The sequence below is a fragment of the Streptomyces sp. NPDC048718 genome (assembly GCF_043198875.1).
In the GTDB taxonomy this organism is placed as follows: Bacteria; Actinomycetota; Actinomycetes; order Streptomycetales; family Streptomycetaceae; genus Streptomyces.
On sequence record NZ_JBICVG010000007.1, the window covers coordinates 115344 to 172380 of the forward strand.

Here is a 57037-nt window from a genome sequence, read left to right on the forward strand (position 1 = left end):
TGCCCCCGCCTGCCGCCCCGACGCGAACTCGGCCCCTCACGGGCCCGTGCCCCCGCCTGCTGCCCCGTCACGAACCCTGGCGGCCCGATCCGGCGCCCCGCCACGGACCTCTCACGAAGCCGCCCAGCCACACGCTCTGCTCGTCGCTTCTGTGGCCACCGGCCCGGCGCCGGGGACAATCGTGCCCGGACGGGACCCGGACCTCGGGTGCGGGTACAGCGGGACGGGCAGAAAGAGGCGGCCGGACATGACAGGACCGATGGGCAAGGCGACGACGGGCGACACGGCGGACCACGGGAACGGCGGCCCGGGCACCGGCCCGGGTGGCACCTCGGCCCCGGCTCCGGGCGACGGCCCGAAGGCCCTGGCCTCCCGCTATGCCCTGGTCCCGCTGCGGATCTTCCTCGGGATCACTTTCATCTACGCCGGCCTGGACAAGCTCACCGACTCCGCCTTCCTCTCCGCCACCGGGCCCGGGTCCATCGGCGAACTCATGCGGGGCGTCCGTGACAGCTCCGCCCTGCCCGCGCTCGTCGACCTGGCCCTGCACAGCCCCGTCGGCTTCGGCTACGCCATCGCCCTCGGTGAACTCGTCGTCGGCCTCGGCACTCTCTTCGGACTGTTCGCCCGGGTCGCCGCGCTCGGCGGGGCCCTGATCTCGCTGTCCCTGTGGCTGACCGTCAGCTGGCAGGTGCACCCCTACTACCTGGGCAACGACCTCGCCTATCTCATGGCCTGGCTGCCGTTGCTGCTCGCCGGAGCCCCGGTGCTGTCGCTCGACGCCCTCCTGGCCGCCCGCCGGCGTACGAGGTAGGCCGTCCAGGACGCCGCCGCGGCCAGTGCCAGCGCACCGCCGAGCAGGGGGAGCGCCACGAACCAGGCGATCGACCAGGAGCCGGCCGCGTCCCCGGCGAACAGCGCCGCGATCGTCAGGGCGGCCAGCCCCAGGATCAGCCGGCCGGGGCGGAACTCATGAAGCAGCACGGGTGACCTCCACCTGTCCGAGTCCGACCTCCAGGGTGAGGTCGAGGGTGCCGCCCGGGGTGACGCCCGGCGGCGGGGGAAGCGTCCGGGTCGCGTCGAGATCCGGAGCGATGTCGATGTCGTCGGGCGACGAAGCGGGCGGCGTCGGCGGCCGTACCGGCGGCGCGACCTGACCCGGCTGCTGCGCGGGCGGTGTCACCGGGGCCGAGGGAACCGCCGTGGCCTCGGTGTGCAGCGGTGGCAGTGCCAGGTCGCCGAGGCCCACATGGGCTCGCAGCCGCACCGTGGCGTTCTGCGGCACGATCACCTCCAGCTTGCCCGCGCCGACCCGGGCCCGCGTGACCACCGTCGTCTTCGCCGGGATGGCCAGCTGGGACAGGTCGAGTCTGCCGACTCCGGTGTCCAGCTTGTACCGCGGCTGCACCGCCGTGACCGCCGTGGGCCGCCAGGTCCCGTGCTCCCAGACCGTGGAGATCTCCTTCGGCAGCGCCGAAGCCGCCGCCAGCAGACCCGTCGTCAGCATCAGCAGACACAGCGTGCCGAACCCGGTCCGGCCCAGGAAGCTGCTCAGCACCAGGCCGGCGCCGATCACCGCGAGCGCCGCGACCAGACCGATCTGCAGACTCGTGCCCAGCGGATGCGTATGCCACGTCAGGCCCATGCCCAGACCGCCCGCGATCAGCGCGAGGACGAACACCAGCCCGCCGATGGACGTCCCGCTGTCCTCCACCACCGGCCGCGACGGGGCCGCCGGCCTGCCCGGCGCGTGCGGCACGGGAGTCCAGTACCAGCCGGGCCTCGTGGACTCGCGGCCGGTCCCGCTCGTCCCATCGGCCTGGTCGGCCGCCTCGGGGGGACCCCACAGATAACCGACGGCCACCTTGCCCGTCGAACCGTCCTTGACTATGGGGTCCCGCCACCAGGACATCGCGAAGTCGATCACCGGCGGAGCCTTGGTCTCGGGCGGCGCCTCCGCGACCGCGAGCGCGGCGGCGGGATCTATCCGGCCGCCCTCGTCGGCGGTCGCAGCGACGGCCGTCCGCCGCTGCGACCACACCGCCGCGCCGCTCACCGCCAGCGACAGGATCAGCGAGAACCCCAGCAGCCCGCCGCTGTTGAGCGTCGTGAGGAAGATTCCGCACCCCACCAGCGCCAGCAGCACCGCGGCCAGCGAGGAGCCCGAGACCCGGCCGGTCAGCAGCCTGCGCCCCTCGTTCTCCTCCTCGCCCGCGAGCGGTATCAACAGCCAGGCGAAACCGTAGAAGATCAGCCCGACGCCGCCGGTCACCGCCAGCACGCCGAGCGCGATCCGGAAGATCACGGGGTCCAGGCCGTAATGCCGGCCGAGACCGCCGCACACGCCGGCCACGACCTTCTGCCCGCGCGTGCGCCGCAGCGGCGGGGCGGGTGGGGCCTCCGCCGGCGGCGGGGCCTCGTGGTGCGAAGGCATCGAACTCGTCATGTGTCCATGGTGACGGTCCGTACCCCCGAAGCGGCACCGGGACCGACCCTGGCCGAACCCTGATCTTCCCCACGGCCCTGACCCTGAGACGGTTCCAGGGTCGATATCCGGGCCGACCCTGATGTCCGCGGGCGGCCGAACGTGTGACGATCGGTGCATGTCCGCAACCGCCCGTGTCCTCGACGCCGACGAACCGCCCGTACGCAAGCTCTACCGGAGCGCCGACGGCCGGATGCTCGGCGGTGTCGCCCGTGGCCTCGCCGGACACATCGGTCTGCCCGTGGCCTGGGTCCGGGCGTTCTTCGTGGCGCTCAGCTTCACCCACGGCCTCGGCGCCCTGCTGTACGCGGTGTTCTGGATCGCCGTCCCGCTCGGCGTCGGCGGCCGTGCGGCACCCCGCGCCGTCTTCGAGACCACGCCCGAGGGCCGCAGACGGCTGCGCAAGCCCGAGCGCGGCCAGGTGGCCGCCATGATCGTGCTCGGGATCGGCGTCTCCGCCCTCGTCAGCAGCTTCGACGTGGACAAGGAGGCCGGCCGCTACGTCTGGCCGACCCTCCTCATCGGCCTCGGCGTCGTTCTCGTCTGGCGACAGGCGGACAACGCCCGCCGCGCCAGCTGGACCGACCCCGACCGGCGGCGCCGGGCCTTCCAGTTCGCCCGCGGCCTCGTCGGCGCGGCCCTGGTCGGCACCGGGCTCACCGTCTTCGTCGTCCTGCGCGGCTCGGTCGCCCAGCTCGGCACGGCGATCACCGCGGGCGTCGCGGTGCTCACCGGGATCATCCTGCTCGCCGGCCCCTGGCTGGTCCGTATGTCACAGGACCTCAGCGAGGAGCGCACCCTGCGCATCCGAGCCCAGGAGCGGGCGGAGGTCGCCGCGCACGTCCACGACTCCGTCCTGCACACCCTGACCCTGATTCAGCGCAACGCCGACGACGCGGGCGAGGTCCGCCGGCTCGCCCGGGCCCAGGAGCGAGAGCTGCGGAACTGGCTCTACCGGCCGGAGGGCACCGGCAGGGACAAGGAAGAGGAGCCCAGCACGCTCGCCGAGGCGGTCAAGCGGTCCGCGGCCGAGGTCGAGGACAAGCACGGTGTCCCGCTGGAGGTCGTGGTCGTCGGCGACTGCCCGCTCGACGAGAAACTGACGGCGCAGATGCAAGCCGCGCGCGAAGCGATGGTCAACGCCGCCAAGTACGGTGGCGAGGGCGGAGCGGTGCAGGTCTACGCGGAGGTCGAGGGCCGGACGGTCTTCGTCTCCGTCAAGGACCGCGGGCCCGGCTTCGACCTGGACGAGGTGCCCGGCGACCGGATGGGCGTACGAGAATCGATCATCGGCCGGATGCAGCGCAACGGCGGATCGGCGCGGCTGAGATCCGTGCCGGGCGGGGGCACCGAAGTGGAGCTGGAGATGGAGAGGGCGGACGGATGAGCGACGAGACGACCGGAACCGGGGCCGAGGCGGAGGCCGGGACCGGGGACGGAGCCGGGGCGGAGGGCGGGCAGGGAGAGAAGCGCCGGGTGCGGGTCGTCCTCGTCGACGACCACCGTATGTTCCGCACGGGTGTGCAGGCCGAGATCGGCGGGACCGAGGAGACGGGCGTCGAGGTGGTCGGCGAGGCCGCCGACGTGGACCAGGCGGTCACGGTGATCACCACCACCCGGCCCGAGGTCGTCCTGCTCGACGTGCACCTGCCGGGCGGCGGTGGCGTCGAGGTGCTGCGCCGCTGCGCGAGCATGATGACGGCGGCCGAGAACCCGGTGCGCTTCCTGGCCCTGTCGGTCTCCGACGCCGCCGAGGACGTGATCGGCGTGATCCGGGGCGGTGCCCGCGGCTATGTCACCAAGACGATCACCGGCACCGACCTGATCGCCTCGATCTTCCGGGTGCAGGAGGGCGACGCCGTCTTCTCCCCGCGCCTGGCCGGGTTCGTGCTCGACGCCTTCGCCTCGACTGACGCGCCGCCGGTGGACGAGGACCTGGACCGGCTCACCCAGCGCGAGCGCGAGGTGCTGCGGCTCATCGCCCGTGGATACGCGTACAAGGAGATCGCCAAGCAGCTCTTCATCTCGGTGAAGACGGTCGAGTCCCATGTCTCGGCGGTCCTGCGCAAGCTCCAGCTCTCCAACCGGCACGAGCTGACCCGCTGGGCGGCCGCCCGCCGCCTGGTCTGACGGGCTGACGGGCTGACGGGCTGACGGGCTGACGGTCGGGCGGCCGGGCGGCCGGGCGGGCGGTTGGCGGCCGGGCGGCCGCGAGGAGTCGCCGGGTGGGAGGAGTCACCGGGCGGCGAGGAGCCGTCGGGCCGTCGCCGTCCGGGTGTCGGCTGGCCAGGGCGGCCGCTGGTCGGGCGTCAGCCGGTCCGGGTGGCCGACCACTGGGTGTCGGCCGATTCCGGTGGTCGGCGGGGGCGGGTGCCAGTCGGTCCGGATGCCCGCCGATCCTGGTGGTCGCCTGCCGGGGTCAGCTGATCCGGGTGGCGCCCGCGAAGGGCATCTGGTCGATCGGGGCGATCCGGACCGGGGCGCCCGGGCGGGGGGCGTGGATCATCCTGCCGCCGCCGATGTAGAGCCCGACATGGCTCACGCCGGAGTAGAAGAAGACCAGGTCGCCCGGGGCCAGCTCGGAGCGGGAGACCCGGTGGCCGGCGTTGATCTGGGTGTACGTGGTGCGCGGCAGCGTCACCCCGGCCGCGCGCCAGGCGGCCTGGGTGAGGCCGGAGCAGTCGTACGAGGAGGGGCCGGTCGCGCCCCACACGTACGGCTTGCCGATCTGGGCGCGGGCGAAGGAGATCGCCTCCGCGGCCCGGCCGGTCGCGTCCGGGACCGGCCCGCCGGGCGCCAGGTCCTGATCGCCGCGCCCCGCCCCGGTCCCGCTACCGTGCGTGCTTCCCGCGTCCGTACCGCTGTCGTCTCCGGCGGCGACGGCGGCCTCGTAGCGGGCGCGGTCCTTCGTGTCGAGCCGGCCGAGCAGTTCGCGGGCGGCGCTCAGCTTGCTCCGTACGGTCGACTTCTGCCGGCGCAGCTCCGCCTCGTGGGTCCGCAGTTCGCGCAGTTGGTCCTCGGACTGGGCGCGCAGTCGCTGGACGGCGCCGATCTCCCGGCGTACCTCGGTGATGGTGGCGGCCTGCCGGTCCCCGATCTTCTCGGCGAGGGAGGCCCGCTCCAGATAGTCGTCGGGGTCGGAGGTGAAGGCCAGCTGGAGGGTGGGGTCGAGGGTGCCGGACCGGTACTGGGCGGTGGCGATGGCCCCGAGGGCGTCGCGGGAGCGGTTCAGCCGCTCGGTCCTGCGCGCGGCCTCGTCGCGCAGCCGGTCGAAGGCGGCCCGCGCCCGGTCGACCTGCTCCTTCGCTCCGTTGTACTTCTCCGTGGCGGCCTCGGCCTCCTCGTAGAGGTGGTCGACCTGAGCCCTGACCTGCGCGGGGGCGGGGCGGGGTGCGGCGTGCCCGGTTCCCTGGAAGACGGTCGCGGTGGCCGCCGAGGCGAGAGCCAGCGTGGCGGCGGTGCGGGCGGCCTGGCCGCCGAAGGGAAAGTACTTGGGCTTGCGGTGCGCGGCCACGAGGGCGGGTCACTTCCTCATTCCCTGTGGCGGACGGTCCCCGCCGGGGTCGGCGGCGGCCCGCACAGGGGAACGGGCCGCCGCCGGTTTTCTCGGCGGGGGTGACCGACAGCCGCCGGGAGCGGCGGTGGTGGGGAGCCGGTCACCTGGGGCAGGACGCTAACCCCGGCTTCGGCCCGCGGGCACGGGGTGACCGTTATTGGTTGCAGGTGTTGCGGGGTGACCGAACTTGTTCGACCCGTGGAGGGGTGCGCGGTGCATCCGTGACCGCCTGACGCGTATGCCCTGGTGTGACTGTCGGTCCGTCTGCCCGTCCTACCGGTGGGCCGGACCAGGCCGACCCGCCCCGAAGCCGGCTCCGGGCCCCCGGTTAGGCTCCGGGCCATGGACGTACTCATTCATCTTCTCGTCGCCCTGCACATCATCGGAATCGGTGCCCTGCTCGGTGGATTCATCACCCAGATGAAGGCGATGGGCGCCGGTACGGCCCGCTTCTCCCCGGCGATGCTGCACGGCGCGCTGACCATGCTGGTCACCGGCGTGGCGCTCGTCGGCGTGCACCAGGCCGAGGGCCACACCGTCAACAACGTCAAGATCGGCATCAAGCTCGCGATCCTGGTCGTCGTCCTCGCTCTGGTCTACATCAAGCGGGACGAGGAGACGGTGGACAAGGCTCTCTTCGGGGCCGTCGGCGGTCTGACCCTCACGAACATCCTCATCGCCACCCTCTGGGTCTGATCCCCGCCCTCACGCCGGCCGCCCGGTCGACCCACCCGCCCCGCCTGATGCCGTGGGGTCCCCGGGACCTTGGCGCGGGTCAGGAGGAGTCGGCGTAGGCGAGGTGGGTGCCGCAGTGGAGACAACGGAACAGCATGGCGCTCGCCCCGCCGCCGAGACCGGTCAGGAACTCTTCGAGCCGGGCCGGATCGTGCCAGCCATCCATGCGCAGGTCGACGCGGAGCCGGTCGAGGGCTTCGGGGTGTGACGCCAGCCGCGTGTGGTCGGCCTCGCCGACGAAGGCGGCCGCGTCCCCGCAGTGCACGAGCCAGTGCGGATCCTGCCAGGCGCTGAAGCCGGGGGTGCGGCGGGTGACCTCCCGCACGTTCTCCTCATCGACACCGTCGAGTCCGTACGTGTCCACGAACTCGCCGGCGAACCGTTCCGCCGCGCTGCCGTCGGCGATGCACCAGGGGCAGAACCGCCCGCTGACGTCCTGGGCGGAGTAGAAGACCGCACCGTAGATCCACCCCGTGCGGCGGTGACAGCAGGCGCATTCCTCCGTGCTTTCACGGATCGATCCGGTGGCGACCGGGTCGGGGTGGTAGCGGAAGAACGGCGGTTCGGTGCTTGCGGCCGCCGCCCGGGAGGCAGGGCCGGCCGTGTCGGCCGTGAGCGGTGCGCGAACGGCCGCGCCGGTGGACTCCATGAACGCGCAGTCTGCTCCGGTGCGGCCGGCCGATCAAACCGGGTGGCCGCCGTCCCCCGGCTCCTCCCACCGGGAATCCCGCGCCGGGGCACCGCCGAGCCACAGCGGGGCCGCGTGCCGTCGCCCCGCCCTGGCCGTCGCCCGCCCCCAGCCCGCCCGGTCAGGCCGGGCGGACCGAGCCGTAGATCGGCATGTAGTAGATCGACTCCTCGCGGACGTACGCACCCGGCTTCGGGGCGTGGATCATCTTGCCGCCGCCTATGTAGATACCGACGTGGCTGATGTCGTCGTAGAAGAAGACCAGGTCGCCGGGCTTGAGATCGGCGGTCGCGACGCGCGTGCCCACCTTCACCTGGTCCCAGGTCGTCCGCGGGAGCTTGACCCCGGCCGCGCGCCAGGCGGCCTGGGTGAGACCGGAGCAGTCGTACGAGCTGGGGCCGGTCGCGCCCCACACATACGGCTTGCCGATCTGGGAACGGGCGAAGGACAGCACCTGGGCGGCCTTGGCCTCGTACGACGAGCCGCCGCCCGTGGACGGCGGGGGCGTGCTCGGCGACGGGGCCGAGGGGCTCGTCGACGGCGACGGGTCGGCGGCCTTCGCGGCCTCCTCCTTCTTCTGCTCCTTGCGAGCGGCCTCGGCCTTCGCCTTCGCGGCGGCGGCCTCCGCCTTGGCCTGCTCCTCCGCCTTGCGGCGGGCCTCGGCCTCCTTCCGGCGCTCCAGCTCCGCGAGCCGGGCCTTCTCCTCGGCCGTCAGCCGGTCGAGCAGCGTGCGCGCCTCGGCCAGCTTGCTCTGCACCGTCTCTTTGCTGGTCCGCAGTTCCGTCTGCGCGGAGGTCAGCTCCTGGAGGCTCCGGGTCGCCTCGCCGCGCTCCTTCGCCGCCTCGGCGCGCTGGGTCTCGTACGCGGCGACCGCCGTGCGCTGGCGCTTGCCGAGCCGGTCCATCAGGTGCGACTGCTCGAAGTAGTCCTGCGGGTCGTCCGCGAAGATCAGGGTGGCGGTCGGGCCGACCGCGCCCGCCCGGTACTGGGCGGCGGCGAACGAGCCGAGGGTGCGCCGCGACTCGTTGATCTCGGCGGTGCGCTTGGCCACGTCGTCCAGCATCCGGCTCACCTTGCGCCGCTGGCGGTCGGTGGCCTCCTTGGACTGGTTGTACCGCTGGGTCGCTGTACCGGCCTCCCGGTACAGCCGGTCCACCTGCTTTTGGACGTCCTCCACCGACTGCCGGGGCGCGGGCGGCGCCGCCTGGGCGCTCGGGGCCTGCGCGGACAGCAGGGTGACGGAGGCGAGGGCGGCCGTCGTGACACCGACGGCGGGGGAGTGGGGGCGGGTCGTGCGCGGCTTGCGATGGGACGCCAAGGCCGGCATCTCCTTCCTGGACGCCGAGGGGCGCCCGGCCGCGTGGGGGGCGGCCGTGGGGGAGGCGGGCCTGATCGGCGTGGGCCGCCCGTTCGACGCTGGTCGCCGACACCGGGGAGGGGGGATAGGGGACGGGCCGCTTGGGCGAGCACGCTAGCGACCCGTGGGACGGGTGGGAAGCCCGATGTTCGATATGCCCGATACTTTTCCGTGACCTCCGCCGTGATCTCGCCCACGGTGCGTAGCCCCGCCCCTTCGCCTGCCCTCCGCCCGTACGCCTCCGCGTTCGCCCTGCTCGGCCGCGCCCGCGCCGTTCACCCTCCGTCCGAGCCGCCTCACGTACGGCAGGGGGAACTCGCGGGGAATATGCGGGGAACCCGAAGGCGGCGGCGGAGTGTCGGTGCGGCGCCCTAAACTCGAGTAGCGATGAGCAACAGCCTCTTTGACGACAGCTTCCTGGCGAGCCTCCAGAACCACTCCGAGGAGCCCCCGCCCCCGCCCGAGGACGACCACCACGGTTCCTCGGCCGAGGAGGAGGTCCCGCACGACCTCTTCGGGGACCACTTCGACGCGCCGCCGGCCGGCCGGGACGCCTACTACCGCGACGGCGCCCACCGCCCCGTCGTCGACCCCGCCGCGCTCCTCGACGGGCTGAACGAGCAGCAGCGCGCCGCCGTGGTCCACACCGGCTCCCCGCTGCTCATCGTCGCCGGCGCCGGCTCCGGCAAGACCCGGGTGCTCACCCACCGCATCGCGCACCTGCTGTCGTCCCGGCACGTCCACCCCGGCCAGATCCTGGCGATCACCTTCACCAACAAGGCCGCCGGCGAGATGAAGGAGCGCGTCGAGCAGCTGGTCGGCCCGCGCGCCAACGCCATGTGGGTGTCCACCTTCCACAGCGCGTGCGTACGGATCCTGCGCCGCGAGTCGAAGCGGCTCGGCTTCACCTCGTCCTTCTCGATCTACGACGCGGCCGACTCCAAGCGGCTGATGTCCCTGGTCTGCCGCGACCTGGACCTCGATCCGAAGCGCTTCCCGCCGAAGTCCTTCAGCGCGAAGATCTCGAACCTGAAGAACGAGCTGATCGACGAGGAGACCTTCGCCGACCAGGCCGCCGATGGCTTCGAGAAGACGCTGGCCGAGGCGTACCGGATGTACCAGGCGCGGCTGCGCGAGGCCAACGCCCTGGACTTCGACGACATCATCATGACGACGGTCCATCTGCTCCAGGCGTTCCCCGACGTCGCCGAGCACTACCGCCGCCGCTTCCGCCATGTCCTCGTCGACGAGTACCAGGACACCAACCACGCCCAGTACACGCTGGTCCGTGAGCTGGTCGGCACCGGGTACGAGGACCTCGGCCCGTCCGAGCTGTGCGTGGTCGGCGACGCCGACCAGTCGATCTACGCCTTCCGCGGCGCGACGATCCGCAACATCCTCCAGTTCGAGGAGGACTACCCGGACGCGACGACGATCCTGCTGGAGCAGAACTACCGCTCCAGCCAGACGATCCTGTCCGCCGCCAACGCGGTCATCGAGCGCAACGAGTCCCGCCGCCCCAAGAACCTGTGGACGAACGCGGGCGCCGGCGCGCAGATCACCGGCTATGTCGCCGACACCGAGCACGACGAGGCCCAGTTCGTCGCCGACGAGATCGACCGGCTCACGGACGCGGGCGACGCCAAGGCCGGCGACGTCGCGGTCTTCTATCGCACCAACGCCCAGTCCCGCGTCTTCGAAGAGATCTTCATCCGCGTCGGCCTGCCCTACAAGGTCGTCGGCGGCGTGCGCTTCTACGAGCGTAAGGAGGTCCGTGACGTCCTCGCCTATCTGCGGGTTCTCGCCAACCCCGAGGACAACGTGCCGCTGCGCCGGATCCTCAACGTCCCCAAGCGGGGCATCGGCGACCGCGCCGAGGCGATGATCGACGCCCTCGCGCTGCGCGAGAAGATCACCTTCCCGCAGGCGCTCCGCCGCGTCGACGAGGCGTACGGCATGGCGGCCCGCTCCGCCAACGCCGTCAAGCGCTTCAACGCGCTCATGGAGGAGCTGCACACCATCGCCGAGTCGGGCGCCGGACCCGCCGTGGTCCTGGAGGCCGTGCTCGAACGGACCGGCTATCTCGCCGAGTTGCAGGCGTCCACCGACCCGCAGGACGAGACCCGCGTCGAGAACCTTCAGGAACTCGCCGCCGTCGCCCTGGAGTTCGAGCAGGACCGGGGCGAGGAGGGGAGCACGCTCGCCGAGTTCCTGGAGCAGGTCGCGCTCGTCGCCGACTCCGACCAGATCCCCGACGAGGACGAGGAAGGCGCGGGCGTCATCACCCTGATGACCCTGCACACCGCCAAGGGCCTGGAGTTCCCGGTCGTGTTCCTCACCGGCATGGAGGACGGCGTGTTCCCGCACATGCGCGCCCTCGGCCAGACCAAGGAGCTGGAGGAAGAGCGCCGCCTGGCGTACGTGGGCATCACCCGCGCCCGTGAGCGGCTCTATCTGACCCGGTCCGCGATGCGCAGCGTCTGGGGCCAGCCCTCGTACAACCCGGCCTCGCGCTTCCTGGAGGAGATCCCCGCCGCGTACCTGGAGTGGAAGCGGACCGGACCGATGGCCAAGCCCGCCGGGCCGGTCTCGGGGGTCACCTCCTCGCTGTCCTCCTCGCGCGCGCGTTCCGGCCCCTCGGGCTTCGCCACGCGGCGTACCTCCGACAAGCCGGTGATCTCGCTCAAGGCGGGCGACCGGGTCACGCACGACCAGTTCGGCCTCGGCACGGTGATGTCCGTGACGGGCGAGGGCGACAAGGCGCAGGCCACGATCGACTTCGGCGACGACAAGCCGAAGCGGCTGGTGCTGCGGTACGCGCCGGTCGAGAAGCTGTAGTCGTACGGGAGCGTCCTACGGACAAGGACAAGGACAAGGGCACGGACAAGGCCCCGGTCACCGCGTCGTCGCGGTGACCGGGGCCTTGTCCGTGCCCGTATGCGACGGGCGCGGGCTGCGTGTGGGCGGGTGCCTCAGCTCAGCGGGTTGATGCCGTGCCGGATCAGCCAGGGCAGCGGGTCGATCGGCCCGCCGCCGTTCGGCCGGACCTCCAGGTGCAGGTGCGGGCCGGTGGAGTTGCCGGAGTCGCCGGAGTACGCGATGACATCGCCGGCCTGGACCTTGCCCGAGCGGATCTTGGCGCTGCTGAGGTGGCAGTACCAGGTCTCGGTGCCGTCGGGGGCGGTGACGATGACCATGTTGCCGTACGCGCTGTTCAGCTGCGTACGGACGGTGCCGTCGGTCACGGCCATCACGGGCGTGCCGGTGAACACCGGGAAGTCGATGCCGGTGTGCCGGGACATCCAGTTGACGCCGGACTGGCCGAAGCGGGCGCTGAGCTGGTGCAGCTTCACCGGAAGCGCGAACTTGGGCCGCAGCGCCTCCTTGCGGGCCGCCTCCTCTATGCGCTTCTTCCGCTCCGCCTCCTGGCGCTGCTTCAGATCGATGCGCTCCTGGGTGCGGCTGGCGCGGTCGCCGAAGTCGCGGGCGTCGGCGCTGAGCGCGGCGAGCTGGGTGTCGAGCTTGCTGTTGGCGGCCATGGCCTTGACGGACGCCGGGTCGGCGGCGAGGGCGCTCGTCTCCTTCTTCGGCTTCTCCGGCGAGTTGCCGGTGAGACCGCTGACCGAGGCGGCGGCGATACCGGCCACGCCCATGACACAGACGGAGGGAACGGCGACGGTGAGGAGCGCGGAGCGCTTGGCGGGGGTACGGCGCCGGGCGCGGCCGCCGCTCGCGGCGCGGCGGCCGGGGTGGGCGGCCGGGGTGTCGCCGTGGCGATCGCGAGAGTCGTGCCCGTCGTGACCGGCGTGCCCGTCCGGGCCGTCGAGGTCGAAGGCTGCGGCGGATTCCGGGACGGCGGCCATGGCGAACATGGTCTCGGCGTCGTGGAAGGCGTCCGGTTCGGACACGGCGGCCGGGCCCTGGCCCGCGTCCGAGCCCTGGTCCTGATCCGGGTCCGGGAGTTCGATCCGGGGCTGGATCAGGGTCGCGGGGTGCTCCGCCTCGGTGTACCCCGGGTGCGCGTAGGCGGCCTGCGGCTGCTCGTAGTCCCGGCTGTCCAGGGTGTCCGGGACCTCGTACGTACGCGTCTCGTACGTCTGCGTCTCGTACGTCTGCGTTTCGTACTGGTCCGGGGCGCACTGGTCCTGGCCGTATTGATCCTGGCCGTATTGATCCTGGCTGTACTGCTGCGGGACGAGCGGCTCGGCCGCGGCCTGGTTCCAGGCGGTGGCGTCGTAGGCCCCGGTCTCGAAGCCCGCGGTCGTCCACTGTGCGGTGGCGTCGTAGCCCTGGCTGCCGTACGAGGCGAAGGCGCCGGCGTCGTACGTGTCGGTGCCGGACTGCTGGGCCTCGGTCCAGGCGGTGGCGTCCCACTGGCCGGTGGGGGTGTACCCGCCGGCGTCGTACGAGGTGGGTGCGCAGGACCCGTCGGCGGGGACGGACGCGTAGCCGGCGGAACCGGTGTCCCACGCGGTGCTGCCGTAGGCGTCGGCGTAACCGGTTTCGACCCCTGCCTCGGCGTAGGCGGCGTAGTCGCCGTAGTCCTGCGAGGTGTACTGCGTGTGACCGCTCTGACCTGCGTCGTAATCAGCGGTGGAGTAGGCGCCGGAGTGCGGGTCGGCGCCGTGGCCGCCCGTCTGGGCGGCGTCCGTGACATACCCGGCGTGGGGGTGGTGTTGGTCGTTCACCAACTTCTCTCTCGCCTCGGCATCAGGGGGTCAAGCAGTGGCGTGACTGTACCCGGCGGTACGCGGGCCGGACAATCTTCGACGGGTGCCGAGCCGCCAGGAAACGGGCAATCGGCTGTCTTTTCGGCGAAGAGAGGAGACAGCCTTGGCTCTGTGTTCGAAGAGTGTTCGATATGGGAGGGGGTTTGGCGGCCCGTCAGGCCGCCGAAGTGCCTTCGGCCGGGGGCGCGATGCCACCCTTTTCGGGCGCGTGGTCCGCTGCCTTCGCCGTGCTCACCGCGCTCGCCGGATGCGCCGGGGTGGCCTGGCCGGTCGGGGCGTTGACGCAGTCGTCGGTGAGGGACCGCAGGACCTCGGCCACGACCGCCGGGTGGACGGGCAGCGCGAGATGTCCGATGCCGCCGACCCGTACGTTGCGCACCCGCAGGTCCGGGTGACGGAGGCGGGCCGTCTCGGGCGGGACCATCACCTCGTCCAGGTCGCCCCAGAAACTCACGAACAGGGTGCGGCACCCCGGTGCGGGTCCCGCCAGTTCGCGCAGGACCTCCGCGCCCGGCCGCATCTGGCGGATCAGCGGATGGGCGTCGACCGGCCGGCCGAAGGTGGTGCCGGAGTGCGGGGTGCCGAGCATGACGAGGGTGCGTACGCACGCGTCGCCGCCCAGCCGCTGTACGTAGTAACGGGCGATCAGGCCGCCGAGGCTGTGGCCCACCAGATCGACCTCGGTGTGTCCGCTCCGGGCCAGAAGCTCCGCCACCTGGCGGGCGAGCGCGTCGGCGGCGGTCCGCAGATCCCGGGTGAACGGGGAGTACGCGAACGATTCGACCCGGTCGCGGCCCCGGCCGGCGCGGGCGAGCGCGCGGCGCAGTACGACGAACACGGAGCGGTTGTCGACGAAGCCGTGCAGCAGGACCACCGGGCGCGGATCGCCGCCGTGCGGCGGCTCCGGCGCGCGGTCCGGTGCGGAAAGCGGGGTGCGGTCGGATGCGTTGCCGTCGTCCGGCCGCGGGTCCTCCGTCTTCGGTACCGGGCGCTTCGGTACTGGGCGGAGCGTGCGGTGACGCTCGGCGACCAGGCCCGAGGGGTAGAGGAGCAGATGCCCGGCGAGTACGGCCAGTTCCAGCACCGCGGCCTTCATCCGGTCGGTGCGAGGGTTCGGCCCCGGGCCCGGGGCGTCGGTGCGGTCCATCGCCACCTCCGTCCGGCTGCGGCGGGGCGCTGCGGCTCCGTACACCTCCGCACGGCCGCGCTCACGGCCGCGTCCGCGTCCGTGTCCGCGTGCCGTACGGCGGGTGGCGCGCGACCGCGGCGACCGGCCTGGGGCGGCTCCCGTGAGGGGCCGCCGATGTCCCACGTGTGATTTCCCCCTCGCCTGCCACCGCGAAACGGTCAGGTACGGGATGCTGGCGATAACGTTCGTTCACCTCCCCGGCAAACAGGCGCGGGGGTCGCATGTGGAGGCAGTGATGGGTGTGACCGGTCCGATCCGCGTGGTGGTTGCCAAGCCGGGTCTCGACGGCCACGATCGCGGGGCCAAGGTGATCGCGCGGGCGCTGCGCGACGCCGGTATGGAGGTCATCTACACCGGGCTGCACCAGACGCCCGAGCAGATCGTCGACACCGCGATCCAGGAGGACGCCGACGCCATCGGCCTCTCGATTCTCTCGGGCGCGCACAACACGTTGTTCGTGAAGGTGCTGGAGCTCCTGAAGGAGCGCGACGCGGAGGACATCAAGGTCTTCGGCGGCGGCATCATCCCGGACGCGGACATCGCGCCGCTGAAGGAGAAGGGCGTGGCGGCGATCTTCACCCCGGGCGCGACGACGGCGTCGATCGTCGACTGGGTGAACGCCAACGTCCGTGTGGCCGCCTGACGGTTCGCGGGAGCGCTCGCCGTACGGGGCGGGGTGGGCCGGGATTTCCCCGGCCGGCCCCGCCCCGTATGTGTATCCGTGCGCGCGCCGACCGTGTCCGATCGGGAGCCGGCGCGGACGGGGAGCCGGTCCGGTCAGGGGAGCCGGTCCGGTCAGGGCGGCGGCCAGGGGTTCAGCCTCCGTCCGCCAGTTCCGCGTGCATCGCGGCGCGCAACTCCAGGGTCGCGACGAGACGTTGGAACGCCTCCGCCCAGTAGTCGCCCGCCCCGGGGGTCATGTCCTCGGTGTCGGCCGCCGACGGGGCGGTGAGCAGGGCGAGGCGCGGCGCGGCCGCCGGGGCGAGGCAGCGTTCGGCCAGGCCTATCACCCCGCTGAAGCTCCAGGGGTAACTGCCCGCGTCCCGGGCGAGGTCCAGGGCGTCGACGACCGCACCGCCGAGCGGGTCCGACCACGGGACCATGCAGACGCCGAGCAGCTGGAACGCCTCCGACAGGCCGTGGGCCGTGATGAACGAGGCGACCCACGCGGCTCGTTCCTCCTCCGGGAGCGTCGAGAGCAGCCGGGCCCGTTCGGCGAGCGAGGACGATCCCGGGCCGGTGGCCTGGGGGGCGTCCGGGGCCCCGAGCAGGGCCCGTGACCAGTCCGCGTTCCGCTGGCGCACCGCCGCCCGGCACCAGGCCGCGTGCAGTTCGGCGCGCCAGTCGTCGGCGACCGGCAGGGCCACGATCCGCTCCGGGGTCCGTCCCCCGAACCGGGCGCTCCAGCAGTCCAGCGGCGCGGCCTCGACCAACTGGCCGAGCCACCACGAGCGTTCGCCGCGCCCGGTCGGCGGGGTCGCGGCCACGCCGTCGTGCGTCATGCCCGCGTCGCACTCGTGCGGCGCCTCGACGACGATCGTCTCCGCTCCCTCCGTACGGTCCAGGGACACGCACGAAGCGGCCCGCCCGGCCATCCGCCCGGCCAGCGCGGAGGACGGCAGCGCGGACAGCAGCTCGGCGGCCGTCGCGCGGACGTTGCGGCTGCGGTCGGACAGGGCCGCCTCCAGGAACTCCTCGTCCGCCGGGGCGAGTCCGTCGCGCAGCGAGTCCAGGAACATCAGCCGGTCCTCGGCCCGTTCGGTGCCCCAGGTCGAGGCGAGCAGCGCCCGGCCCCGTTCCGGATCCGCCGCCCGTACGGCGGCGAGCAGCGCGACCCGCTCCGCGAACAGGCCCTCCTCCCACAGCGCAAGGACCGCCCGCTCGTCCGCCGGGTCGGGCGGCGCGCCGCCGCCGGAGGTGCCGCGCAGCGCGAACTTCCAGTCCGGGTTGAGCCGGGCCAGCCACAGGCCGCGCGGACCGGCGAAGGCGAGCGCCGCCGGCCGCAGATCGGTCCGGGCGCGGGCGGCGTCGAGCAGCGCGGGCAGCGCGGCGGGCGGTGCCTGGTAACCGCGCTCGTTCGCGGCGGCCAGCCACTGCGGCAGCAGTTCGGTCAGATCCGGGACCGCCCCGCGCCGCCCGGCGGACGGCGCGGCCCGTCCGGCCAGCAGCCGTGCCAGTCTCCGCCGCGCCGGGGCCGGCAGCGGCCGGCGGCCGTCCGCCGGGGCGGCGTCGAGCGGGGGCGCGGCCGGCCCGGGCAGCAGCCCCGCCCTGCGCCGCACGGTGTGGACGGCGGCGGCGTCGAGCAGGGCGAGGGGCGCGGTGTCCCCGGCGCCGGTGCCGCTCCCGGCACTCGTCCTGTTCACGGCGCCCCCGGCACCCGCAGAGCCCCCGGCACTCGCAGAGCCCCCGGCACTCGCAGAGCCCCCGGCACTCGCAGAGCCCCCGGCACTCGCAGAGCCCCCGGCACCTCCGGTGCTTCGCGTGGGCGGCTTGCGGTCCGTGCCCAGCAGGGCCGAGGTGACGAGCTCTTCCCAGGCGTCCATGGACTCCTCCAGACGTGCGGAACGCGCGGACATGTCTTCCAAGGTCAAGGCGGTGAGGGGCGTGCGGGACGAGCCGGGGTCGCGGCTGGTCGCGGCGGGGCTCGGCGGCAGGGGTCACACCAGTGGCACGGTCTCCTCCGGTGCGTCCGGCGACCAGGCGGCCAGGGGGCTGAAGCCCCGGTGGCCGACCTCGCCGAAGACCGTCAGAGGGCCTCCCCCGGACAGGGCGATCAGCCGCCACAGCCCGGTCCGTTCCTGCGCGGCCCGGGTCAGGGGTATCGCCTCGCGTGTGTCTGTGGCGTCGGTGGGGCTGGTGGTGTCGGCGTTCCCCGCGCTCTCCGCGCTCTCCGCGCTCTCCGCGTCCGCGAGCTGCCAGCCGTAGTCGGCGCGGGCCGGGACGACGTCCGTCAGGGTCACCGGCCAGGCGTCCAGCCAGGGATCGTCGCCGAGGGCGCGGCCATAGGCGGCGAGGGCCGCGCCGACCGGTCCGCCGCGGGGCGGGCCGGCCGCCGGGGCCGGGGCGCCGAACTGTTCGACCAGTTCGGCGCGCGGCCCGCCGCCCTCGTACGGGCGGAGTTCGGCGTCGAGAACCGTGCCGACGGGCAGGGCCTGCCCGGGGGCCCGGCCCGCCGCCCCGTAGGAGAGGAGCAGCGCCGTGTGTCCGCCGTCCCGGCCGTACAGCCAGATCCGGCGGGTCGTCAGGCGCGCGTCGGCGGAGTCGTACTGCGCGAGCACCTGCCAGTGGTCGCGCAGGACCGACCCCCCGGGTGTGGCCGGCCGGCCGACCCGGGTCCGGACGGTCGCCGCGAGGGGCGCGGGCAACCGGTCGGCCGAGAGCCAGGCCTGGACGAGCAGATGGGTCAGGGCGCACTCCTCCAGGAGCCGTACGGGCCAGCCGGGGCCCGAGCCGGGCAGGGCGCCCAATTCCCGTACCCGGGCGGCGAGTCCCGGCGCCTGGGCGTCGACCATGCGGGCCGCCGTCTCCTCCCACAGCCCGTGCCCCGTCTGCTCGGCGGCCGCGAGCCCGCCGCGCAACAGATCGGCGAGCCGCTGTTCCAGCTCCCGCGCGCCCGCGGTGATCCGGGCGGTTCGCCGCTCGGCGCGCCGGCGGACCGCCTCCGGGTCGGCGGGCGCGTCGGATGTGCCGGGTGCGCCGGACCCGGTCGACGGCACGCCGGCGGCTCGTGCCCGCCGCCCCGCGAGCCAACTCTCCACCCAGTCGGGTGCCTCGGCGGAGCGTGCGACCCGGATCGGCTCCGCCTCGGTGTCCCCGCTGCCTTCGTCTCCCGCCCAGATCAGCAGCAGGCCCAGGACGTGCTTGCACGGGACCTTCCGGCTCGGGCAGGTGCAGGTGTACGCCGGGCCCGTGAGGTCCACGGCCGTCTTGTACGACGTCCTGCCGCTGCCGGCGCACACGCCCCAGACGGCCTCCCAGACGGCCTCCCCGCCGGTCCCCTCTCCGGCTCCCGGCCCGGTCCCCTCTCCGGGCTCCGCCCTCTGGTCTCCCCACCCCGCCCCGGACCACGGGCCCGGCACGCCCAGTCTGCTTCCCGCCTCGCGTGACGCTTCATCAGGAGCCAGAGCCAGCACCTGTTCCGACGTCCAGCGCACCCCCTGCTGAGTCATGGGAACGACCGTACGGGTACCCACTGACAACGCCGGCGACCCCCCTCGAACTCGGCTGTCCACCGGTTCTGATCGAATGTCAGTGGGATGGTGCACGGTGGATCGCACAGCAGGTCGAACGATCTGAAGGGGGACTCTCATGACTCTGCCCGCACACTCCACGGACCCCACGGACACCGCGGACACCACCATCGAGCGGCCCGCCGGACGGGCTGCCGGGAAGACCGTCGCATTGGCCGCCGATCGGCCTTTGCGACCGCACGCCGAGGACGCCTTCGGCCACGAACTCGCCGCGCTCGCCGCCGCCGACGACCGTCCGCGTCCCGCCCGCTGGCGCCTCTCGCCGTGGGCCGTCGCCACCTATCTCCTCGGCGGCACGCTGCCCGACGGCACGGTGATCACCCCGAAGTACGTCGGACCGCGCCGTATCGTCGAGGTCGCCGTCACCACGCTCGCCACCGACCGCGCGCTGCTGCTGCTCGGGGTGCCGGGCACCGCCAAGACCTGGGTGTCCGAGCACCTGGCCGCCGCCGTCAGCGGCGACTCCACGCTGCTCGTCCAGGGCACCGCCGGTACGCCCGAGGAGGCCATCCGGTACGGATGGAACTACGCGGAGCTGCTCGCCCACGGCCCCAGCCGCGACGCCCTGGTGCCCAGTCCCGTCATGCGCGCCATGGCGGACGGCATGACCGCCCGGGTCGAGGAGCTGACCCGGATCCCGGCGGACGTCCAGGACACCCTCATCACCATCCTGTCCGAGAAGACCCTGCCGATCCCCGAACTCGGCGGGGAGGTTCAGGCCGTCGGCGGCTTCAACCTCATCGCCACCGCGAACGACCGCGACCGAGGCGTCAACGAGCTGTCCAGCGCGCTGCGCCGCCGCTTCAACACGGTCGTGCTGCCGCTGCCCGCCACCCCGGAGGCCGAGGTCGACATCGTGGCGCGGCGCGTCGACCAGATCGGGCGCTCGCTCGACCTGCCGGCCGTGCCGGAGGGAGTGGAGGAGATCCGCCGGGTCGTCACCGTCTTCCGCGAGCTGCGCGACGGAGTGACGACGGACGGCCGGACGAAACTCAAGTCGCCGTCCGGGACACTGTCGACGGCCGAGGCGATCTCCGTCGTGACGGGCGGCCTCGCGCTGGCCGCGCACTTCGGCGACGGGGTGCTGCGGGCCGGCGACATCGCCGCCGGACTGCTCGGCGCGGTGGTCCGCGACCCGGCCGCCGACCGGGTCGTCTGGCAGGAGTACCTGGAGACGGTGGTGCGCGAGCGGCACGGCTGGAAGGACTTCTACCGCGCCTGCCGCGAGGTGAGCGCATGACCACCCGCCAGGACTCGGGCACGGCCCCGCTCCCCGACCGCCGTCCGGCCGCCGACACGACCTCGGGCAGTGGCTCGGGTTCGGCCTCGGCTGCCGGTGCGACTTCGGCGTCGGCTTCGACCTCCGCACCGGCCTCCGCCTCCGCACCGGCCTCCGCCTCCGCACCGACCCCACCCGCCGACCCGACCCCAGCGGCCGGTTCGGCCGCCACCGCTACCCGCGCCCCCGGTGTGCCCGCCGGGCCGCTGCTGCTCGGCGTACGGCATCACGGGCCCGGTTCCGCGCGGGCCGTCGCCGCCGCACTGGACGCGGGCCGGCCCAAGGTGGTCCTGGTGGAGGGCCCGCCGGAGGCCGACGCGCTCGTCGCGCTCGCCGCCGACGAGGCGATGCGGCCCCCGGTCGCGCTGCTCGCGCACGCGGTGGACGATCCGGGCCGGGCCGCGTTCTGGCCGCTGGCCGAGTTCTCGCCCGAGTGGGTGGCGATCCGCTGGGCCCTCGCGCACGGCGCCGATGTCCGCTTCATCGACCTGCCCGCCGCCCATACGCTCGCCGCGACCGACCCCACCTGGGGCGACGGGGAGGGCGAGGGCGACGACGACGGTGCCGGCCCCGACGCGCGGGCGGGCTCGGGGCCGCACGTCGACCCGCTCGCCGAACTCGCCGAGGCCGCCGGATACGACGACCCCGAGCGCTGGTGGGAGGACGCCGTCGAACTGCGCGGCGGCACCGACCCGTTCGCCCCCTTCGAGGCCGTCGCCGAGGCGATGGGCGCGCTCCGGGAGGCGTACGGGCACGGGGGCAACGCCCGCGACCCGGTCCGCGAGGCGTACATGCGGCTCCAGCTCCGCGCCGCCCGCAAGGAGTACGGGGACGACGTGGCCGTGGTCTGCGGCGCCTGGCACGTCCCCGCCCTGCGCCGCACCGGCCGGGCCACCGCCGACCGGGCCCTGCTCAAGGGCCTGCCCAAGGTGCGGACCGTGATGACCTGGGTGCCGTGGACCCACCGCAGGCTGGCCCGCCGTTCCGGGTACGGGGCGGGCATCGAGTCCCCCGGCTGGTACGCGCACCTGTTCTCCGCCCCCGACCGGACCGTGGTCCGCTGGCTGACCAAGGTCGCCGGGCTGCTGCGGGACGAGGACCTTCCCGTGTCCTCCGCCCATGTCATCGAGGCCGTCCGGCTCGCGGACACGCTCGCCGTGCTCCGCGGCCGGCCGGGCCCCGGGCTCGACGAGACCATGGACGCCGTCCGGGCCGTCATGGGCGACGGCTCCGACGTGCCGCTCGCCCTGATCCACGACCGGCTCGTGGTCGGCGACGTGCTCGGCACCGTCCCGGACGGTGCCCCCGCCGTCCCGCTCCAGCGGGACCTCGAACGGCTCCAGCGTTCCCTGCGCCTCAAGCCCGAGGCGCGTGAGCGCGACCTCGATCTGGACCTGCGCAAGGACAACGACAGCGCTCGCAGCCGGCTGCTGCACCGGCTGCGGCTGCTCGGCGTCGGCTGGGGCGAGCCCGTCGTGGGACGCGGCTCCACCGGGACGTTCCGGGAGAGCTGGCGGCTGCGCTGGCGGCCGGAGCTGCACGTCCAGGTCGCCGAGGCGGGCGTCTGGGGCACCACCGTCGAAGCCGCCGCGACCGCCCGGGCCCAGGCCCGGGCGGTCGCGGCGGGCGACCTCGCCACCGTCACCGCCCTCGCCGAGCAGTGTCTGCTCGCCGGGCTGACCGGCGCCCTGCCCGCGGTCCTGCGCGCCCTCGCGGACCGCGCCGCGCTCGACGCCGACGTCTCCCATCTCGCGCAGGCCCTGCCCGCGCTCGCCCGTTCCCTGCGGTACGGGGACGTGCGCGCCACCGACACGGCGGCCCTCGCCGAGGTCGCGGCCGGGCTCGCCGAACGGATCTGCGTCGGCCTGCCGCCCGCCTGCGTGGGCCTCGACGTGGACGCCGCCGCCGAGATGCGCGGCCGTCTCGACGCCGTCCACGCGGCGATCGCCCTGCTCCCGCCGGACCGGACGGCCGGAGAAGGGCGGGGCTCGGCGGAGCCGGACGACACCGAAGACACCGAAGACACCGACGACACCGAAGACACCCACGATGCCGGCGGCAGCGGCACCGGCGCACCCGACGGCATCGCCGGGCGGTGGGCCGGGGTGCTGGAGCGGCTGGCCGTACGGGAGCGGATGCCCGGGATGGTGCGCGGGCGGGCCGCGCGGCTGCTGCTCGACGAGGGCCGGCTCGCCGACGACGAGGCCGCCCGGCTGATGGGCCTCGCCCTCTCGCCCGCCGCGCCGCCCGCCGACGCCGCCGCCTGGATCGAGGGCTTCGCCGGCGGCGCCTCGGGCGGTGGGCTGCTGCTCGTCCACGATGAGCGGCTGCTCGCTCTGGTCGACGGCTGGCTGAGCGGGGTTCCGGGCGACGCGTTCACCGGGGTGCTGCCGTTGCTGCGGCGTACGTTCGCCTCCTTCGAGCCGGGCGTACGGCGCACTCTCGGCGAACTCGCCGCCCGCGGCCCCTCGGGTACGGGCCGGGCCACCCGCCAGGCCGCCGGCCCGCCCGGCTTCGCCGCCGGACTCGACGAGCGGCGCGCCGACGCCGTACTGCCCCTGCTCCATCTCATCCTCGGCACCCAGGGCACTCAGGGCACCCAGGGCACCCAGGGCGCTCACGGCCCCCTGGCCGTCCCCGGCGCCCCCAGCGCCCTCGTCACCCCTGGCACGGAGGTCTCCCCATGAGCGCGACCACGCCCGGCGACCCGTTCGGCCCGCATACCCCGCACGACGAACGCGACCCGTACAACCCGCGCGACCCGCACGACGAGCGGCTGCGCCGCTGGCGGCTGGTTCTCGGCGGTGGCCCGGCCGACGGCATCGGCCGCGCCCTGACCGGCACCGACGCCGCCATGGACGGCGCGCTGTCCGCCCTCTACGACAGGAAGAGCGACAAGGACGACAAGGCGTCGCGCGGCGGCCAGGGCCGGCATGGCGGGCTCGGCGGATCCGCGCCCTCCGTCGCCCGTTGGCTCGGCGACATCCGTACGTACTTCCCCGGCTCCGTCGTCCAGGTCATGCAGCGTGACGCGATCGACCGGCTCGGACTGGCCGCGCTGCTCCTGGAGCCGGAGATGCTGGCGGCGGTCGAGCCCGACGTCCACCTCGTCGGCACTCTGCTGTCCCTCAACAAGGCCATGCCACAGACCACCAAGGAGACCGCGCGGACCGTCGTCCGCAAGGTCGTCGACGACCTGGAGGCGCGGCTCGCGACCCGGACCCGGGCCACCCTCACCGGTGCGCTCGACCGGTCGGCCCGGATCAGCCGGCCCCGGCACCGCGACATCGACTGGGACCGGACCATCCGCGCCAACCTGGCCCACTACCTCCCCGAGCACCGCACGATCGTCCCCGAGCGGCTGGTCGGCTACGGGCGCGCCTCGCGCGCGGTGAAGAAGGAGGTCGTGCTCTGCGTCGACCAGTCCGGTTCGATGGCGCCCTCCCTCGTCTACTCGGCCGTCTTCGGCGCGGTCCTCGCCTCGATGCCGGCGCTCGCCACCCGGCTCGTCGTCTTCGACACCGCCGTCGTCGACCTCACGGAGCGGCTCGACGACCCCGTCGACCTGCTCTTCGGCACCCGGCTCGGCGGCGGTACGGACATCAATCGCGCGCTCGCCTACTGCCAGTCCCGGATCACCCGCCCCGCCGACACCGTCGTCGTCCTCATCAGTGATCTGTACGAGGGCGGCATCCGGAACGAGATGCTGAAGCGGGTCGCCGCGATGAAGGCGTCGGGGGTGGAGTTCGTGGCCCTGCTCGCGCTGTCCGACGAGGGCGCGCCCGCCTACGACCGGGAGCACGCCGCGGCTCTCGCCGCGCTCGGCGTCCCCGCCTTCGCCTGTACTCCCGATCTCTTCCCCGAGGTGATGGCGGCGGCCCTGGAGAAGCGCCCGCTGCCGATACCGGAGACCTGAGAACCAGGACCTGAGGACCTGAGAACCTGACGGATCCGGTCGGCGCGGACAGAGTGTGCACAGGGCGCGGGCCCCGGCGAGGCGCTGCCCGGGTGCCGGCGGCGGCCCGCGGCGGCCCGCGGCGGAGGGGCGGCGGACGGGCGGCGGATGGGCGACCGATGGGCGGCGGACGACGGTCGCGGTACGGATTCCGTCGCCCGAGCCGCCACCCGGACGGCCGCCACCGGCCGACTGAGGTCCATATCACACCCGTCCCCACCTGGCCCGTCGTCCGCCGCCCGGCGTGCCGCGAGCCGCCCGAACCCCGTTCCCCGCCTGCCGCGATGGGCTCGCGAGACCACGCCCGCGATGCAGCGGACCACCCCGTCCCACCTACGGTCTGTGATCGTTATCACCGCTCGGCCGACAGCTGCGATTTAGGGTCGCAGGTCCTGCGGAGATAACCTGCGAGACGGACATGCCGCGTCCACGGTCACCGTGCACGCCTCCCTAGTGACAGCGCAGTCACGTTGCCCTCCGCGGCACGCCCACGCAGACAACGAACCGCGATCATCTAGAAAAGGGACGCGCGTGGACCTGTTCGAGTACCAGGCGAGGGACCTCTTCGCCAAGCACGGTGTACCGGTGCTGGCCGGTGAAGTCATCGACACGCCTGAGGCGGCGCGCGAGGCCACCGAGCGACTGGGCGGCAAGTCGGTCGTCAAGGCGCAGGTGAAGGTCGGTGGCCGCGGCAAGGCCGGCGGCGTCAAGCTGGCCGCCACCCCGGACGAGGCCGTCGCCCGCGCGACGGACATCCTGGGCATGGACATCAAGGGCCACACGGTCCACAAGGTGATGATCGCGGAGACCGCTCCGGAGATCCTCGAGGAGTACTACGTCTCGTACCTCCTCGACCGCACCAACCGCACCTTCCTCGCCATGGCCTCCGTCGCCGGTGGCATGGACATCGAGGAGGTCGCCGCGACGACCCCCGAGAAGCTCGCGAAGGTTCCGGTCGACGCCAACAAGGGTGTCGACATCGAGACCGCCCGCGCCATCGTCGCCCAGGCCAAGTTCCCGGCCGAGGTCGCCGAGAAGGTCGCCGAGGTCATGGTGACCCTGTGGAAGACCTTCGTCGCCGAGGACGCGCTCCTCGTCGAGGTCAACCCGCTGGCGAAGGTCGCCTCCGGCGACGTCATCGCGCTCGACGGCAAGGTCTCCCTGGACGACAACGCGGACTTCCGCCACGCCGACCACGAGGCTCTGGCCGACAAGGCCGCCGCCAACCCGCTCGAGGCCGCCGCCAAGGAGAAGGGCCTCAACTACGTCAAGCTCGACGGCGAGGTCGGCATCATCGGCAACGGCGCGGGCCTGGTCATGTCGACCCTGGACGTCGTCGCGTACGCCGGTGAGAACCACAGCGGCGTGAAGCCGGCCAACTTCCTCGACATCGGTGGCGGCGCCTCCGCCGAGGTCATGGCGAACGGCCTGGAGATCATCCTGGGCGACCCGGACGTCAAGTCCGTGTTCGTCAACGTCTTCGGTGGCATCACCGCTTGTGACGAGGTCGCCAACGGCATCGTCCAGGCCCTCCAGCTCCTCGCCGACAAGGGCGAAGAGGTCACCAAGCCGCTGGTCGTGCGCCTCGACGGCAACAACGCGGAGCTGGGTCGCAAGATCCTGTCCGACGCCAACCACCCGCTCGTGCAGCGTGTGGACACCATGGACGGCGCGGCCGACAAGGCCGCCGAGCTCGCGGCTGCGAAGTAAGGGACGAGGACTAAACAGCCATGGCTATCTTCCTCAACAAGGACAGCAAGGTCATCGTCCAGGGCATGACCGGTGCCACGGGCATGAAGCACACCAAGCTCATGCTGGGTGACGGCACGAACATCGTCGGTGGCGTGAACCCGCGCAAGGCCGGCACGTCCGTCGACTTCGACGGCACCGAGATCCCGGTCTTCGGCACCGTCGCCGAGGCGATGGAGAAGACGGGCGCCAACGTCTCCGTCCTCTTCGTCCCGCCGGCCTTCTCCAAGGCCGCCGTGGTCGAGGCCATCGACGCCGAGATCCCGCTCGCCGTGGTCATCACCGAGGGCATCGCCGTCCACGACTCCGCCGCGTTCTACGCGTACGCCGTGGAGAAGGGCAACAAGACCCGCATCATCGGCCCGAACTGCCCCGGTCTCATCACCCCGGGCCAGTCCAACGCCGGCATCATCCCGGGCGACATCACGAAGCCGGGCCGCATCGGCCTGGTCTCGAAGTCCGGCACGCTGACGTACCAGATGATGTACGAGCTGCGTGACCTCGGCTTCTCCTCCTGCGTCGGCATCGGTGGCGACCCGGTCATCGGCACCACCCACATCGACGCCCTGGCGGCCTTCGAGGCCGACCCGGACACCGACCTGATCGTCATGATCGGTGAGATCGGCGGCGACGCCGAGGAGCGTGCGGCCGACTTCATCAAGGCCAACGTCACCAAGCCGGTCGTCGGTTACGTCGCGGGCTTCACCGCCCCCGAGGGCAAGACCATGGGCCACGCCGGCGCCATCGTCTCCGGCTCCTCCGGCACCGCCGCCGCGAAGCAGGAGGCCCTTGAGGCCGCCGGCGTCAAGGTCGGCAAGACCCCGACCGAGACCGCCAAGCTGGCGCGCGAGATCCTCGCCGGCTGACACGGCGGGCGTATCGCTTGACGCGAGTGGGCCCCGCCCCCTCCCGGGAAACCGGGCGGGGGCGGGGCCCTTTCGTCTACTTGTCCGTTCATGCGCTCGTGTGACGGTACGGCTGTACGGCGGCGCGCCCACCCGCCTCCTCGGTGCGGCCTGCTCCGCGCGGCCTATTCGGCCCGGGGGATCAGCCGTTCGGGGCCCGGGTACGGGGCGTGGCGCAGCTTGTCGCGGAGCTGCTTGTCCTCGGGGCGCAGCTTCGGCGGGCCGCCGAGGGCCGGGACGCCGCCGACGGCCTCGCCCGGCGCGATCGCCGGGATGTAGTGGTCCGGGGCGGTCGCGGCGGTGAAAGCGGTGACGGCGATCAGCGACGCGGTCACCCCGAACACCAGCCGGGTCGTCCGCCGCGCCCCCCGCTCGCTGAGGCCGCGCACGGAGCGCGCGGCGGGCAGCCCGGCGGCCGGTGTGCCCGGGGTTTCCGTCGCCTCGGGAGCTTCGGGGGTTCCGTCCGGTCCTGTTCCGGCTCCCTCGCCCGTTGCCGTTGCCGTTGCCGTTCCTGTTCCTGCCACCGATTCCGGATCCGGTTCCGTTTCCTTGTCCGGTCCCTTGTCCGAGGCGCCCTTCGGAGGCTCGTCCGGCGGTGCCGGTACGTCCGGCGCCGCCGGGACGTCCGCGACCAGGGCGGCGAGCCACTGGTGCAGGGCCTCGGGGTCGGCGAGCCCGGGGATCCGCCGGCCGATGACGGCACGGGCGTGCAGCAGCCGGTTCCCGGCGGCGGGGGTGCTCGCCTCGGTCTCGGCGGCCGTGTCCGGCAGGTCCAGGCCGAGGCCGTCGTAGAGCAGGAGGGTGCGGCGGTACGAGGGCGGCAGCGCCTGGAGCGCCGCGAGGAGCTCGCGCAGGGCGGGATCGGCGGGCGGGGTGTCGGGGCGCCGGTGGCGGAGCCGGAAGCGGTGCCAGGGCGACAGAGCGTGGTCGTGGGCCGCCGCGCGGACCCAGCCCACCGGGTCGGGGTCGCGGGCGACCTCGGGCCAGTACCGCCAGGCGTGCCGGAAGGCGTGCGCGACGGCCTCGCGGGCGAGCCGGCGGCGCGCGGTGAGGAGGTACGTCTGGTGGAGGAGCCCCGGGGAAGCGTGCGCGTAGAGCGCGTCGAAGGCATCCTGCGGGGTCGGGCCGGACGGCGCCTGGGCCGCTGCGGGGACGGGTTCTCCCAGGGTGCCGGTCGCCCGTGCCGATCCCGATCCCGATCCTGATCCTGATCCCGATCCCGATCCCGATCCGGACTCCGGTTCTGATTCCGGCTCAGGCTTCGGTTCCGCTCCCGCTTCCGTTTCCGGTTTCAGTCGCTCCTTCGGGGCCTTCACGGCTGCGGAGTTCGCCTCCGAGGGCTCCGTAACCGTGGGCACGGCCGGTTCCTCGTACACGCCGAGCAGCCGCGCGTACGCCTCCCGCCGCTGCCGCCCCTTGGGGGATGCCCGGCCGGCCTCCCAGGCCCTGACGGTGGCCCGGGTGACGCCGAGGGCCCGGGCGACCTGCTCCTCGCTCAGCGCCAGCGCTTCGCGGAGCCGGCGCCGCTCCTTGGGGGAGGGGAGCACGACGGGCGGCGGGGTCGGGTTCATCGGCTCTACCTTCCGCGGGTGCGGCCCTGGGAAGAAAAGTACATAAGCGTATTTTGGGCGACACCCCATCCATTCGCCTGTTACGCGGGCAAAACAGCGTGTCGCTGGCAGCATGATCAGCGTGACCCACCTGACCGCCCCGCGCCCGTCTCCCGTTCCGCCCCCGGCGCCCGACGTCCCGGTCCAGGGCCGCAGGTCCCCCGCCCTGGCGACCGCGTTCGTGCGCGGCGCGGTCGCGGCCGGACTCGGCGTCGGCGCGCTCGCCGTCCTCGTGACCGTCGTCTGGATCTCGTCCCCGTACCCCGACGGCGGGGCCGACAGCGCCTTGCAGACCGCCGCCGGACTGTGGCTGCTGGCGCACGGCGCCGACCTGATCCGTACCGGCACGGTCTCCGGCGTACCCGCGCCGCTCGGTGTCACCCCGATGCTGCTCTGCGTCCTGCCGCTGTGGCTCGCGCACCGGGCCGCCCGGGACACCCTGGACCCCGCCGACACCCGGCCCGTGCCCTCGCCGGCCGGCGCCGTCTGCGCCGTCACCGGGGGATATCTGCTGGTCGCGGCGGTGGTCGTGATCTACACGGAGGCCGGAGCGTTCCCCGCCGACCTCGCGAGCGCGGGCTGCTGGACCCCCGTCACGGTCTTCGCCGCCGCCTGCGCGGGCGCCTGGACGGCGCACGGCCGTCCGCTGCCCGGGCAGGGCGCCCCGGTCGCCGCCGTACGCGCCGCCGGGTACGCTCTCGCCGCCCTGCTCGGTGCGGGCGCCCTGCTCGTCGTGGGGTCGCTGCTGTGGCATGTGGGGGACGTCCAGGTGTCCCTCGGCGGTCTCGCGGGGGAGTGGTCGGGCCGGCTGACCGTCACCCTGCTCGCGCTCACGCTGCTGCCGAACGCCGTGGTGTGGGGCGTGGCCTACGGCCTCGGCCCCGGGTTCGCCCTCGGCACCGGGGCGCTCGTCGGCCCCCTCGGTCCGCTCGGGCACACCGCCGCCCCGGCCGCGCCGGACTTCCCGCTGCTCGCCGCGGTGCCCGGCCCCGGGCCGGCCGGCTGGCCGCAGTGGGCCACCGCCGCCGTCCCGGTGTGCGCCGCCCTCGTCCTCGGCCACCGGGTGGGCCGGTCCGCGCACGACTGGCCGGCCCGCCGGACGGCCCTCACCGCCCTCGGCGCGGCCGGAGCCGTAGGGCTGACCGTCACTCTGCTCACGGCGTTCGCGGGCGGCCCGCTCGGCTCGGGCAGGCTCGCCGCCTTCGGCCCGGTGTGGTGGCAGACCGGGCCGGCGGCCCTGGCGTGGTGCGCGCTGCTCGGGGTGCCGGCGGCGCTGGTGGTACGGGCCTGGGGCCGCTGGTCCACCCGCCGCGCGGCGCGACGGGAGTCGGAGCTTTTGGCGCCCGCGCAGGCCGCGGCGCAGGCCGTCGTACCGGCCGCCGACGCGGCGGCGGCGGAAACGGAGGCGGAGACGGAGGGGCGTGGCGTACGGGGCTGGGTGGCGGTACGGCTGGGGCAGGTCCGGCGTCGCGGCGCGAAGCGTGCGGGGGACACGACCGCGCCCCCGCACGGTTCCGGCCCCGCCCATGGATCCGGACCCGCCCATGGATCCGGAACCGCACCAGCGCCGGAAGCGTCTGCCGATTCGCCCGGGGCCGCCAAGACCGCCGGTGCCGGGGCCTCGGCGGGCGCTCTGGCCCGGCTCGACGCGCTGGAGTCCCTGGACGCCGACGCGGACGAGGACGGCTACGGCGTCCTGCCCGCCGCCTGGGAGCCCGAGCCCCCGAAGCCGCTCTGAGAACGTCCGGGTCCGCCTGCCGCAGGCCCTACCAGTGGTGCCAGACCTCCGCTGGGGCGATGTCCCAGGAGGTTCCCGCGATCTCCCCCGTGCGGTAGAAAAGGGCCCAGCTCGCCACGGAGTCGCCGGCGCGCTGAGCACCCAGTTCGATCTCGAAGGTCTCGACGTACAGGTCGCCTCCCGGGCTGGACCGAAGCCCCGTGTCGTGCTCGGTCGCGTACGACTCCATGTCCTGAAGCAGCTCCGACGGAACACGGCCGATCAGGCGGATGCCCTCATTGGTGACCTGGGGGCCGCAGAGCCCGTCGACCAGGACGCAGGTCAGACCGGCTCCTTCGATGAAGTAGCACTTCACCGCCGGGCGGGTCAGGCGGGGGCTCGGGCTCGGCCCGCGGAACTCGACGCGCCGCTGAGCGCGGCCCGTCGAGTGCCAGGGCCCCAGGGCGTGCTGCTCCGCGGTGAAGCCGTGCTCCGCCATGACGGCGACGGCGTCGGCCAGGTCCATGCCGAAGTCCAGAGGTCCGATCTTCCGCTGCGGGGTGTATCCCCACTGGTTCCGCTCGGTGTCCTGGACGATCGCCCAGTGGTCAGTGATCACGGCCCATGATCACTGACGCTGGCTCCGTGGCGTGGTCCGGCCTGAGGCGCGAAGAGCGGGGCAAGGGGACCCGCGCCCGCTACTCACGCACCCCGAAGGTGTCCTGCAGCGGCTTCGGCAGCAGGTCGTTGCAGGCCAGGCGGCTCTGCTGGGTCAGGGCGTCGTCCCGGCACTGGTAGAAGTCGCGGTAGGCGATGTGCACCGCGAAGCTGCTCGCGACGATCATCAGCGCCACCGACGAGGCCACCAGACCGCTGATCGCCGCCGCCTGCTTCGAGCGGGTGGCCGCGCCCATCGCGGCGGTCTGCGCCGGCGACAGCGGGCCCTCCGGCGTCTTCGGGCGGGTGCGCAGCGCGCTGATCGCCCAGTAGGCGCCGAGCGCGCCGAGCAGCAGGGCGACCTCCTGGAAGAAGAACGAGAAGAAGAACGCCCACATGCCGGAGAGCACCGCGTAGCGGGCCCGCCGCTGCGCCGGGTCCGTCGGGTCCCAGCGGAGTCCGGGACCCTGGCCGCCCTCCGTGCCCCCGGAGCCGCCCCCCGGACCGCCCGGTCCGCCGCCCGGGCCACCGGGGCCGCTCTGCCGCTCGGGCCGGCGGCCGAAGGCGTCCGAGGACCGGCCGGGCTGAGCGCTGCTCCAGCCCGGACCGGCCGGCGTACCGCCCCCGGCTCCCCCGGACGCCGTCCCGGATCCCCCGGACTCGCCGGTCTCCGCGGAACCCTCGGCACCCTCGGCGCCCGAAGGGACTCGGGGCTGCCACGGCTGGTCCGGCCGGCCCGTGGGCGGCGGAGCGAACGGGTTGCTGTCGTTCCTGGACTGGCGATCCGGCATCTGCTGGACGTCTTCCCTCTGTCGTCTGTCGGCTGTCGTACGCGCGCTCGCGCCGACCCGCATGTCGTGCCCGCACGGGCGCGAGAACGCTGTCGTACCCGGCCGCGGCCCTCGCGCCGAACCCTTGTGCTGCCCCGCCGCGGCCGGGCCTGGCGGCCCTTCGGACCCTGACGCTACCTCCCGGTCATCCCCCCGTCCCGTGGGGGCCGTCCCGAGTGCCGGTATCGTTGCCCGCGGTCGCGCTCTTCGTAGGGTTCCCCGTATCGCGGGATGCGATTCATTCGTACGACCGTACAAACACCATGGAAAGAGTGACCTCAGTGGCTGCCGCTCGCCTCGTCGTCCTGGTCTCCGGCTCCGGCACGAACCTCCAGGCCCTGCTCGACGCGATCGCCGCCGACCCCGAGGGCTACGGCGCCCGGATCGTCGCGGTCGGCGCCGACCGCGACGGCATCGCCGGTCTGGAACGGGCCGAGCGGGCCGGGATCCCCACCTTCGTCTGCCGGGTCAAGGACTTCGGCACCCGCGAGGCGTGGGACCGGGCGCTCACCGAGGCCACCGCCGGATACGAGCCGGACCTGGTCGTCTCGGCCGGCTTCATGAAGATCGTCGGCAAGGAGTTCCTGGCCCGCTTCGGCGGCCGGGTCGTCAATACCCACCCGGCACTCCTGCCCAGTTTTCCCGGTGCCCACGGCGTGCGCGACGCACTCGCCTACGGGGCCAAGGTCACCGGATGCACCGTCCACTTCGTCGACGACGGCGTCGACACCGGCCCGATCATCGCCCAGGGCGTGGTCGAGGTCCGGGACGAGGACGATGAGGCCGCGCTCCACGAGCGCATCAAGGACGTCGAGCGCTCGCTGCTCGTCGAGGTCGTGGGGCGTCTCGCCCGCCACGGCTACAGCATTGAGGGACGAAAGGTTCATGTCGGTGAACACGGACACCGTTAAGCCCATCCGCCGCGCGCTCGTCAGCGTCTACGACAAGACGGGGCTCGAAGAGCTGGCGCGCGGTCTGCACGAGGCCGGGGTCGAGCTGGTCTCCACCGGCTCCACCGCGTCGAGGATCGCGGCGGCCGGCGTCCCGGTCACCAAGGTCGAGGAACTCACCGGGTTCCCCGAGTGCCTCGACGGCCGCGTGAAGACGCTCCACCCGCGCGTCCACGCCGGCATCCTCGCCGACCTGCGTCTGGAGTCGCACCGCGCGCAGCTCGCCGAGCTGGGCGTCGAGCCCTTCGACCTGGTCGTCGTGAACCTCTACCCGTTCCGCGAGACCGTCGCCTCCGGCGCCACCCCGGACGAGTGCGTCGAGCAGATCGACATCGGCGGCCCGTCGATGGTGCGCGCCGCGGCGAAGAACCACCCGTCCGTGGCCATCGTCACCAGCCCGGAGCGGTACGCCGACGTGCTCGCCGCCGCCGAGGCCGGCGGCTTCGACCTGACCGCCCGCAAGCGGCTCGCGGCCGAGGCGTTCCAGCACACCGCCGCGTACGACGTCGCCGTGGCGAGCTGGTTCGCCGCCGACTACGCCGCCGACGGCGACAGTGGCTTCCCCGACTTCCTCGGCGCCACCTACAGTCGCAAGAACGTGCTGCGCTACGGCGAGAACCCGCACCAGGGCGCCGCGCTCTACGTCGACGGCACCGGCGGTCTCGCGGAGGCCGAGCAGCTGCACGGCAAGGAGATGTCGTACAACAACTACACGGACACCGACGCCGCGCGCCGGGCCGCGTACGACCACACCGAGCCGTGCGTCGCGATCATCAAGCACGCCAACCCGTGCGGCATCGCGATCGGCGCCGACGTCGCCGAGGCCCACCGCAAGGCGCACGCCTGCGACCCGCTGTCCGCGTTCGGCGGCGTCATCGCCGTCAACCGCCCGGTCTCGGTCGCGATGGCCGAGCAGGTCGCGGAGATCTTCACCGAGGTCATCGTCGCCCCCGGCTACGAGGACGGCGCCGTCGAGGTCCTGGCCAAGAAGAAGAACATCCGCGTCCTGCGCGCCGAGGGCGCTCCGGCGAACCCGGTCGAGGTCAAGCCCGTCGACGGCGGCGCCCTCCTCCAGGTCACCGACCGCCTCCAGGCCGACGGCGACGACCCGGCCCACTGGACCCTCGCCACCGGCGACGCCCTGTCCGAGACCGAGCTGGCCGAGCTGGCGTTCGCCTGGAAGGCCTGCCGCGCGGTCAAGTCCAACGCGATCCTGCTCGCCAAGAACGGCGCCTCCGTCGGCGTCGGCATGGGCCAGGTCAACCGCGTCGACTCGGCCAAGCTGGCCGTCGAGCGGGCGGGCGAGGAGCGGGCCCGGGGCGCGTACGCGGCCTCGGACGCGTTCTTCCCGTTCCCGGACGGCCTGGAGATCCTGACCGCCGCGGGCGTGAAGGCGGTCGTCCAGCCGGGCGGGTCGGTGCGCGACGAGCTGGTGGTCGAGGCGGCGAAGAAGGCGGGCGTGACGATGTACTTCACGGGAACGCGGCACTTTTTCCACTGACGATTCCTTCCGCTGACGGACGGTGATCGGCGGCCCCAGGGCCGCCGGTCACCCGCCGGTCACCCGCCGACGCCTGGCAGGGCGGGCGGCCGGGGCTCGCGTGCCCCGCGCCGCCGGGTTCATGCCGTCGGCCCCACGGGGGTGGGCCGGCGGTACGGCGGGCGGCGGTACGGCTGACGGCGCGTGGCGGCACGGCGGTGTGCCGGTGGCGGCCGGCGTCGAACGGTGCCCCGTGCAAAGGACGGTGAGTGATGCCCGGCGAACCCATGCCGTCGACGATTCCGCCGGTCGGGTGACCTCTGTTCTAATGGGTTGCTCTTTTCGTCGGCGGCTGGTTCCTGGGGGCGCGGTGTTGGATGTGCAGAACGGTTCCGCGGCGGAACCCTCCGCTCCCGAGACCGATGGGGACAGCGGACCGTCCCGGGTACTCGCGCCCGCGCCGCGTCTTCCGTACGCGCTGATAGCCGGCGTTCTCGGCGGCCTTTACTTCCTCTACTCCTGGGTGCAGTACGCGCGTTTTCGTACGCCGTCCTGGGATCTCGGGATCTTCGAGCAGTCCGTTCGGGCATATGCCGAACTGCGGGCCCCGATCGTCGACATCAAGGGACCCGGATTTCTCATACTCGGGGACCACTTCAGTCCGGTGACCGCGCTGCTGGCGCCGGCGTACTGGGTGTGGTCCTCTCCGCTCGTCCTTCTTCTCGCGCAGGCCGCGCTCTTCGCCGCCTCCGCCGCGATCGTCGGCCGCACCGCCCAGCAGGTGCTCGGCAGCCGGGCCGCCGGGATCGCGCTCACCGTCGCGTACGGGCTGTCCTGGGGGCTCCAGGAAGCCGTCAAGTCCGACTTCCACGAGATCGCCTTCGCCGTCCCGCTGCTCGCCCTCACCTGCCGGGCCCTGCTCCTCGGCCGCTGGAACGCCGCCGTGCCGTGGGCCGCGCCGCTCGTCCTCGTCAAGGAGGACATGGGACTGACCGTCGCCATGGTCGGCGCGGTCCTCTTCCTCAAGGGACAAAAGCGCCTCGGCGGCATGCTCGCCGCGTTCGGCGTCACCTTCTTCGCGCTGACGGTGCTGGTCCTCATCCCGGCCGCGAGCCAGGCCGGCCAGTACGACTACTGGGCGAAGATCGACAAGACCGGCGAGGGCGCGGACCTGTCGCCGCTCGACTCCCTCCTCGGCGCGTTCGGCCACGGCGAGAAGTGGGAGATGCTCTTCTTCCTCGCCGGCGTCACCGGCTTCCTGTGCCTGCGTTCCCCGCTCGCGCTGCTCGTGCTGCCGACGCTCGGCTGGCGCTTCCTCTCCCAGGACCCCAACCACTGGGGCATGCTCTGGCACTACAGCGCCCTGCTCATGCCCGTGGTCTTCCTCGCCCTGGTCGACGCGATCCGCTCGGTGCGCACCTCGCCGCGTCCGTGGCTGGTGGCGTACGGGAGGGTCGCGGTCCCCGTCGTCACGGCGGTCGCGCTGGTGCACACCCTGGACATGCCGCTGCGCGAACTGCTGCGCGCCGACACGTACCGGACGGACGCCCGCACCCTCGACGCGCGGCGCGCGGTCGCGGCGGTGCCGGAGGGCGCGAGCGTGGAGACGAACGTGACGCTCATGGCCCATCTGACCCGGGACCACACCGTCTACTGGGTCGGCGGCGCGCCGAACGTCAGCCCCGACTACCTCGCCCTCGACCTGGCCTCCGGCTGGTCCCAGCCGGTGAGCGACCCGGTGGGCCTGGCCGGGCAGCTGCATCCGGGGGCGCGGTACGCGGTGTCGGCGCAGGCGGGGCAGTTCGTGGTGATGAAGCGGCAGTGAGGACGAGCCGGCGGCGGTGACGACGATCCGGCGGTGGTGAGGACGATCGGGCGGCGGTGAGGGCGTCGGGCCGGGCCGCCCCCAGGTGTACGGTCCGGTCGGCGCCTCCGTACAACGGCCGAGGGCCGCCCGGCGGTGTACGCCGGGCGGCCCTCGCCCTCGGAACGCTCCGCGCGAAGCGGAACGTTACTTCTTACTTCTTGATGACGACCGTGCCGGCGGCGCGGTCGTGCCAGCCCTGGGTCTTGCCCGTGCTGTCGAAGAACGGCGACAGGTAGACGAGGAGCTCGCCGATACCGCAGACGATCGCGCCGACCATGGGGATGATCCAGCGGATGAAGCCGCCGCCGAGGCCCGGCTTGCCGCCCGTGGTCTCCTTGACGACACGCAGGCCGAGCGCCATCTTGCCCAGCGTGGCGCCGACGAACGCGATCATCAGCCACTCGTAGAGCATGGTGGCGATGAAGAGCAGGAAGATCACGCCGAAGAAGGCGGCGACGATGCCGCCCGCGGCGGCGGTCTGGTCGTTGAGGCAGGACTGGTAGGCGGCGGAGCCGTAGGTCTCGCCCGAGCAGTCGTCGATGGTCGAGCCGGCGCCCACGACACCGGCCAGGCCGATGGCCGCGAGGATGTAGTAGACGACGCCGATGGCGATGCCGTCGATCAGGCGCGCGCCGAGGCGCCGTCCCATCGAGGCGACCTGGACGGTGCCGAGACCGTGCAGGGATATGTAGCCGTTGTTCGCCTGGACCGTGCCGGGGGCCTGCGGGTAGCCGTAACCGGGCTGCTGGCCGGGCTGCTGCGGGTAGCCGTAACCCGGCTGACCCGGCTGCTGACCGGGCTGCTGCGGGTAGCCGTAGCCGGGCTGCTGGCCGGGCTGACCGCCCTGAGGCTGCTGGCCGTAGGGGTTGTTCGGGTCGCCGAAGCTCATCGAGTCTCTTCCTCCGTTACGTACTGCGGGGACGACGCGGTCCGAGCACGGAGGAATATGCGCCACGTGTTTCACGCAAAATGAGTGGTTTTGCCCCCCGGCACTGCCCGCGGCACTGCGCGGATCATCGTCCTCACAGTGGCGACTTTTTGTCCAGTCGATACGCGCCGGTACGCACCGGAGTTGTATAAGTGCAACCTAAAGGTTTCCCGAACGGATCCGGGCGGGTCTTGGCGCGGATCCCGGGCGGATCTTTGGGCGGATCCCGGGAAGGCACCGTTTCCGGACCGAATTGGAATCCGGCGGGGGTCATCCGGGAGGATGGCGGCATGAGCGCCCAGATTCTCGACGGCAAGGCCACCGCAGCCGCGATCAAGTCCGATCTGACCGCCCGAGTGGCGACCCTCAAGGAGCGGGGCGTGACGCCCGGCCTCGGCACGATCCTGGTCGGCGACGACCCGGGCAGTCGTAAGTACGTGGCCGGAAAGCACCGTGACTGCGCCGAGGTCGGCATCGCCTCGATCCAGCGGGAACTGCTGGCCACCGCCACGCAGGACGAGATCGAGTCCGTTGTACGGGAACTCAACGAGGACCCGACCTGCACCGGTTACATCGTGCAGCTTCCGCTGCCCAAGGGCATCGACGAGAACCGCGTCCTGGAGCTCATGGACCCGGCCAAGGACGCCGACGGTCTGCACCCGACCAACCTCGGCCGGCTCGTCCTCGGCGAGCCCGCCCCGCTGCCGTGCACCCCGAACGGCATCATCACGCTGCTGCGCCGCCACGGTGTGGAGATCGCCGGCGCGGAGGTCGTGGTCGTCGGCCGCGGTGTCACCATCGGGCGCCCGATGCCGCTGCTGCTGACCCGCCGTTCCGAGAACGCCACCGTGACCCAGTGCCACACCGGCACCCGGGACCTGTCGGCGCACCTGCGGCGCGCGGACATCGTCGTCGCGGCGGCCGGGGTGCCGCACCTGATCAAGCCGGAGGACGTGAAGCCGGGCGCGGCCGTGCTCGACGTCGGCGTCTCGCGCAACGACGAGGGCAAGATCGTCGGCGATGTGCACCCGGGCGTCGCCGAGGTCGCCGGCTGGCTTTCCCCGAACCCGGGCGGTGTCGGTCCGATGACCCGCGCCCAGCTCCTGGTCAACGTCGTCGAGGCCGCGGAGCGCGCGGCCGGGATCCGCTGACCGTGTCCGCCGCCGACGGCCGGGCCGCCGTGCCCGGACAGTCCGAAGGTCAGCGGGCCGATCTCGACGCGACCGCTTCGGAGACGGTCGTGGAGACGGCTGCGGAGTCGACCTCGGAGGCGGATGCGGAGCCGGGGACGGAGGCGGCTTCGGACGCGCCGGCCGCGCCGGGCGCTTCCGCCGTCCCGGCCGCCCCGGTCGGCCAGGCCGACGCGAGCGACTCGGGCGAGGGCGATACGGACAAGGGTGAGGGCGAGGGTGAGAGCGACGCCGGCACACCGCGCCGCCACCCCCGTGCGACGCTCACCACCGGCACCGTCCCGCCCGAGGGCGGCGGTCGCGCGGCCCCCGGCGGCGCGCCCGCGCCCGCCCGGCAGTGGCCGCTGCTCACCGTGCTCGGGATGGCCGCGCTCGGCCTGCTCGTCGTCGGGACCGACCTGTTCCCGCAGGCGTTCCGGGTCGGCGGGCTGCTCATCGGGGCCGCGCTCCTGACGGGTGCGGTGCTCCGGCGGAGTCTGCCGTCGGTCGGGATGCTCGCGGTGCGCTCGCGGTTCACCGACATGATCACGTACGGCGTGATGGGCGCCATGATCGTCCTCCTGACGCTGATGGCGCAGCCCCAGCCCTGGCTGCGGATCCCGTTCCTGGAGGACGTCCTCCATCTGACGGTGACCTGACGGCCTGGCGGCGGCCTGACGCCGTCGGCCCCGACCGTACGAATACGCGCGCGACACGAAGACATGCGCGACACGAAGGCTCACGCGGCGCCCGTCCTCTCCCCCGTGGGAGGACGGGCGCCGTCGTGCTCCAGGGTCATGTACGTGCCAATGGGCGTTCAAGATCCGGCGGGCCGTTGTGGCACGGAGGTGACGGAGGTGACCATTCCGCTACGTGGCGTCAGAATCGCGGCGCGGGAAAGCGGGGGAGGGGTACGGGACGGGTCCGGGAGCGGTGCGGCCGGGTGCATCCGGGGTGGCAGTGAGCCGTGACACAAGGGGTTGGGGGTGCGGAAGGTTCCGGGTCCGATAGCCTGATCGCCGGATATCTCTTCACGTCGAGACATCGATCGATCACAGATCACGAGGAGACATCCAGCATCAGGGGCAGGGAAACCCCACCGCCAGCTGTCTTACGGAGATCGCCATGACCCGCACTCCCGTGAATGTCACCGTGACCGGCGCGGCCGGCCAGATCGGCTACGCGCTGCTGTTCCGCATCGCCTCCGGCCACCTGCTCGGCGCGGACGTGCCGGTCAAGCTGCGCCTCCTCGAGATCCCGCAGGGCGTCAAGGCCGCCGAGGGCACCGCCATGGAGCTCGACGACTGCGCCTTCCCGCTGCTCAAGGGCATCGACATCTTCGACGACCCGAACAAGGGCTTCGAGGGCGCCAACGTCGCGCTGCTCGTCGGCGCCCGCCCGCGTACCAAGGGCATGGAGCGCGGCGACCTGCTCGCCGCCAACGGCGGCATCTTCAAGCCGCAGGGCAAGGCCATCAACGACAACGCCGCGGACGACATCAAGGTCCTCGTCGTCGGCAACCCGGCCAACACCAACGCCCTGATCGCCCAGGCCGCCGCCCCGGACGTGCCGGCCGAGCGCTTCACCGCGATGACCCGCCTGGACCACAACCGCGCGCTGACGCAGCTGGCCCAGAAGACCGGCTCCTCCGTCGAGGACATCAAGCGCCTCACCATCTGGGGCAACCACTCCGCGACGCAGTACCCGGACATCTTCCACGCGGAGATCGCCGGCAAGAACGCCGCCGAGGCCGTGAACGACCAGGCCTGGCTCGCCGACACCTTCATCCCGACCGTCGCCAAGCGCGGCGCCGCGATCATCGAGGCCCGTGGCGCGTCCTCCGCCGCCTCCGCCGCCAACGCCGCCATCGACCACGTCCACACGTGGGTCAACGGCACCGCCGCCGGCGACTGGACCTCCATGGGTATCCCGTCGGACGGCTCCTACGGCGTCCCGGAGGGCCTGATCTCCTCCTTCCCGGTCGTCTGCAAGGACGGCTCCTACGAGATCGTCCAGGGTCTGGACATCAACGAGTTCTCCCGCGCCCGCATCGACGCCTCCGTCCAGGAGCTGTCGGAGGAGCGCGACGCGGTCCGCGAGCTCGGCCTCATCTGAGCCTGAGTCCGAACCCGAGTCGCGCTTCCCGCGACGCGTCTTCGCGCACGGCGCCCCCGGCCACTGGGCCGGGGGCGCCGTGCGTTCTATGCTGTCCCCCCGCACAGCCGACGCATCGTCGACTCGGCCAACTCGGCGCGCCATACGGGTAGTTCACTTGTTCGGGGGAACATTGGCACAGCCGCCCTTGCCTCAGCAGTCAGGACCACCGCCCGAGCCGCCACCGGCCGCGTCCACGCCCGCCACACCCACACCGGCCGCGTCCACGCCCGCCGCACCCACACCGGCCTCGCCGCCATCCGCCGCGCCCGCGCCCGTCGTACCCGCGCGGGGCGCGCCGCCCCCGGGTGCGCCACCTCCCGGCGTCCCGTCCGACGACCTCCCGCGCGCGGATCCCGCCGCCAGCGAGGCCACCCGGCTGCTGTGCGCCGGCACGTATCTCGACGAGGGCTTCCGCGACGCCGTCATCGACGAGCTGTACGTCCACGAGGAGCGCGTCGCCGCGCCCTCCCTCGGCTTCGACGCCGCCCGCGTCCTCGCCCACGCCCTGCGCGCTCGCCGGATCGAACTCGGCTGGTCCGCCGCGATCCTCGCGGTCTGGGTCGTCTCCTACGCCGTCACCGGCGGTCTCGTCCTGCTCCTCGTCGTCCCCGTCCTGCTGCTGGCCCTCGCGCGCAAGGTCCACGGCAAGGCCGTCCCGGCGCCGCTGCAACGCACCATCCCCGCCTTCCTGCTGCGGCTGTACGCGATCCTGCTCTACGCCACCGCCGTCCTCGTGTACCTGGGGCTCGCCTTCGGTGTGGCGGGCCACGCGGTGGAGTTCCTCGGGAATGTGCTGCAGGCCCTCATGAGCCCCCTGGCCGCCTTCGAGGGCGTGGCCCCCGCCGCCGTGACGAGCCCGCTCTACGTGCTGTACTACGCCGGGGTGTTCCAGGCCCTGTGCTCCTTCGCCGTCCTGCCGCTGGTCGCGGCGGCGGCCGCGTTCCAGCGGGGGCAGGTCGCCCGCGCGCTCGCCGGAGAGCTGTCCCGGACCCGCTTCCCCGATCTGCGCGGCGACCCCGCCGAGCACGCGCTGGGATTCCGCTTCCGCCGGCTGCGGGACCGGATCAGGACCGAACAGCACTCCCGGCTGGTTCTCTACCGCTCCGAAAACCCGTTCTGCGGCGCCGGAACGCCCTATGAGACCTGGTCGCTCTCCGTCGAGCTGCGCCCTCGCGAGGATCTCGACGGCCGTGCGCCGGAACGCCTCGACAACACCGCGATCATGCGGCACATCGTTCCGCTTCTGGAGGCGCTGCGGGTACCGTCGCTGCACGGCGACGTGGTCCGCGACCGGCTGCGCGAGCTGGAGATCGACGAGGTCGTCTTCCTGCCGGTGGACGGGCTGCCGAGCCGCGCGGCCGCGCCGTACACCCCCGAGGGGTTCGAGCGGCACCGCGCCGGGGCGATCGAGGAGGGCGGCGAGACCCGCCGTCACTTCCTGCGGATCAGGGTCGGCGGCTGGGGCGAGGAGATCGTCACCACCGTCTTCGTCCGCGTCCACACCCAGGGCGGCATGCTGATGCTGGAGGTGGCCCCGCACGTACTGCGCCCGGTCGCCTCCCTCTACCGGAACGCCGACCGGATCGCCCACCGCCACCGCAACAACCACCAGGGCGGCAAGGCGGTCTGGGCCATCGGGCAGACCTCGCAGTTCACCGGGCAGGCCCTGGTCACCGTCTGGCGGGCGCTGAAGAACCTGGGCACGCTCGGCGTGGGCGGATACGCGCGGGCCCTGCCCGAGGGGCCGCTCCGCTCCCTGCGGGAAATGGCATCCGACCCGGCCGCGTCCCTGTTCCAGGAGATGGACGTCAGCCGGTACTTGAAGAGCATCCAGGACCGGGTGGCGAACGGCGTGACCGTCGCCCTACGTCAAGCCGGTTACGAGACAGCCGAGTTCGAGCAGAAGATCGTACAGGTCGGCGAGGGTGGCGTGTTCATCGAAGGAACGAAGGGGAACGTCACCATCGGCGACCACAATACGGTCGGCAACACGACCGCCGGCCCCACGAAGCCGGCGGCGAAGACGAAGACCAGGACCAAGGGCCCCGGAGGCGACCGTGGTTGAGCGCGACACACCCGCTGCGGGACGCATCGAGATCAGAGGGGTCACCGGCAACGTCACCGTCGGCGACCACAATCACGTCGAATACACCGTGCGCGGCCCCGGGGCCGAGCGCGACCCGGGACAGGAGGAACTGCTCGCGGCGATCCGGGAGTTGCGTGCCGACCTGGGCCGACTCGCCGACCCGGGGCGGATGGCCGCGCTCGACGGCGAACTCGCCGGTGCCGAGGGCGAGATCGAGGAATCGGGCGCCGCGGGCCCGGGCCGGCTGACCCGGCTGCGCCAGGCGCTCGCCGACGCAGGCGCGCTGACCGCCCTGTTCGCCTCGGCGGCGGCCGTGGGCCAGTCCGTCACCGCACTGCTCGGAGGCTGAGATGGTGCAGCGCGGAGGAGGGACGGCCGGGTCGGGCGCCTGGTGGAACGACGAGTCGCAGAGCTGGGAGACGGGCTCGGCCGCACCCGGCACCGGCTCCGGCACCGGCACCGGTTTCGGCTCCGGCGCCGGCTCCGGACCGCTGCCGGAGCTGCCGCCCGTCGCCGGCTTCGTCCCCCGGCCCCTGCCCGGTACCGGGCAGGGCGCGGCGGAGGGGGGCGGTCCGGTGGTTCCGCTTCCGCCGCTGCCGGCGTTCCCGCCCGCGTACCCCCCGATGGACCCGGCGCCGGGGGTCGTGGGTCCGGGCGGTGCCACCGGTCCCTCGCGCCATGTACTCGTCACCGCTGTCGCGGCGGCCGTGCTGGTCGCGGGCGGGCTCGGCGGATGGCTGCTGTGGGGGAGGGGCGGCGGAGACGGCGGCGGTACGGCGCAGGGGCCGGCCGCCGGGGCGGGCACGAGCACCTCGGTGTCCGACGCGCCGTCTGCTTCCGCTTCCGATTCCCCGTCCGGCCCGTCCGACCCGGCCGCGGACCCCGCTTCCCCGTCGTCCTCGCCTGTCGAGGACGTCCCGCCGAGTGGCTTCACGATGGTCGAGGACGAGTCGGGCTTCCGCCTCGCCGTCCCCGATGGCTGGACCCGGACCGCCACCGGAGGGAGCGTTTTCTACGTCGCCCCCGGCGGCTCCTCCCTGATCCAGATCTACGACACCGGCGAGTCCGGACTGACCCCGTACGAGGCTCTGCGAAAGACTTCGCAGAGCCTCTCGGTCAACACCCACTACGAGGAGATCAGCCTGGAGAAGAAGGGCGGTGGGGACACGGCCGAGCTGGTGTACGCGTACGACCGGGACGAGGGCCGCCGCCAGGTCGTCGCCCGCGCCTTCGTGACCGACAGCGGCAAGCCCCGCGTCATGCTCGCCGCGGGACCGAAGAGTGAGTGGCCCAGACAGCAGGAGACCCTCATCACGGCCCTCACGTACTACCGGCCCACTCCCTGACCCCGGCCTCCGCCACGCCCCCCGGGGCGCTCCGCTACTCCGCGTCCGTTCCCGCGTCCGTTCCCGCGTCCGCTGCCAGCTCCCGGGCCAGCTCCCCGAGGCCGGCCAGGGCGCGGTGCAGCAGGATCGGGCCGAAGGTGATCCGGGTCGCGCCCAGCCGCCCCAGCTCGGCGAACGACGGACCGCCGGGCACCGCCAGGGCGTTGAGCGGCCCCTCGACCCCCGCCGCGCGCAGCCGGGGCAGATCGCCGGCCGGGGCCTTGATCGGGTAGACGCAGTCCGCGCCCGCCGCCGTGTACAGCCGCGCGCGGGCGGCGGCGTCGGCGACGGTGCCGCCGTGGAGGTACGTGTCCACGCGCGCGTTGATCACGAGGGCCGGGCCGGCCGCCTCCCGTACCGCCGCGAGCCAGTCGGCCTGCTCGTGCGGATCGCGCAGCACCCGCCCGGGGGCGGTGTCCTCCAGGTTCACCCCGACCGCGCCGGTGTGCAGGACCCGTTCGACCAGCTCCTTCGCCGGCAGGCCGTACCCGGCCTCGACATCGGCCGTGACCGGTACGGACACGGCGCGGGCGATCCGCGCCACCGCCGCGAACATCTCGGCCGCGGGCGTCTGCCCGTCCTCGTGGCCCAGCGACGCCGCGACCCCCGCGCTCGGCGTCGCCAGGGCCGGGAAGCCGGCCTCCTCGAAGACGCGCGCCGAGGCCGCGTCCCACGGTCCCGGGAGGACCAGTGGGCGGTCGGCGGGCCGTCCATGGTGCAGGGCCCGGAGCGCCGCCGCCCCGGCCGCGTTGTCCGTACCGCCGGCGCTGTCTGCGCTGCCTGTGCTGTTCGGGCTGCTTGTGCTGGTCGGGCTGTTCGGGCTCATCGCTTGGCCCCGCCGGGGTGGTAGTGGCCCGGCACCATACGGGACGTCACGGCGATCCGGTTCCACGCGTTGATGGCGGTGATCGCGCCGATGACATGCGCCAGTTCGGTGTCGTCGAAGTGCCGGGCGGCCTCCTCGTACACCGCGTCGGGCACGAATCCGTCGGTGAGGACGGTGACGGCCTCGGTCAGCGCAAGGGCGGCCAGCTCGCGTTCGGTGTAGAAGTGCCGCGACTCGCGCCAGGCGGACAGCTGGATGAGTCGCTCCACGCTCTGGCCGGCCGCCAGCGCGTCCTTGGAGTGCTTGTCCACGCAGAAGGCGCAGTGGTTGATCTGCGAGGCGCGCAGTTTGATCAGGTCGTACAGGACGGGGTCGACATGCTCGGAGGCGGCCGCCTCCAGGCTCCGCATGGCCTGGTAGAAGCCGGGGTGCAGCTTGATGAACGCGAGCCGGGCCGGCTCCTCCGGTGCGTACCCGGCCTGTTCGGCCCCCTGGGATCCCTGGGCCTCCTGGGTTTCCTGGACTCCCTGGGCTCCCGGGACTTCGTCGGCCCCGTGGGAGGAGTGTGGTGCGGTGGTCGTCATGCCGACCACCGTAGGGCGCGGAAGGCACCCCGGTATGGTCCATTTCCATGGCAAACGAGTGGGCCACTTTCGGCGCCGACCTCCATCTGGATCTCACCGGGCGCGGCCGGCGCAAGGCGCTCATGGACGCGCTCCGGGAGGCGGTGCGCAGTGGCCGGCTGACGGCCGGCACCCGGCTGCCGTCCTCGCGTTCCCTCGCCGCCGACCTGGGCATGGCCCGCAACACCGTCGCCGACGCCTACGCCGAACTCACCGCCGAGGGCTGGCTCACCGCCCGGCAGGGCTCCGGGACCCGGGTGGCCCCGCGCTCCGAGCCGCGCCCGGGTCCGCGTCCCGACCCGCGCCCCGACCCGCGTCCCGACCCGCACCCCCGGGCCGCCGGTCATCCCCGCCCGCGGCCGCCCCTGCGGCCCGCGCCCGGCACTCCCCTCTACGACCTCCAGGCCGGCCGGCCCGACGTCGCCTCGTTTCCGCGCGCCGACTGGCTCAAGGCCGCCCGTAAGGCGCTCACCGCCGCACCCAACGACGCCTTCGGGTACGGCGATCCGCGCGGCCGGATCGAACTGCGCACCGCGCTCGCCGAGTACCTGGCCCGGGCCCGGGGCGTGCACGCGGACCCGGACCGGATCGTCGTCTGCTCGGGTTTCGTGCACGGACTCCAGCTGGTCGGGCGGGTGTTGCGGGATCGCGGGGTACGGGCGGTGGGCGTCGAGTCGTTCGGTCTGCGCGCCCACCGGGACCTGCTCGCCCGCCAGGATCTGCGCACCCCGGCTCTAGGGCTCGACGAAAAGGGCACCCGCACCGAGGAGTTGGGGTCGATGGACGGGGTCGGTGCGGTCCTGATGACCCCGGCGCACCAGTTCCCGCTCGGCGGTGCGCTCGCCCCGGCCCGGCGGGCGGCGGCCGTCGACTGGGCGCGGGCCGAGGGCGGGCTGATCCTGGAGGACGACTACGACGGGGAGTTCCGGTACGACCGCCAGGCCGTCGGAGCCCTCCAGGGGCTCGACCCCGAGCGGGTCGTCTACTTCGGCACCGCCAGCAAGTCCCTCGCGCCGGGCCTGCGGCTCGCCTGGATGATGCTCCCCGGCGATCTGGCCGGCGAAGTGGCGGCGGCGAAGGGGGAGGTCGACTGGGTGTCCGCCGCGACCGATCAGCTCACGTTCGCGGAGTTTCTCGCCTCGGGCGCGTACGACCGCCATGTCCGGGCCATGCGGCTGCGCTACCGGCGCCGCCGCGACCAACTGGTCGCGGCGGTCGCCGCGCACGCGCCCGCCCTCCGCGTGAGCGGCATCGCGGCCGGGCTCCACGTCGTCCTCGAACTCCCGCCGGGCACCGAGGAGTCCACTCTGCGCGCCGCCGCCGACCAGGGTCTCGCCCTGCTCGGCGTCGACCGCTTCCGGCACCCGGACGCGGCCCCGCTGCCCGACGGCATCGTCGTCGGCTACGGCACCCCGCCGGACAGTGCCTGGTCGGGCGCGCTGGAGACGCTGTGCCGGGTGTTGCCGTGAGGGCGGGGGTGGGCGAGGGCGGGGACGGGCGGAGGCGGGTGCCGGACAGCATGCGGCTTCGCCCGGAGCGGGCCTCATGCCGGCCCTCCCGTGCGGTGGTGGCCGGCCCTCCCGTGCGGTGGCCGGGTCAGACCGGCAGGGAAACCAGGTGGTCGCCGGGGATCCCGGCCAGGCCGGGCGTGTAGTAGTCGCGGATGCCGTCGGCCCAAGCGGTCACCGTGATCCGGTCGGCGGCATCCGGTCCGAACGCGTCGAACAACGCATGGATGTTCGGTACATCGAAGCCCCATGCGGTCAGCAGGTCGAGGAAGCGGGTCCGCTCGATCAGACCGTCGCCGTCGGGGTCGCCGAGCGTGGCGAGCGCGTGGGCGAAGAGATCCGCGGTCGGCGCGAAGCGCTCGGGGTCGAGCACGGACGCCTCGAACTCCCGCGGGCTGATCAGGCCGTCGCCGTCGGCGTCCAGCGCTCCCGCCAGCACATCCCACCACTGGCGCAAGCTGTCGGCGAACCTCTCCCTGTCCTTGTGCGCCGAGTCCGCGGCGACGGCCAGCACCCGGTCGGTGAGCAGGTCGAAGTCCTGGGGATCGAGGACTCCGTTCCCGTTGGCGTCGAACAGCTTGAAGATCAGCGCGGCACGTCGAACGGCTTCGTCTCGCACGGTCTGTCTCCTTCAAGGGCTACCCGGACCAGGGCGGTCCCGGCCGGATTCGTCATTCTTGTGGCCGCCCGGCCGGCCGCCGGGGGAAGTGGCGTCATGTCACTCTGGCGAGTGATGCGTGGGATGAGATGACGTGACGGCGCTCCAGCGTCCGGCATGGTGACTCCGTCGCCTGGAACCGCGACGGGCGAAGGCGCCCGGACGGGGGTGCCGGCCGGGGGCCCGGCGCGGGCGCCGGGCCCGACGAGTGGAGTCGCGTATGACCACACATCGACGTACGTCCGACCCGGGTGCGGTCGGACCCGGCGAAGCTCGCGAGGGGTACGCCGACGTGCTGACGCACCGGCACCCCGAGGAGAGGGCCCGACTCGACGCCCTGAGCCGCGCCTTCGACCCGCAGACCCGGCGGCGGCTGGAAGCCGCCGCGATCGCTCCCGACTGGTCCTGTCTGGAGATCGGCGCCGGCGCCGGAACCATCGCCCACTGGCTGGCCGCGCGTTGTCACCGGGGGCGGGTCACCGCGACCGACCTGGATGTGACGCTGATCCACGAACCGGTGTCGGCCCCTCTCACGGTGCGGGTGCACGATGTCACGAAGGACACCTTCCCGGAAGGCTCCTTCGAGCTGATCCACGCGCGCGCCGTGCTCATGCACCTGCCTCAGCGTGAACGGATCACCAAGAGGATGCTGTCGTGGCTGGCCCCGGGCGGTGTACTCCTGGTGGAGGACCTCGTCCACTTCCCTCGTCACGGATTGCCCGCGTCCTCCCCGCTCAGGCGGGTCATCGACGCTTGGTGGACGTTCCTTGCCGCATCCTTCGGAATGGACGACACCTGGGGCGTGCGGGCGGCGGCCGTCATGCGCGACGCCGGCTATGAGAACGTACGGTCCGAGGCGGACCTTCCCGTCTTCCACGCCGGGTCACCGATCGCCGAGTTCTCCCGGCTGACCATCCAGGCGATCGCCCCCAGGCTTGTCGGCGCCGGACTGCTCGGCGAGGCTGACGTGCGCGCCGGTCTGGAGGAGATCGACGACCCCGGCCATCTCTCCTTCCCCATCGCCGTCGTCGCCACCTTCGGACACCGCCCCGCGAGCTGAGGAGCCCGCTCGGCGCCGACACGACGGCAGCGCCCATGCTCACCAGGTCCTGAACGGCCGCCTCGGCCTCGCGTACGGACCGAACGGACCGAACGGACCCAACGGATCGGCCGCCTCCGGTGCCCGGGAACGCCCGGGTGGCACGAAAGCGACGCCCGCCCCTCCCGGCGGACCGGCCGCCCCGGGCATGGGCGGCGGGACGCCCCCGGCCTACACTGTGCGCTCGCGACCACGCGACGGGGAGGGGCGGAACAGCATGCGCAGACTGAGGTCCAGCGCGGTGGTACTCGGCGGGGTGGGCGTGCTCGCCGCGGCACTCACGGCATGCGGCTCGGAGCCGGACGAGCGGTGCGTCGACCCCGTGACGTACAAGGAACTCCCCGACTACAAGTGCCACGACGGCAAGGGAAGCAGCTCCAGCGGCTCCAGCAGCAGCGGCCGCTACTACTACGGCGGCTCGGTCCGAGGCGGCACGGTCAGCGGCGGCGATTTCGACAAGTCGTCCGTGTCCAGGGGCGGTTTCGGCGGTCACTCCTCCTCGTCCGGCGGCTGACCTCGCATGCGGCGCCACACCATCGAGCCCCGCCCCGACTGGCAGCGCACGGTCGAGGAACAGGGCCTGATCTACCCCCTGACCCGCCACCCCGACGGCTCCCTGCGCCCCTACTGGGACGAGAGCGCCTACTACTCCTTCAGCCTGCCCGAGGTGGAGGCGCTGGAGGAGGTCGTCGAGGAACTGCACGCCATGTGCCTGGGCGCGGCGGCGCACATCGTCGAGCAGGACCGTTTCGCCGACCTCGGCATCACCGACCCCAGGGTCGTCGCCCGGGTCGCCGAGTCCTGGCACCGCAGGGCCGAACTCCCCACCCTCTACGGCCGGTTCGATCTCTGCTACGACGGTACGGGTCCGGCCAAGATGCTGGAGTACAACGCCGACACCCCCACCTCTCTGGTGGAGGCCGCGAGCCCGCAGTGGTTCTGGATGGAGGAACGGTTCCCCGGCGCCGACCAGTGGAACTCCCTCCACGAACGGCTCGTCGACGCCTGGCGCCGCCAGGCCCACCTGCTGCCGCCCGGCAGCCCCGTCCACTTCGCCCACTCCGACGCCGACGAACTCGGCGAGGACCTGATGACGGTGGCGTACCTGCGCGAGACCGCCCAGCAGGCCGGCCTCCACACCGAGGCGCTGTCGGTCGAGCGGATCGGCTGGGACCGGATCAGCGGACGGTTCGTCGACGAGCGGCTGCGCTACATCCGCGCCTGCTTCAAGCTCTACCCGTGGGAATGGCTGACCACGGACACCTTCGGCCCGCACGTCCTCGACACCCTCGACAACGGCGGCGGCACCGGCAGCACCTGCTGGATCGAACCGGCGTGGAAGATGCTGCTCTCCAACAAGGCGCTTCTCGCGATCCTGTGGGAGCTGCACCCCGGCCACCCGAACCTGCTCCCCGCCTACCTCGACGGCCCGCGCGAACTCGCCACGACGACGGGATGGGCGGCGAAGCCGCTGCTCGGCCGCGAGGGCGAGGGCGTCACCCTGCACGAACCGGAGCCGGGGCCGGAGCCGGGGCCGGGGCCGGGGCCGGGGCCGGGTGGCGTCCCGCCCGTACGCACCGAACCCTGCTGCTACCAGGCGCTGTCCCCGCTGCCCGACTTCGACGGCAACCGGGTCGTGCTCGGCGCGTGGACGGTCGGCGACGAGGCGGCGGGGCTCGGCATCCGGGAGTCGTCGGGACCGATCACGGACGGGTACGCGCGCTTCATCCCGCACGTCATCCTCTGAGCCGTACGGGGAGGGGCGGGCCGGCGCCCGCGCCCCCTCCACAGGCCTCCGGGCCGTCAGCCCTCCGCCAACACCACCCGCAGCTGCTCAAGCCCCCAGTCCAGGTCCTCCTTGGAGATCACCAGCGGCGGCGCGATCCGGATCGTCGACCCGTGCGTGTCCTTCACCAGCACGTCCCGCGCCATCAGCCGCTCCGAGATCTCCCGGCCCGTGCCGTGCGACGGCGCGATGTCGATCCCCGCCCACAGCCCGCGCCCGCGCACCGCCTCCACGGTCCCGGCGCCCAGCAGCGTCGCCAGCTCGGCGTGCAGATGCTCGCCCAGCTCCGTCGCCCGCTGCTGGTACTCGCCCGTCCGCAGCATCGCGACCACCTCCAGGCCCACCGCGCAGGCCAGCGGATTGCCGCCGAACGTCGAGCCGTGCTCGCCGGGCCGGAACACCCCGAGCACGTCGCGGTCCGCGACCACCGCCGACACCGGCACCACACCGCCGCCCAGCGCCTTGCCCAGGATGTACACGTCCGGCACCACGCCCTCGTGCTCGCACGCGAACGTCCGCCCCGTCCGGCCCAGACCCGACTGGATCTCGTCCGCCATGAACAGCACGTTCCGCCGGGCCGTGAGCTCCCGCACCCCGCGCAGATACCCGTCCGGCGGCACCAGCACCCCGGCCTCGCCCTGGATCGGCTCGATCAGCACGGCCACCGTGTTCTCCGTGACCGCCGTCTCCATCGCGGTCAGGTCCCCGTACGGCACGATCTCGAAGCCCGGCGTGTACGGACCGTAGTGGTCACGGGCCTCGTGGTCCGTGGAGAAGCTGACGATCGTCGTCGTCCGGCCGTGGAAGTTGTTGGCCGCGACCACGATCTTCGCGTGCCCGTCCGGCACGCCCTTCACCTCGTACCCCCACTTGCGGGCGGTCTTCACGGCGGTCTCCACCGCTTCCGCGCCCGTGTTCATGGGCAGCACCATCTCCTTGCCGCACAGCTCCGCGAGCTGCCCGCAGAACTCCGCGAACCGGTCGTGCTGGAACGCGCGCGACGTCAGCGTCACCCGCTCCAGCTGCGCCTTCGCCGCGTCGAGCAGCCGGCGATTGCCGTGCCCGAAGTTGAGCGCCGAGTACCCGGCGAGCATGTCGAGGAACCGGCGTCCCTCGACATCGGTCATCCAGGCGCCCTCGGCGGAGGCGACGACCACGGGCAGGGGGTGGTAGTTGTGCGCGCTGTGCGCGTCGGCGGCGGCGAGCTCGTCTTGCGTCCTCGACACGGGGTCTCCGTTCGTCGTGAAGCCAGGGGCAGGTTGTGGCACCCCGTTCTTATCGTCGCTCGCTCGCGGGACGAAGAAACCTGGGCGTCGCGTCGCGAGGAGATCCGGAGGCGGTGGGTACGGGGGACCCGGGCCCGTGCGCGTCCGCCCGGAGGTCGCTCCCAGGCTCGATCCCGCCCCCGCTCCCGCGTCCGGAGGCGGGGTGCGTACCTGAGACAATGAGAGGCATGGCCTCTGAACGTCTCCGTGTGCTCTCCGGAATCCAGCCCACCGCAGGCTCGTTCCACCTCGGCAACTACCTCGGTGCGGTACGTCAGTGGGTCGCGCTGCAGGAGTCCCACGACGCCTTCTACATGGTGGTGGACCTGCACGCGATCACGGTTCCGCAGGACCCCGCCGAGCTGCGCGCCAATACCCGGCTCGCCACCGCCCAGCTGCTCGCCGCCGGCGTCGACCCGGACCGCTGCACCCTCTTCGTCCAGAGCCACGTGGCCGAGCACGCCCAGCTGGCCTGGGTCATGAACTGCCTCACCGGCTTCGGCGAGGCCTCCCGCATGACCCAGTTCAAGGACAAGTCCGCTCGTCACGGCGCCGACCGCACCACCGTCGGTCTCTTCACGTACCCGGTCCTCCAGGTCGCGGACATCCTGCTCTACCAGGCGAACCAGGTCCCGGTCGGCGAGGACCAGCGCCAGCACATCGAGCTGACGCGCGACATCGCCGAGCGCTTCAACACGCGCTTCGGCGACACCTTCACGATCCCCGAGGCGTACATCCTCAAGGAGACCGCGAAGATCTACGACCTGCAGGACCCGACGATCAAGATGAGCAAGTCGGCCTCCAGCCCCAAGGGTCTGATCAACCTGCTCGACGACCCGAAGGCCACCGCGAAGAAGGTCAAGAGCGCGGTCACCGACACCGACACGGTGATCCGTTACGACCCGGTGGAGAAGGCCGGCGTCTCCAACCTGCTCACCATCATGTCCGTGCTCACCGACACGTCGATCCCCGACCTGGAGAAGAGCTACGAGGGCAAGATGTACGGCGCCCTGAAGACCGACCTGGCCGAGGTCATGGTGGACTTCGTCACGCCGTTCAGGACCCGTACCCAGGAATACCTGGACGACCCGGAGACGCTGGACAAGATCCTGGCCAAGGGCGCGGAGAAGGCGCGGACCGTCGCCGCCGAGACGCTGGCGCGGACGTACGACGAGATCGGCTTCCTGCCCGCCCGCCACTGAGCGGACCGGTAACGGGCCGGGCCCCGGCGAGACGGGTCCCCGGCCCGCCGCCGGTGCCCGGCGCGGACCGGCGGCCTGGAGTCCAAGGACCCTGGCCAGGAGGGCGGTGCAGGACGCACACTGGCGACTGACCGCACCGCCCGGATCCGGACCGGCTTCGATCTGATCCGATGCGATCCGATCCGATCCGGTTCGATCCGATGCGCCGGCCGTGCCGCCCGATCGCCTCACCCGATCGCACCGCCCGGACCCGAACCGGCCGCCGGCGGACGAGGGACGGCGGACAATGGACGGCGGACGACGTACGACGGACTACCGAGGAGCGAGGAGAACGACGTGGGGACCGTAACGCTCGGCGTTTCGATCGCGGTCCCGGAGCCTCACGGCAGCCTGCTCCAGGAGCGGCGCGCGGGCTTCGGGGATCCCGCCGCGTACGGCATTCCCACCCACGTCACCCTGCTCCCGCCGACCGAGGTGGACACCGGTCTGCTGCCCGCGATCGAGGCGCACCTGGGCGGCGTCGCGGCGCTCAGCGACCCTTTCCGCATGCGTCTGGAGGGCACCGGCACGTTCCGTCCGGTGTCCCCGGTCGTCTATGTGCGGCTCGCGGAAGGGGCCGGCGACTGCGACCTGCTCCAGCGGCGGATCCGGGACGAGGCCGGGCCCGTGCCGCGCGAGCTGCAGTTCCCGTACCACCCGCACGTCACCGTCGCCCACGCCATCGCCGAGGAGGCGATGGACCGCGCCTTCGCGGAACTGTCCGGGTACGAGGCGGCATGGACCTGCCGTTCCTTCGCGCTGTACGAGCAGGGCGCGGACGCGGTGTGGCGGAAGCTGTACGACTACGAGTTCGGCAGCGGGCGGGCGATCACCGCCGTCCCGGCGCAGGGCGGCAGCCCGATCGACGCGCCCCGCACGATGTGCTGATCACGGTGCGGCCGGTCCCGTGAGTACGGCCGGCTGATCATCGGGGCATATGCCGTTTTGGCCCGTCGCTCCTTCGGTCCCGGGCCGCCCCTCCCGCCGTCACACCGGCAGGCGCCGGAACAGCGGGCGTGGCATATGCCGTACCGCCGTCATCACCGCCCGCAGTGCCCCCGGCACCCACACCGTCTCCGAGTGGCGCCGTAGCCCCAGCTCGATCGCCGTCGCGACCGCCTCCGGGGTGGTCGCGAGCACGGTGTCCGCCGAGCCGTTCCCCGCGTCCCCCGCGTTCCCCGCCTGCCCTGATGCCCCCGGCCGCCCGGCCCCCGCCGCCGTGTGCGTACGGACGGCTCCGGGGCGTACGACCATCACGTGCACGCCCGTGCCGTACAGCGCGTCCCCCAGGCCCTGCGCGAAGGCGTCCAGGCCGGCCTTGGAGGAGCCGTAGATGAAGTCGGCCCGCCGGGCCCGCTCGCCGGCCACCGACGACAGCACCACCAGCGCGCCGTGCCCCTGCGCCTGGAGCGCCTGCGCGCAGACCAGGCCGGCCGAGACGGCGCCCGTGTAGTTGGTCTGCGCGACCCGGACGGCGGCGAGCGGGTCGGACTCGTCGCGCGCCTGGTCGCCGGGGATGCCGAACGCCAGCAGCACCATGTCGACGTCGCCCTCGGCGAAGACCTTGCCGAGCCGTTCCGCGTGGGACTCGGGGTCCAGGGCGTCGAAGGGCACGGTGTGGACGTCGGCACCGAGCGCGCGCAGCGAGTCGGCGGCGTCGGTGAGGGCGGGGGAGGGGCGGCCGGCCAGCCACACCGTACGGGTGCGGCGGGCGATCAGCCGGCGGGCGGTGGCCAGGCCGATCGCGGAGGTACCGCCGAGGACGAGCAGGGACTGGGGTGCGCCGAAGGCGTCCTTCATGGCGTTCACGCTCCTGGCGGAAGGCCGCCGAAGAGACGGACGGCCGAAGACGGACGGGGGAGACAGCCGGGCGGAGGTCGGGGCAGGGGGCAGAGGTCGGGGCAGGGGGCGGTGATCAGGGCAGGGGGCGGTGATCAGGGCCGGGGCGGGCTCAGAGGCCGAGACGGCGGGCGAGGTCGGAGACGAAGACCGCGCCCGGGTCGAGCGCGGCGCGCAGTTCGCGGAAGGCGCCGAGCCCCGGATACATCGACTCCACGAGGTCGGGGCGCAGCCGCGCGTCCTCGGCGAGCCGGACCCGGCCGCCGGCCGCCGCGATCTCCTCGTCCAGCGTGTCGAGGAAGCCGCCGAGGCCGTCGTGTGACGCCGGGAGGTCGACGGCGAGTGTCCAGCCGGGCAGGGGGAACGACAGCAGGCCGGGCCCGGTCTCGCCGAACCGTTTCAGTACGCCGGGGGACCTCGCGCAGCCGCGCGCCGCGATCCGCCCCACCACCCGGCGCAGCGTCTCCTCGTGGCCGTGCCCGACGGCGAACTCGTACCGCACGAAGCCGCCCCGCCCGCCGTGCGGGAAGCCGTCGCGCGGGTGGAGGAACGAGGCGAGCGACCGGAACCGGCCCGTCGCCCCCGCGTCCGCGCTCATAGCGCGAGCACGGAGATCGTCGATCAGGGCGGCGACGCTCCATCCCGGCAGCCCCGGCAGCCCCGGCAGCCCGTCGGGTCCGGACCAGGGGGCGGCGAGCGGCGTGCGGCGGGCGCGCGCGGGCAGGGCCTCGCGAGGGGTGTGGTCGGCCCGGGTGAGGACGGCGCGGCCGGTCGCCGCCCCGCGCGCGAGGAGGTCGACCCGGGCGGCGGTGTAGCGGTGCCGGTGGCCGGGGTCGGGGTCGGTGAACCGGGCCAGCAGGTCGTCGAAGCCGCCGGCCCGTTCGGTGGCCACGGTCACCAGGGCCGTCTCGACGGGCAGCAGCCGCAGCGTGACGGAGAGGATCACGCCGGTCAGGCCCAGGCCGCCGGTGGTGGCGTCGAAGAGCGGCATGCCGGGGACGACCGTATGGGTCTGCCCGTCGGCGGTGAGCAGGTCGAGCGAGACGACATGCCGGGAGAAGGAGCCGGAGCCGGGGTGGTTCGCGCCGTGGACGTCGGCGGCGACGGCGCCGCCGACCGTGGCATGGCGGGTGGCGGGGGCCACCGGCACACACCAGCCGAGCGGCAGCACCGCCCGCGCCAGCCGGTAGAGGCCGGTGCCCGCATCGCAGACGACGACCCCGGCGACCGCGTCGACGGCGCGGATCCGGGCGAGCCGGGTCAGATCGAGGACCGTGCCGCCGGCGTTCTGGGCGGCGTCCCCGTGGGCCCGGCCGAGACCGCGCGCGATCGCCCCGCGCGTGCCGTGGCCGTACGACAGGACGGCCGCGGCGGTCTCCTCGTACGTCCGGGGGCGGAGCACGTAGGCGAGGCTGGGGGCGGTGCGGCCCCGCCCGGTGAGGATCTCGAAGTCGGCGTCGACGTCGGTGCCGGCACCCGGTAGCCCGGCCGGAGGATCGTCCGTAGAGCTGCCGGGAGCGCCGTCCGGGGTGCCGTCCACGAGGGGGACGGGAACGGGAACGGGCGCGACGGGGGCGGACGCGGGTGTGGGTGTGGGTGCGGGCGCGACGGCGGTCTCGGCTGCCATGGAGGTGACCGTATAGCCGGGAGTGTCGCTTATGCGGTGATTGGCAGGCGGTTCGTCGAAATGGGTGATGAAACGAAGGTCGGGAAAGCGGCCCGCCGCGCCCGACGCCCTCGCCCCTGCCCTCCCCTTCCGGGTCCCCGCCCCGACCGGCCGACACGGCGTCAGAACCGGGCGCGCCCAGGGCAGTCGTATGCGATCTGCGATTCTGGGGGCCCGGATGTCGGTGCTCCGGATCTCCGTCCCCGAGGAAGAGACGCGTACGCGATGGACTGGCTGACCAAGCTCCCCGTCGTCGGCCCCTGGGTCGTACGGCTGATGCGAACCCATGCGTGGCGCGCGTACGAACGCCTCGACGCCGTCCACTGGAGCCGGCTCGCCGCCGCCATCACCTTCCTCAGCTTTCTGGCCCTCTTCCCCCTGATCACGGTCGGGGCCGCCATCGGGGCCGCGCTGCTCAGCCCGGAGGGGCTGGCCTCGATCGAGAAGAAGATCACCGATCAGGTGCCGGGCATCTCCGAACAGCTCGACATCGCCGGACTCGTCGCCAACGCGGGCGCGGTCGGCCTGGTCGCCGGTGGTGTGCTGCTCTTCATGGGCATCGGCTGGATCGGGTCCATGCGCGACTGTCTGCGGGCCGTCTGGGAACTCGACGGGGTCGACGAGGGCAACCCGTTCGTCCGCAAGGGCAAGGACGCGATCGTGCTGCTCGGCCTCGGCGGCGTGCTGCTCGGCTCGCTCGCCGCGTCCTGGCTCGGCGCCACCGCCGTCGGCTGGACCGCCGGCCGGCTCGGGATCTCGCACCGCGGAGCGGGCGGGCTGCTCCTCGAAGGGGCCGCGATCCTGGTCGCGAT

General features: G+C 73.2%; 47 protein-coding genes (1 of these 47 running past the window's edge). 28 read left to right on the forward strand and 19 right to left on the reverse strand.

Features of this window, described 5'->3' with window-relative positions; genetic code table 11:
- Positions 1-247: 247 nt before the first annotated feature.
- Complete coding sequence (locus ACGFRB_RS15235) at positions 248-814, forward strand: DoxX family protein (RefSeq protein WP_393243253.1); 567 nt, start codon at positions 248-250, stop codon at positions 812-814.
- On the opposite strand, the gene ACGFRB_RS15240 is transcribed toward ACGFRB_RS15235, so the two are convergent.
- Together ACGFRB_RS15240 and ACGFRB_RS15245 are read right to left on the reverse strand one after the other, a co-directional pair.
- A complete protein-coding gene (locus ACGFRB_RS15240) occupies positions 724-984 on the reverse strand; it encodes a hypothetical protein (protein ID WP_363006673.1) in 261 nt (86 codons plus the stop codon). The genes ACGFRB_RS15235 and ACGFRB_RS15240 overlap by 91 nt on opposite strands.
- Complete coding sequence (locus ACGFRB_RS15245; RefSeq protein ID WP_393243255.1) at positions 971-2446, reverse strand: PspC domain-containing protein; 1476 nt, start codon at positions 2444-2446, stop codon at positions 971-973. Before ACGFRB_RS15245 ends, ACGFRB_RS15240 begins: the two co-directional genes overlap by 14 nt.
- Before the next feature lie 157 nt (positions 2447-2603).
- Between ACGFRB_RS15245 and ACGFRB_RS15250 the strand changes: the two genes are divergently transcribed.
- Positions 2604-3872 (forward strand): PspC domain-containing protein, encoded by a 1269-nt coding sequence (locus tag ACGFRB_RS15250; protein WP_393243257.1) that lies wholly within the window; start codon positions 2604-2606, stop codon positions 3870-3872.
- Positions 3869-4615 (forward strand): response regulator transcription factor, encoded by a 747-nt coding sequence (locus ACGFRB_RS15255; protein ID WP_363006679.1) that lies wholly within the window; start codon positions 3869-3871, stop codon positions 4613-4615. The genes ACGFRB_RS15250 and ACGFRB_RS15255 overlap by 4 nt, the downstream gene beginning before the upstream one ends.
- A gap of 289 nt (positions 4616-4904) precedes the next feature.
- Here ACGFRB_RS15255 and ACGFRB_RS15260 read toward each other — a convergent pair whose 3' ends face one another.
- Positions 4905-5999, reverse strand: a complete 1095-nt coding sequence (locus ACGFRB_RS15260; RefSeq protein WP_393243259.1) for an NlpC/P60 family protein — start codon at positions 5997-5999, stop codon at positions 4905-4907.
- A gap of 384 nt (positions 6000-6383) precedes the next feature.
- On the opposite strand from ACGFRB_RS15260, the gene ACGFRB_RS15265 reads away from it, so the two are divergent.
- The gene (locus tag ACGFRB_RS15265; RefSeq protein WP_363006683.1) at positions 6384-6737 is read left to right on the forward strand and encodes a hypothetical protein; all 354 of its coding nucleotides are present in this window, start codon (positions 6384-6386) and stop codon (positions 6735-6737) included.
- A 79-nt stretch (positions 6738-6816) separates the two neighbouring features.
- On the opposite strand, the gene ACGFRB_RS15270 is transcribed toward ACGFRB_RS15265, so the two are convergent.
- Together ACGFRB_RS15270 and ACGFRB_RS15275 are read right to left on the reverse strand one after the other, a co-directional pair.
- Positions 6817-7425, reverse strand: a complete 609-nt coding sequence (locus ACGFRB_RS15270; protein WP_393243261.1) for a CbrC family protein — start codon at positions 7423-7425, stop codon at positions 6817-6819.
- Positions 7426-7585: 160 nt separating this feature from the next.
- Positions 7586-8791 (reverse strand): NlpC/P60 family protein, encoded by a 1206-nt coding sequence (locus ACGFRB_RS15275; RefSeq protein ID WP_393243263.1) that lies wholly within the window; start codon positions 8789-8791, stop codon positions 7586-7588.
- A 417-nt stretch (positions 8792-9208) separates the two neighbouring features.
- Here ACGFRB_RS15275 and pcrA point away from each other — a divergent pair, with 417 nt between their 5' ends.
- Positions 9209-11659: a DNA helicase PcrA gene (pcrA, locus tag ACGFRB_RS15280; protein WP_393243265.1), complete on the forward strand. Its 2451-nt coding sequence runs from the start codon at positions 9209-9211 to the stop codon at positions 11657-11659.
- A gap of 134 nt (positions 11660-11793) precedes the next feature.
- On the opposite strand, the gene ACGFRB_RS15285 is transcribed toward pcrA, so the two are convergent.
- Both ACGFRB_RS15285 and ACGFRB_RS15290 read right to left on the reverse strand, forming a co-directional pair.
- A complete protein-coding gene (locus tag ACGFRB_RS15285) occupies positions 11794-13509 on the reverse strand; it encodes a M23 family metallopeptidase (protein WP_393243267.1) in 1716 nt (571 codons plus the stop codon).
- Positions 13510-13705: 196 nt separating this feature from the next.
- Positions 13706-14698 carry a lipase family alpha/beta hydrolase gene (locus tag ACGFRB_RS15290; protein WP_393243269.1) on the reverse strand — a complete coding sequence of 331 codons (993 nt, stop codon included), beginning with the start codon at positions 14696-14698 and terminating at the stop codon, positions 13706-13708.
- 277 nt (positions 14699-14975) lie between these two features.
- On the opposite strand from ACGFRB_RS15290, the gene ACGFRB_RS15295 reads away from it, so the two are divergent.
- Positions 14976-15383 carry a cobalamin B12-binding domain-containing protein gene (locus tag ACGFRB_RS15295; RefSeq protein ID WP_128976030.1) on the forward strand — a complete coding sequence of 136 codons (408 nt, stop codon included), beginning with the start codon at positions 14976-14978 and terminating at the stop codon, positions 15381-15383.
- Between the two features lie 172 nt (positions 15384-15555).
- Here ACGFRB_RS15295 and ACGFRB_RS15300 read toward each other — a convergent pair whose 3' ends face one another.
- Both ACGFRB_RS15300 and ACGFRB_RS15305 read right to left on the reverse strand, forming a co-directional pair.
- Positions 15556-17316: a DUF5691 domain-containing protein gene (locus ACGFRB_RS15300; protein WP_393243271.1), complete on the reverse strand. Its 1761-nt coding sequence runs from the start codon at positions 17314-17316 to the stop codon at positions 15556-15558.
- An 81-nt stretch (positions 17317-17397) separates the two neighbouring features.
- Positions 17398-18909, reverse strand: coding sequence for an SWIM zinc finger family protein (locus tag ACGFRB_RS15305; protein WP_393243273.1), 1512 nt, complete (start codon positions 18907-18909; stop codon positions 17398-17400).
- A gap of 139 nt (positions 18910-19048) precedes the next feature.
- Between ACGFRB_RS15305 and ACGFRB_RS15310 the strand changes: the two genes are divergently transcribed.
- The 5 genes from ACGFRB_RS15310 (at position 19049) to sucD (ending at position 26839) form a co-directional block, all read left to right on the forward strand.
- Positions 19049-20230 carry an AAA family ATPase gene (locus ACGFRB_RS15310; RefSeq protein WP_393243275.1) on the forward strand — a complete coding sequence of 394 codons (1182 nt, stop codon included), beginning with the start codon at positions 19049-19051 and terminating at the stop codon, positions 20228-20230.
- Positions 20227-22956 carry a DUF5682 family protein gene (locus ACGFRB_RS15315; RefSeq protein ID WP_393243277.1) on the forward strand — a complete coding sequence of 910 codons (2730 nt, stop codon included), beginning with the start codon at positions 20227-20229 and terminating at the stop codon, positions 22954-22956. The genes ACGFRB_RS15310 and ACGFRB_RS15315 overlap by 4 nt, the downstream gene beginning before the upstream one ends.
- Complete coding sequence (locus tag ACGFRB_RS15320) at positions 22953-24185, forward strand: vWA domain-containing protein (protein ID WP_393243279.1); 1233 nt, start codon at positions 22953-22955, stop codon at positions 24183-24185. Before ACGFRB_RS15315 ends, ACGFRB_RS15320 begins: the two co-directional genes overlap by 4 nt.
- A gap of 570 nt (positions 24186-24755) precedes the next feature.
- Positions 24756-25934 carry an ADP-forming succinate--CoA ligase subunit beta gene (gene sucC, locus ACGFRB_RS15325; RefSeq protein WP_361225781.1) on the forward strand — a complete coding sequence of 393 codons (1179 nt, stop codon included), beginning with the start codon at positions 24756-24758 and terminating at the stop codon, positions 25932-25934.
- 20 nt (positions 25935-25954) lie between these two features.
- Positions 25955-26839: a succinate--CoA ligase subunit alpha gene (gene sucD, locus ACGFRB_RS15330; RefSeq protein WP_361225784.1), complete on the forward strand. Its 885-nt coding sequence runs from the start codon at positions 25955-25957 to the stop codon at positions 26837-26839.
- A 164-nt stretch (positions 26840-27003) separates the two neighbouring features.
- Here sucD and ACGFRB_RS15335 read toward each other — a convergent pair whose 3' ends face one another.
- Complete coding sequence (locus ACGFRB_RS15335) at positions 27004-28449, reverse strand: sigma factor-like helix-turn-helix DNA-binding protein (protein WP_393243281.1); 1446 nt, start codon at positions 28447-28449, stop codon at positions 27004-27006.
- Between the two features lie 121 nt (positions 28450-28570).
- Between ACGFRB_RS15335 and ACGFRB_RS15340 the strand changes: the two genes are divergently transcribed.
- Positions 28571-30226, forward strand: a complete 1656-nt coding sequence (locus tag ACGFRB_RS15340) for a DUF6350 family protein (protein WP_393243283.1) — start codon at positions 28571-28573, stop codon at positions 30224-30226.
- Positions 30227-30254: 28 nt separating this feature from the next.
- On the opposite strand, the gene ACGFRB_RS15345 is transcribed toward ACGFRB_RS15340, so the two are convergent.
- Positions 30255-30824: a hypothetical protein gene (locus ACGFRB_RS15345; RefSeq protein WP_393243285.1), complete on the reverse strand. Its 570-nt coding sequence runs from the start codon at positions 30822-30824 to the stop codon at positions 30255-30257.
- A 79-nt stretch (positions 30825-30903) separates the two neighbouring features.
- Positions 30904-31653, reverse strand: a complete 750-nt coding sequence (locus ACGFRB_RS15350; RefSeq protein ID WP_393243287.1) for a hypothetical protein — start codon at positions 31651-31653, stop codon at positions 30904-30906.
- Positions 31654-31973: 320 nt separating this feature from the next.
- On the opposite strand from ACGFRB_RS15350, the gene purN reads away from it, so the two are divergent.
- The 3 genes from purN to ACGFRB_RS15365 all read left to right on the forward strand — a co-directional run bounded on the left by purN (position 31974) and on the right by ACGFRB_RS15365 (position 35947).
- Positions 31974-32603 carry a phosphoribosylglycinamide formyltransferase gene (gene purN / locus ACGFRB_RS15355; RefSeq protein WP_393243289.1) on the forward strand — a complete coding sequence of 210 codons (630 nt, stop codon included), beginning with the start codon at positions 31974-31976 and terminating at the stop codon, positions 32601-32603.
- The gene (gene purH / locus ACGFRB_RS15360; protein WP_393243291.1) at positions 32578-34143 is read left to right on the forward strand and encodes a bifunctional phosphoribosylaminoimidazolecarboxamide formyltransferase/IMP cyclohydrolase; all 1566 of its coding nucleotides are present in this window, start codon (positions 32578-32580) and stop codon (positions 34141-34143) included. Before purN ends, purH begins: the two co-directional genes overlap by 26 nt.
- Positions 34144-34450: 307 nt before the next feature.
- Complete coding sequence (locus tag ACGFRB_RS15365; RefSeq protein WP_393243652.1) at positions 34451-35947, forward strand: DUF2079 domain-containing protein; 1497 nt, start codon at positions 34451-34453, stop codon at positions 35945-35947.
- Positions 35948-36140: 193 nt separating this feature from the next.
- On the opposite strand, the gene ACGFRB_RS15370 is transcribed toward ACGFRB_RS15365, so the two are convergent.
- The gene (locus ACGFRB_RS15370; RefSeq protein ID WP_393243293.1) at positions 36141-36878 is read right to left on the reverse strand and encodes an RDD family protein; all 738 of its coding nucleotides are present in this window, start codon (positions 36876-36878) and stop codon (positions 36141-36143) included.
- A gap of 329 nt (positions 36879-37207) precedes the next feature.
- On the opposite strand from ACGFRB_RS15370, the gene ACGFRB_RS15375 reads away from it, so the two are divergent.
- The 6 genes from ACGFRB_RS15375 (at position 37208) to ACGFRB_RS15400 (ending at position 43675) form a co-directional block, all read left to right on the forward strand.
- Positions 37208-38068, forward strand: a complete 861-nt coding sequence (locus ACGFRB_RS15375; RefSeq protein WP_393243295.1) for a bifunctional methylenetetrahydrofolate dehydrogenase/methenyltetrahydrofolate cyclohydrolase — start codon at positions 37208-37210, stop codon at positions 38066-38068.
- 2 nt (positions 38069-38070) lie between these two features.
- Positions 38071-38745: a DUF3017 domain-containing protein gene (locus tag ACGFRB_RS15380; protein ID WP_363006719.1), complete on the forward strand. Its 675-nt coding sequence runs from the start codon at positions 38071-38073 to the stop codon at positions 38743-38745.
- A 466-nt stretch (positions 38746-39211) separates the two neighbouring features.
- Positions 39212-40201, forward strand: coding sequence for a malate dehydrogenase (locus ACGFRB_RS15385; protein WP_363006721.1), 990 nt, complete (start codon positions 39212-39214; stop codon positions 40199-40201).
- A 187-nt stretch (positions 40202-40388) separates the two neighbouring features.
- A complete protein-coding gene (locus ACGFRB_RS15390; RefSeq protein ID WP_393243298.1) occupies positions 40389-42308 on the forward strand; it encodes a hypothetical protein in 1920 nt (639 codons plus the stop codon).
- Positions 42301-42678, forward strand: coding sequence for a hypothetical protein (locus ACGFRB_RS15395; RefSeq protein ID WP_363006725.1), 378 nt, complete (start codon positions 42301-42303; stop codon positions 42676-42678). Before ACGFRB_RS15390 ends, ACGFRB_RS15395 begins: the two co-directional genes overlap by 8 nt.
- 1 nt (position 42679) lies before the next feature.
- Positions 42680-43675 carry a hypothetical protein gene (locus ACGFRB_RS15400; RefSeq protein WP_393243300.1) on the forward strand — a complete coding sequence of 332 codons (996 nt, stop codon included), beginning with the start codon at positions 42680-42682 and terminating at the stop codon, positions 43673-43675.
- Between the two features lie 34 nt (positions 43676-43709).
- On the opposite strand, the gene ACGFRB_RS15405 is transcribed toward ACGFRB_RS15400, so the two are convergent.
- Together ACGFRB_RS15405 and ACGFRB_RS15410 are read right to left on the reverse strand one after the other, a co-directional pair.
- Positions 43710-44540 (reverse strand): isocitrate lyase/phosphoenolpyruvate mutase family protein, encoded by an 831-nt coding sequence (locus tag ACGFRB_RS15405; RefSeq protein WP_393243302.1) that lies wholly within the window; start codon positions 44538-44540, stop codon positions 43710-43712.
- A complete protein-coding gene (locus tag ACGFRB_RS15410; RefSeq protein WP_393243304.1) occupies positions 44537-45124 on the reverse strand; it encodes a carboxymuconolactone decarboxylase family protein in 588 nt (195 codons plus the stop codon). The genes ACGFRB_RS15405 and ACGFRB_RS15410 overlap by 4 nt, the downstream gene beginning before the upstream one ends.
- A 47-nt stretch (positions 45125-45171) precedes the next feature.
- On the opposite strand from ACGFRB_RS15410, the gene ACGFRB_RS15415 reads away from it, so the two are divergent.
- Entirely contained in the window at positions 45172-46632 is a 1461-nt protein-coding gene (locus ACGFRB_RS15415) for a PLP-dependent aminotransferase family protein (protein ID WP_393243306.1), read from the forward strand.
- A gap of 127 nt (positions 46633-46759) precedes the next feature.
- On the opposite strand, the gene ACGFRB_RS15420 is transcribed toward ACGFRB_RS15415, so the two are convergent.
- Positions 46760-47290 carry an EF-hand domain-containing protein gene (locus ACGFRB_RS15420; protein ID WP_363006735.1) on the reverse strand — a complete coding sequence of 177 codons (531 nt, stop codon included), beginning with the start codon at positions 47288-47290 and terminating at the stop codon, positions 46760-46762.
- Between the two features lie 259 nt (positions 47291-47549).
- On the opposite strand from ACGFRB_RS15420, the gene ACGFRB_RS15425 reads away from it, so the two are divergent.
- The 3 genes from ACGFRB_RS15425 to ACGFRB_RS15435 all read left to right on the forward strand — a co-directional run bounded on the left by ACGFRB_RS15425 (position 47550) and on the right by ACGFRB_RS15435 (position 50175).
- Positions 47550-48389, forward strand: a complete 840-nt coding sequence (locus tag ACGFRB_RS15425) for a class I SAM-dependent methyltransferase (RefSeq protein WP_393243308.1) — start codon at positions 47550-47552, stop codon at positions 48387-48389.
- Positions 48390-48645: 256 nt separating this feature from the next.
- A complete protein-coding gene (locus ACGFRB_RS15430; RefSeq protein ID WP_393243310.1) occupies positions 48646-48942 on the forward strand; it encodes a hypothetical protein in 297 nt (98 codons plus the stop codon).
- Positions 48943-48948: 6 nt separating this feature from the next.
- Positions 48949-50175, forward strand: coding sequence for a glutathionylspermidine synthase family protein (locus ACGFRB_RS15435; RefSeq protein ID WP_393243312.1), 1227 nt, complete (start codon positions 48949-48951; stop codon positions 50173-50175).
- Positions 50176-50231: 56 nt separating this feature from the next.
- Here the strand turns inward: ACGFRB_RS15435 and rocD are convergent, their stop codons facing one another.
- The gene (gene rocD / locus ACGFRB_RS15440; RefSeq protein WP_393243314.1) at positions 50232-51440 is read right to left on the reverse strand and encodes an ornithine--oxo-acid transaminase; all 1209 of its coding nucleotides are present in this window, start codon (positions 51438-51440) and stop codon (positions 50232-50234) included.
- 227 nt (positions 51441-51667) lie between these two features.
- Between rocD and trpS the strand changes: the two genes are divergently transcribed.
- Both trpS and ACGFRB_RS15450 read left to right on the forward strand, forming a co-directional pair.
- On the forward strand, positions 51668-52681 hold the full coding sequence (gene trpS / locus ACGFRB_RS15445) for a tryptophan--tRNA ligase (protein WP_363006749.1): 1014 nt from the start codon (positions 51668-51670) through the stop codon (positions 52679-52681).
- 336 nt (positions 52682-53017) lie between these two features.
- Entirely contained in the window at positions 53018-53608 is a 591-nt protein-coding gene (locus ACGFRB_RS15450; RefSeq protein ID WP_363006751.1) for a 2'-5' RNA ligase family protein, read from the forward strand.
- A gap of 99 nt (positions 53609-53707) precedes the next feature.
- Here the strand turns inward: ACGFRB_RS15450 and ACGFRB_RS15455 are convergent, their stop codons facing one another.
- Complete coding sequence (locus tag ACGFRB_RS15455) at positions 53708-54520, reverse strand: decaprenylphospho-beta-D-erythro-pentofuranosid-2-ulose 2-reductase (RefSeq protein WP_393243654.1); 813 nt, start codon at positions 54518-54520, stop codon at positions 53708-53710.
- A 151-nt stretch (positions 54521-54671) separates the two neighbouring features.
- A complete protein-coding gene (locus ACGFRB_RS15460; RefSeq protein WP_393243317.1) occupies positions 54672-56186 on the reverse strand; it encodes an FAD-binding protein in 1515 nt (504 codons plus the stop codon).
- Positions 56187-56450: 264 nt separating this feature from the next.
- On the opposite strand from ACGFRB_RS15460, the gene ACGFRB_RS15465 reads away from it, so the two are divergent.
- Positions 56451-57037 carry the 5' portion of a YhjD/YihY/BrkB family envelope integrity protein gene (locus ACGFRB_RS15465; protein ID WP_393243319.1) on the forward strand. The gene runs 451 nt beyond the window's last position, so the window shows 587 of its 1038 coding nt (coding positions 1-587); the start codon lies at positions 56451-56453; its stop codon lies beyond the right edge, outside the window.

Excerpts from the sequence above, each read along its gene's own strand:
- ACGFRB_RS15235 (WP_393243253.1), top strand. The coding sequence starts at position 248 with ATGACAGGACCGATGGGCAAGGCGACGACGGGCGACACGGCGGACCAC.
- ACGFRB_RS15245 (WP_393243255.1), bottom strand. The coding sequence starts at position 2,446 with ATGACGAGTTCGATGCCTTCGCACCACGAGGCCCCGCCGCCGGCGGAG.
- ACGFRB_RS15250 (WP_393243257.1), top strand. The coding sequence starts at position 2,604 with ATGTCCGCAACCGCCCGTGTCCTCGACGCCGACGAACCGCCCGTACGC.
- ACGFRB_RS15255 (WP_363006679.1), top strand. The coding sequence starts at position 3,869 with ATGAGCGACGAGACGACCGGAACCGGGGCCGAGGCGGAGGCCGGGACC.
- ACGFRB_RS15265 (WP_363006683.1), top strand. The coding sequence starts at position 6,384 with ATGGACGTACTCATTCATCTTCTCGTCGCCCTGCACATCATCGGAATC.
- ACGFRB_RS15270 (WP_393243261.1), bottom strand. The coding sequence starts at position 7,425 with ATGGAGTCCACCGGCGCGGCCGTTCGCGCACCGCTCACGGCCGACACG.
- ACGFRB_RS15275 (WP_393243263.1), bottom strand. The coding sequence starts at position 8,791 with ATGCCGGCCTTGGCGTCCCATCGCAAGCCGCGCACGACCCGCCCCCAC.
- pcrA (WP_393243265.1), top strand. The coding sequence starts at position 9,209 with ATGAGCAACAGCCTCTTTGACGACAGCTTCCTGGCGAGCCTCCAGAAC.
- ACGFRB_RS15290 (WP_393243269.1), bottom strand. The coding sequence starts at position 14,698 with ATGGACCGCACCGACGCCCCGGGCCCGGGGCCGAACCCTCGCACCGAC.
- ACGFRB_RS15295 (WP_128976030.1), top strand. The coding sequence starts at position 14,976 with ATGGGTGTGACCGGTCCGATCCGCGTGGTGGTTGCCAAGCCGGGTCTC.
- ACGFRB_RS15300 (WP_393243271.1), bottom strand. The coding sequence starts at position 17,316 with ATGTCCGCGCGTTCCGCACGTCTGGAGGAGTCCATGGACGCCTGGGAA.
- ACGFRB_RS15305 (WP_393243273.1), bottom strand. The coding sequence starts at position 18,909 with ATGACTCAGCAGGGGGTGCGCTGGACGTCGGAACAGGTGCTGGCTCTG.
- ACGFRB_RS15310 (WP_393243275.1), top strand. The coding sequence starts at position 19,049 with ATGACTCTGCCCGCACACTCCACGGACCCCACGGACACCGCGGACACC.
- ACGFRB_RS15315 (WP_393243277.1), top strand. The coding sequence starts at position 20,227 with ATGACCACCCGCCAGGACTCGGGCACGGCCCCGCTCCCCGACCGCCGT.
- ACGFRB_RS15320 (WP_393243279.1), top strand. The coding sequence starts at position 22,953 with ATGAGCGCGACCACGCCCGGCGACCCGTTCGGCCCGCATACCCCGCAC.
- sucD (WP_361225784.1), top strand. The coding sequence starts at position 25,955 with ATGGCTATCTTCCTCAACAAGGACAGCAAGGTCATCGTCCAGGGCATG.
- ACGFRB_RS15335 (WP_393243281.1), bottom strand. The coding sequence starts at position 28,449 with ATGAACCCGACCCCGCCGCCCGTCGTGCTCCCCTCCCCCAAGGAGCGG.
- ACGFRB_RS15350 (WP_393243287.1), bottom strand. The coding sequence starts at position 31,653 with ATGCCGGATCGCCAGTCCAGGAACGACAGCAACCCGTTCGCTCCGCCG.
- purH (WP_393243291.1), top strand. The coding sequence starts at position 32,578 with ATGTCGGTGAACACGGACACCGTTAAGCCCATCCGCCGCGCGCTCGTC.
- ACGFRB_RS15365 (WP_393243652.1), top strand. The coding sequence starts at position 34,451 with ATGGGTTGCTCTTTTCGTCGGCGGCTGGTTCCTGGGGGCGCGGTGTTG.
- ACGFRB_RS15370 (WP_393243293.1), bottom strand. The coding sequence starts at position 36,878 with ATGAGCTTCGGCGACCCGAACAACCCCTACGGCCAGCAGCCTCAGGGC.
- ACGFRB_RS15375 (WP_393243295.1), top strand. The coding sequence starts at position 37,208 with ATGAGCGCCCAGATTCTCGACGGCAAGGCCACCGCAGCCGCGATCAAG.
- ACGFRB_RS15385 (WP_363006721.1), top strand. The coding sequence starts at position 39,212 with ATGACCCGCACTCCCGTGAATGTCACCGTGACCGGCGCGGCCGGCCAG.
- ACGFRB_RS15400 (WP_393243300.1), top strand. The coding sequence starts at position 42,680 with ATGGTGCAGCGCGGAGGAGGGACGGCCGGGTCGGGCGCCTGGTGGAAC.
- ACGFRB_RS15405 (WP_393243302.1), bottom strand. The coding sequence starts at position 44,540 with ATGAGCCCGAACAGCCCGACCAGCACAAGCAGCCCGAACAGCACAGGC.
- ACGFRB_RS15410 (WP_393243304.1), bottom strand. The coding sequence starts at position 45,124 with ATGACGACCACCGCACCACACTCCTCCCACGGGGCCGACGAAGTCCCG.
- ACGFRB_RS15415 (WP_393243306.1), top strand. The coding sequence starts at position 45,172 with ATGGCAAACGAGTGGGCCACTTTCGGCGCCGACCTCCATCTGGATCTC.
- ACGFRB_RS15425 (WP_393243308.1), top strand. The coding sequence starts at position 47,550 with ATGACCACACATCGACGTACGTCCGACCCGGGTGCGGTCGGACCCGGC.
- ACGFRB_RS15430 (WP_393243310.1), top strand. The coding sequence starts at position 48,646 with ATGCGCAGACTGAGGTCCAGCGCGGTGGTACTCGGCGGGGTGGGCGTG.
- ACGFRB_RS15435 (WP_393243312.1), top strand. The coding sequence starts at position 48,949 with ATGCGGCGCCACACCATCGAGCCCCGCCCCGACTGGCAGCGCACGGTC.
- trpS (WP_363006749.1), top strand. The coding sequence starts at position 51,668 with ATGGCCTCTGAACGTCTCCGTGTGCTCTCCGGAATCCAGCCCACCGCA.
- ACGFRB_RS15455 (WP_393243654.1), bottom strand. The coding sequence starts at position 54,520 with ATGAAGGACGCCTTCGGCGCACCCCAGTCCCTGCTCGTCCTCGGCGGT.
- ACGFRB_RS15460 (WP_393243317.1), bottom strand. The coding sequence starts at position 56,186 with ATGGCAGCCGAGACCGCCGTCGCGCCCGCACCCACACCCACACCCGCG.